Genomic DNA, 57,671 nt, shown 5'->3' with positions numbered 1-57,671 from the left:
TGCTGATCCTGGTGACTCGGGAGAGCTCGGTTCGCCAATCGATGGTTCATCTGCCGGTGACGGTCGATCAAGATGATCTGCGGGTACTCGCCGGACAGCTATCCGCCGATCTCTCAGGACGATCGGCAGACGAGATCCAGAAGTACGTGATTGGCGCGTCCCCGTTGGCGACTGCGGTGGTGGACCAGGTGATCGCCATGCTGCGACAAAGCGACGCGCCCGACCAGTTGTCGATTCGAAGCAAAGGGCTGCAGAACATCGTTGGCCAGCCGGGCATCGAAGATGACGACGTGCATGCGGTGTTGCAGCTCGTGCAGGGCGGCGCGTTCCTGAACGCCATCTTGCCGCAGATTCAGTCGGTCGATCGCGTGCAAGTTTTCATTGGACGGGACGAGCTTCCCGATCAGCTTCAGCGCTTTGGGGTCATCGTGGCCACATATGGCATCGATGACAACGTGAAGGGGCTGATCGGTGTGCTGGGCCCGACGCGAATGAGCTACTGGCGCACGATTTCTACGGTCCGGTACATGTCACGATTGATTAGCGATCTGGTGGCGGATCTCTATCCGTCCGCTGGATAAAGGATGGTGAGGTGAGGGGATATTCGACGCATCCCGACAATGACGGGATGGAGATGGAGGAGTCGGCAGTCGCCGCCGAAGCGGATCTGGAAGCCGAACTGCTGGAGCAGAGTCTTGGGATCGCAGAACTGGTCGCGGAGCGGGACGGCTATCTCGAACAGTTGCAGCGCACCACTGCCGACTATGCGAACTATCGACGGCGCACAGAAAACGAGCGGGTGCAAACCCGGAAGAATGCGACTCGCGACCTGCTGATCCAGCTCGCGCCGATAGCTGACGACTTCGAACGCGCGCTCGCGAGCATTCCACCAGACCAGGCCGATTCGAGTCTGGCGCAAGGGGTTCGCCTCATCGAGCGCAAGCTTGCCGCGGTGCTTGCAAATCAGGATGTGCGCAAGATCGACGCGCTCGGACAGCCGTTCGATCCGGCGGTACACGAAGCGGTCACACAAGACCCTGACAACACAGAAAACGTGGTGGTCGAGGTCTTTCAGAATGGATACACCCTGGGTGATCAGCTGCTTCGCCCAGTCATGGTGCGCGTCGGCAATCTGCCACGCGCCAACTAACGCAACGCAGCCAGCAAACGACTCGTAACGAACGAACACAAAGGGAGAACGCAACGAATGGGACGAATGATTGGTGTGGACTTGGGAACCACGAACTCGGTGGTCGCAACGATCGAGGGTGGTGAGCCGGTTGTTATTCCGAACGCGGAAGGCGAGCGTCTGACGCCGTCGGTCGTGGCTGTCACCAACAGCGGAGAGCGTCTGGTCGGCCGCTTTGCGCGCCGGCAGGCGGTGACCAACCCGGAGAACACGATCTTCTCGATCAAGCGCTTCATGGGCCGCAAGTACAAGGATCCTTCTGTCCAGGAAGACCTCAAGCATGTGCCGTATCAGGTGCGTGAGGCGTCCAACGGCGGTCTGGAAGTCAAGATGGGCGACCGGTGGTACAGCCCGCCGGAAATCTCGGCCATGATTCTGCAGAAGCTGAAGGCTGATGCCGAGGCGTACCTGGGGCAAACCGTCGACCGCGCTGTCATCACCGTGCCGGCGTACTTCGACGACTCGCAGCGACAGGCGACCAAGGATGCCGGCAAGATCGCTGGTCTCGAGGTCGAGCGCATCATCAATGAGCCGACCGCTTCAGCGCTCGCATACGGGCTCGAGAGCAAGGCCGACGAGAAGATCGCGGTCTACGACCTTGGCGGCGGCACCTACGACATCTCGATTCTCGATCTCTCCGAGGGCGTCTTCCAGGTGCTTGCCACGAATGGCGACACGCACCTCGGCGGCGATGACTTCGACCAGAAGATCATCGACTGGCTGGCGGACGAGTTCAAGAAAAAAGAGGGCATCGACCTTCGCAACGACCGCATGGCGCTCCAGCGGCTCAAGGAAGCCGCTGAGAAGGCCAAGATCGAGCTTTCCAGCACGCAGCAGACCGAAGTCAATCTGCCGTTCGTTACGGCGGATGCCAGCGGTCCCAAGCACTTGCAGGAGACGCTGACCCGCTCCAAGCTGGAGCAGTTGGTCGGCAGCCTGATCGACCGCACCGTGCCGCCGATGGAAGCGGCCCTCAAGGACGCCGACCTCTCCAAGAGCCAGGTGGACGAAGCGATCCTTGTCGGCGGCCAGACTCGCATGCCGGCGGTCCAGCAGAAGGTCAAGGACTACTTCGGGAAGGAACCGCACAAGGGCATCAACCCGGATGAGGTGGTCGCGCTGGGCGCAGCCATCCAGGGTGGTGTGCTCGGTGGTGAGGTGAAGGATATTCTCCTTCTCGACGTGACCCCGCTGACGCTCTCGATCGAGACCCTGGGCGGTGTGGCGACTCCGCTCATCGAGCGAAACACCACGATTCCGACTCGCAAGAGCCAGGTCTTCACCACTGCGGCGGACAATCAGCCTCAGGTCGAGATCAACGTGCTCCAGGGCGAGCGCCCGATGGCGAACGACAACAAGAGCCTCGGGAAGTTCATTCTGGACGGCATTCTGCCGGCTCCGCGCGGTCTTCCGAAGATCGAGGTTACGTTCGACATCGACGCGAACGGTATCCTGAATGTCACCGCGCGCGATCAGGCGACCAACAAGGAGCAGAAGATCACCATCGCTGGATCGTCTGGGCTTTCGGATAGTGAAGTCGAGCGCATGGTGCGTGAGGCCGAGTCGCATGCCGATGAGGACCGGGCCCGCCGCGAAGCCATCAGCGTGCGCAACGATGCTGAGAGCAACGTCTACCAGGCCGAGCAGGTGCTGCGCGAGCATGGCGACGTGATTCCGAGTGAACTGAAAGCCGAGCTCGACACCAAGATCGCCGAGCTCAAGGAGATCCTGGAGAAGGATCCTGAGAACACCGAGCGCATCCAGCCGGCGTCGGCTTCGCTGGTCGAGTCGCTGCAGAAGGTCGGGTCGGCTGTCTATGGCGCACAGCAGGCAGCCTCCTCGAACGGCGTGTATGAAGAACCGAGCGCCGGTGCGGCCGAGGACGACGAAGCGACGGTCGAGGGCGAGTTCCGCGAAGTCTAGCGAACTGCATCGAACGCGAACCGAGAAACGGGAGGGCGCAAGCTCTCCCGTTTTGCTACCTTCTTTCGTGGAGCAGTCTTCTCGGTTCGATCAGGAAAGATAGAGCCGCAGCGCCGCTGCGAGCAGCACGATGAGCCCGAGTCCGGCTGCGATCACATACCAGCCATTGACCTCGACATCGATGACATCTGGTTGCGGAGCATCGACACCGTCGTACGGCTCAGGCTCCTCGATGGCGAGCGGCACGGTCGATGCTGCCGGGCTGGACATAGCCGTCGGAAATGTCACCTGCTCCACCGCGACATCTGTCCGCTCGAGTCCCCCGAGCCAGGTCGGAAGGTCTTCCGGCCCTACCAATTGCCCCGGATCGAGTGACGTATCGAGCGCCAGGCGATCACTGAACGGCGTTTCCGGAGCGGCAACGGCAACGGCAACCGTTGGGGCCATCTGCTCGACAATGACGGGGGCCTCGGCAGGCGGTTCGGAGTCGATGACTGCCGCCGGGGCCTGCGCCTGTGGGAGCGGCGTGTCGCCGTCCCTCAACCATTCTGGCAGCAACAGCTTCGGATCAGATGAATTACTCGAGCTCATCGACTGCTCCCGAACAGGTCATTGGTGTCAAGCCAGATCGTTACCGGGCCGTCGTTCACCAGCGATACCTCCATGTGCGCACCGAAGATACCAGTTTCTACCCCGATGCCACAGTCGGTCAATGCATCCCTGAACGAAGCGATCAGCGGGATCGCCTGATCTGGAGGGGCAGCGCCGACGAAGCTGGGGCGGCGTCCCTTGCGCGCATCCGCGGCCAGTGTGAACTGAGAAACGACCAACGCCTTGGGGCCATCTCCGGAAAGATCGAGCAACGATTGATTCATCTTGCCGTCGTCGTCTTCGAAGATCCGAAGATTGGCGATCTTGCGCGCGAGTTGCCGCGCGATGTCGTCGTTGTCTCCCGGGACAGCGCACGCAAGGATCAGCAATCCCGCCCCAATGGCCCCCACGATCTGACCATCCACGCGCACCTCGGCGCGCTGCACCCGCTGCAAGACCGCTTTCACAATCGGTCCATCAGGCTTCGGTCGATGAGGGTCGCAATCGCCAGAGCGGCGATCCCCTCAGCGCGTCCGATCGCCCCCAGTTTCTCGTTTGTCGTAGCTTTGATCCCAATTGCACCAACCGGTATCTCGAGATCCTGGGCAATGACGGCGCGCATCGCATCGAGATGCGGCGCGATACGCGGCCGCTCCGCAATCACCGTGGTATCGACATTGGAGATCGCAAAGCCGGCATCGCGCACCTGGTCCGCGCTCGTTCTCAGGATGATGCGGCTGTCGATTCCGGCAATCGACGCATCGCCTGGAGGAAAGCGATGGCCGATGTCTCCCAACCCAGCGGCGCCAAGCAAGGCATCGGCAAGCGCATGCAGCAGGACGTCGGCATCAGAATGCCCAGCCAGGCCGAGATCCGACGGGATCGTAATCCCGCCAAGCACCAGGGGACGCCCTTCGGCAAAAGGATGAATGTCGTAGCCGATCCCGGTTCGAATCATCGCGTTCGCGCCTCGAAGAGTGCCTGCACCAGGTGGAGATCGGCCGGGTAGGTCACCTTGATGTTGTCGTTGCGCCCGGGAATGACATGCACCGCATGCCCCAACGATTCGACAAGGGAGGCCTCGTCAGTGACCGTTGTGCCATTTGACTCTGCGGCGGCGAACGCCTCCAGCAGCAGATGCTTGCGAAACGCCTGGGGCGTCTGAACGGCCACCAGGTCATCGCGCGGCACCGTTTCCAGGACCGTGTTCTCCTGCACCCGCTTGATCGTATCGGACACCGGTACTGCAGTGATGACCGCGCCATGCTCCCGCGCAGTTTCGATAACGAGATCGAGGAGGTCGGCGGTCACCAGCGGGCGGGCTGCATCGTGGATGGCCACGACATCGACATCGTCCGACGTGGCGCATAGACCGGCACGTGCCGAATCCTGCCTGCGAGCGCCCCCAAGCGCCAGGGTCACTGGTTTGGTCTCGTCGAACATGGAGAGAAGAGCGCCTGCGGCTGCTTGTGAGTGCTCGCCGCAGACGAGCACGATCTCGTCGACGAGCGTTGCATTGGCCGCCGCGGCCAACGACCACCAGGCCATCGGCATCCCATTGGTCATGGCGAACGACTTGCCGGCGTTCCCAAAGCGCTGCCCTGAACCGCCCGCAACGACAATGGCGGCAGCGGTCATACCGGGGCCATCCCGATCTCGGCGCGCACTGCGTTCGCCGCGTTTCGCAACTGTCCGACACTCTCCGGAGGCACGAAGACCCCGCCCAGATCGACCGATTTCACTCCTTCACCGTGATAATCGCTGCCGCCGGTGGCCAGGAGGTCGAAGTCGTGTGCCAGCGATGCGAGTTCGTTCTGCACCATCGGCTCGTACTCGCCGTAGTAGCACTCCACTCCGGTCAACCCAGCTGGCGCCAGGCGTTCCACCGCGACCCTCGGCTGCTTCGTGCTCCATGGATGCGCCAACACCGCTACGCCCCCCGCATGGCGAATAGCGGTGATTGCGCCTTCCGGAGTGATTTTTTCGGAGAGCGCGTAACCGGGGCGGCCGCGGGTGAGATAGCGTGCGAACGCGTCTGAAACGCTCTCGGCGTAGCCATTTGCGACGAGCACCCGGGCAACATGTGGGCGACCGACCGTTCCTCCTTGGGAGAGCGCAAACACTTCATCCTGATCGATGGGAATGCCCGCCGCATTGAGGTTGGCGCAGATCTGCTGAATGCGTGTCTGCCGCGTGGCGTTCATCCAGGCGAATTCGCGCTGGAGGGATTCAGAGCCCGGATCGATGAAGTATCCGAGAATATGCGCTTGCAGCCCATCGATCTCCGAGCTCAACTCGACACCCGGGATCACTTCGACGCCGAGCCGCAGGCCCGTGTCGATTGCCTCCGCGACTCCGCCGGTCGTGTCGTGATCACAGAGCCCGATGACAGACACGCTCCGCTCCGCGGCATACCCAACCAGTCCGGCCGGAGTCCGCAGGCCGTCAGAGGCAGTCGTGTGGCAGTGAAGATCGACGCTCGAAAGCGCGGGCAAACGCATGGGCCACCTGGTTGGACGAAAAGGGGCCTATCGTTGCTCGATCACCAGCCGGATTGCTGTGCGCTCCTCGTTGTCGATCGTGACATCGATAAACGCTGGCAGACAAATGGCGTCGATTTCAGATTCGAGAAGATATTCCCGAGCGATAGCGATCGCCTTGACCGCCTGGTTGGTGGCGCCTGCGCCAATTGCCTGCACCTCCGCTCGGCCGTTCTCCCGCACCACGCCAGCGATCGCGCCAGCGACCGCGCTCGGGCGGGACTTGGCGGAGACTTTCAACACTTCGGTGTCGGATTGCGCCGGAGCCACCATCAGGGGGGAAGGCGCAGGCTTGGCCACTGACGCCACGGTCTCCCATCGATCGATCTCGACACGCTCGTAGGTTGCGGAGAGCACATGCCCATTGCTGGAATGGGAAGGAACCGTCGCAACCTCGAGGTCTTCGATCATCTCGAACGCCTCAGTCTCGACGGCTGCCGAAGTGACGCTTGGCTCATCGGTTGCTTCGACCTCGTCGTCGTCAGGCAGAAATCGACTGCCTTCGGGCTTGATCTTGATGTCTCGAAGGTCGAGCTTGCTAAAGAACCGATCCATGCGATTGATCTCCAAACGGCCCGCGTGTTCGACGGCATGTCCGTGTTGAGCCGGCCGTATGACCGATTGAGATCAGGGCAATCCTGTCCCAATGTGCCTTTACCACTGGGCAAGCAAATGCCGTTACACAGTGCCGCTTCGTCTCCCAGGCCACCGGCCCAAAAATCGTGCGCGCGACATGCAACGGCCCAAACCCCAGCTTCTGGCCAAAGGATAGTCTATTGGTGCACAAAGTTCACACAATGATTTCCAGTGAATATCGGGATAGTTACTTTTCGACAAGAAAAAGACGGGATGGTATCGCAACCATCCCGTCTTGCACGTCGCGCGTGATTTCGGCGCGCGTTATCGGGCGTAATCGACCGAGCGCGTCTCGCGAATGACCGTGACCTTGATCTGTCCTGGGTACTCCAGACTCTCTTCGATCTTCTTGACGACGTCATGCGCCAACTGGGTGGCGGCCAGGTCGTCGATGCGATTGGGTGAGACGAGGATGCGGATCTCGCGCCCTGCCTGGATGGCAAACGACTTCTCGACGCCATCGAACGAGTTCGCCACACCTTCCAGCGCTTCCAGGCGCTTGGTGTAGGTTTCGACCATCTCACGTCTAGCCCCTGGGCGAGCTCCAGAAATGGCATCCGCCGTTGCGACGATAAATGCTTCGACCGTCAGCGGTTCCTCTTCGCCGTGGTGCGCTGCGATCGCATGCACGATCTTCGCCGATCGGCCGAGGCGCTTCGCAATATCTGCGCCGATCAGAGCGTGCGGCCCTTCGACTTCGTGGTCGACCGCTTTGCCAATGTCATGCAACAGACCAGCAGTCTTGCAGACATTCACATCGGCGCCGAGCTCACTCGCCAGAGCACCGGCGATCACCGATACCTCGAGTGAATGGGCGAGGACGTTTTGCCCGTAGCTGGTGCGGTACTTCAGCCGCCCCAACAGCTTGATCAGATCCGGGTGCAGGCCAACGACATTTGCCTCATAGGCGACAGCATCGCCCTCTTCGCGGATCGTCTGATCGAGTTCGATCTGCGCCTTGTTGACAACTTCTTCGATGCGGGTTGGGTGAATGCGGCCGTCCTGCAACAGGCGAGTGAGCACCCGGCGTGCAAGTTCACGGCGAAGGGGATCGTAGGCGGAAATCATGATGACTTCTGGGGTGTCGTCGACGATCAGATCGACGCCGGTCGCCTGTTCGAGCGCGCGGATGTTGCGCCCCTCGCGCCCGATGATGCGACCTTTCATATCGTCGCTCGGCAATGGAACGACCGAGACGGTCGATTCGGCCACATAGTCCGTGGCGATCCGCTGAATGGCGGTTGCGAGAATCTTGCGTGACCGACGATCGGCCTCCTCGTGGATCTCCTGCTCGATCTCATGGACTCGGCGCGCGGCCAGCGAGCGGGCTTCGGCCTCCACTTCGGCCACCAGCTCGAGTTTCGCCTCATCCGCAGTCAGCCCAGCGACTCGTTCCAACTCCTCGATATGGCGATTTCGGGCGCGATCCAACTCTTCCTGCTGCCGCGCGCGATCGGTCTCCCATTGTTCCTTGGAGCGCTCGATGCCCTGCTCCGTGCGGCGCAGGTTCTGCTCGCGGGCCTCGATCGACTGCGCCTTGCGGTCGATCGATTCTTCCTTCTGCTCGATGCGCCGTTCGATGCGGTCGATTTCCTTACGGCGTTGGCCCAGCTCGCGATCGAGATCCGAGCGCAACCGCATTGCCTGGTCTTTTGCCTCGATTGCGGATGCTCGCTTTTGCTCCTCAGCTTCGGCAACGATACGGTTCGCCTCATCCTGCGAAAGCCGAACGCGCGACTTGGCGCCCCGGTCGAGGTAGAGGTACGTAACGACTGCGCTGATGATTGCGGCGAGCAGTGCTCCGAGAATGAAGGCGACAGCGCCTCCCATGGTGACTGCTCCTTACGTTGTGGTTCCCATGAGATGGGAATCAATCAGCTCATTCAGGGGGGAACGAGAAAGAAGGATGAGTGCGTGCCGGGAAGATTCGGCTCGCGCTTGATTCAGTCCCACCCGGTCCCCACGCGATGATACGGGTGGTCAAAATCGGGCGTCAAGCGCCATGACACTCATGGGATGGTGTCAGACCGGCACAGGAAACGGCTAATGGTGCGCGCTGGCATGCGCTCCGGTCGTGTGAATTGTGAAGGTCCCCTGCGCAAGTCGACGCCAAAAACGCCGATTGTTGGCGAGCGCGGCCAGGGGCGAAACGACAATGAACATCCCCCAGACTGTGCCCAAGCCAACATCGAGCGAATGCACCGCCAACAATCCCAGCAACACCGCGGTCCAAACCGAGATGCCTTCCACCACCAGCGGTGTCACCGTGTCGCCGGTCCCGCGGAGCGCGCCACCATAGACGAACCAGGCTCCCCAGAACGGCAGACTGATCGCAAGCGCACGCAACCCGCTGACTCCTTGCGCAATCACCTCGGGTTCGTCGGTGAAGATCTGCATGATCGGGCGTGCAAAAAGGAAGAAGATCAGCGCTGCCACGGCGAGAACACCAACGGATAGCCGTGCGGCAATCTTTGCAGCGATCCCGGCATCGGCAATTCGACTCGCGCCAACACTCTGCCCAACCAGCGCGGTCACCGCGATTCCGAAGCCAAACGCCGGCACATACCCGATGTTTAGCGCCGTGAACGCGATTTGCTGGGCCGCGAGCGCGTCAGTACCGATCTTCGCGACCACAAACAACATGGTCATGAAACCCGCGGACGAAAGGACCTGCTCCAGAGAAGCGGGCAGCCCCAGGTGCAACAGTTGCTTGCCAATGGGGAGGCTTGGTCGCCATGAACCACTGCCCCGCAGCGAAATTCCCCGGCGACCGGTCAGGAGCAGACCGATGAGTATCGACGCCGAAACCACCCGCGCGATGGCGGCTCCCCATGCGCTCCCTTCCACGCCCAGCTCAGGCAGTCCCAAGTGGCCAAAGATCAACCCGTAGGCAAGCACGACATTGACGAGATTCGCCACGATGGAGGCATAGAGCGGGGTGCGACTGTCTCCGACTCCTCGGAAGATCGCGCCGCCGACGAAGGTCAAGAGCAGGAAGACACTGAGCGCCGCCGTGATCTGCAAGTAATGGGTTGCGTAGTTGGCGACCTCCGGTTCCGTATCGAACAGCCCGACCACCGTCGGCGCCAGCAGGTAGCCAAGGATCGAGACGGGGATCGACAGAAGCACACCCCAAACGAGCGCCTGACGGGCGACATCGCGAACCCTGCCGGCGAGATGGGCCCCGAACGCCTGCGAGACCAACACCGTGGCGCCGATTTCCAGCGCGATCAGGATCGAGATGATGAAGTAGACGAATTCGACAGCGGTGCCCACGCCGGCAACCGCTTCTGCTCCCAGACGCGCGACGAGCAGCGTGTCCACCGCGCCCACCAGGGTTTGCAACATGTTTTCCCCGATGATCGGAAGCGACAGACCGAGCACCCGGCGCTGGTCCATCGGCCCCTGGTCGGGCACCGAACCGGTAAGCTCTGATTCTGGAGGAAGGCTCTGGTGGTCGGTCACGGCAACATCGGGGGACTGGACGAAACTCGACATGAAAAATCCGCGTCAATCGTGGTTAACTGACGCGGGTGATCGAATGCCATCGTATCACCGGTGATTCGATGGTTCTACCAGCGAGATTGTGATAAAGTTCGCAATCAAGAAAGGATCGTCGTCGCCGTTGCGGCAGGACCCTTCTCCGATCGAAACGAACCAGATGAGAGCAACCGGCGTCGCAGCAGGGCTAGGTTGCTCTATTGTTGCGACCGTCGTGCTTTGCATCATTGGCGGTGTGCTCCTCGATCGGAAGTTCGGCACCGAACCCTGGCTCACGTTGGCAGGGGTCGGGATCGCAATAGTGGCTGCGGGGTATCAGCTCTATGAGCTGTCGACACTTGGCCGCCCGGGCGCAAAACCGGGGCTGGTGACCCGCAAGATCGAACGATTCGTTCCGGCCAGGGGTAACCGGGCTGAGACGGATGGCATCGGAACAGACCGGAGCGATACCGGTAGTCGAGATCGGGAGTAACCGCGCACATGGAAGTCCATATCGAGCTGGCGGCCGAAGAGCTCTTCAAGATCGGACCCCTTTCGGTCACCAATTCGATGTTCATGATGCTGGTGGTCATGGCGATCATCCTGATCGTCTTCTTCTTTGTCGGCCGCAATATGAAGATGGTGCCTGGGCGATTCCAGGCAGCTATCGAGCTTGTCATCGAGTTCCTGGCAGGGTTGACCGAAGGGTCCGGCGGCAAGTCCTTCGGACGAAAGGTCTTTCCGCTCGTATCCGGTCTCTTCATCTTTATTCTGATTTCGAACTACACCGGCCTCCTCCCGGGCGTTGGCACCGTTGGGTGGGAGAAGGTCACGACCGAGGAACTCGACGAAGGGCATGCCAGCACGGCAGTGGTTGCCTCTGGCAATTCCGACGGCGGTCAGGCGCTGTACACAACCGCCGAAGAGGGCGAGGGTGAGCACACGGTCATGGTTCCGTTCCTGCGCCCGCCGACCGCAGACCTCAACATGACGCTCGCGCTGGCGATCGTCTCCTTCACCGCCATCCAGTACTACGGCATCAAGTCGCATGGCGTTGGCGGGCGTATCAAGCACATGGCCAACCCGCCGTTCCTCTTTCCAATCGAAGTGATCGGAGAGTTTTCGCGCATCATCTCGCTCTCCGCCCGACTCTTCGGCAATGTCTTTGCCGGTGAGGCGTTGTTGGGCGTGATGTATGCCATCACTGCCAAGATCGGGTTCCTGGTGATCCCGGTGTTGGTGCCAGTGGTCTTCCTTTTCCTCGAGCTCATGTTCGGCACGATCCAGGCGCTGGTGTTCGCCATGCTGACACTTGTCTACATCGCCATCGCCGCCGCGCACGACCATGGGGACGACTCGCATGAGGAGGAAGCTCTGGCCACGGGCTACGCGCCCACCGGTTCGGAATATCCCCACGCGGTCGGGGATTAACTACTTTCGCGTACTGCGTCCGGACCGCGCGCCCATGAGCATTGGGCTGGCGGGCGCCGGACTCGGAGAGAAGCAAAGGGTCGGCACGGGTCGGCTCTGGTACCAAACAGATCGTCAGTTGCGTGTCTTGCAGACTGGCGGAGGAGGATCAACGTGTTCGGAGGTATTACCGACCCGGAGGCCGTACGATACATTGGTGGTGGTCTTGCCATCGGTCTCGGTGGTCTCGGCCCGGCCATTGGTATCGGACTGGCGGTCTACGGCGCCATGACGGCGCTCGGCCGAAATCCGGAAGCGGCCGGTGAGATCCGATCGACGATGATCATCGGCGCGGCGCTCGCCGAGGCCGTCGCGATCTACGCGTTCGTTATCGCCATCATCATTCTCTTCGTCTAAAGCGGCATCGCATCGGGTCCGGCAGTTCAGGCTGCCGGGCTCATCGACGCATCGGACAGACGCAGGCCGCGTAAGCCGGAGCCGGGTTGCCGGATTCGAGCGCGACGTCGTGCCGGGAGCCGGTTAACAATGGATGCCCTCGGAATCGATTTGTGGAAACTGGTCGCGCAGATTGCCGCGTTCATTGTTTTCCTGGTTCTGCTTTGGAAGTTTGGTTCCAAGCCGATCCTGAAAACCCTGGACGAGCGGCAGGCGCGCGTTCAGGAAGGCCTCGAGGCCGCCCAGAAGATGCAGGAGCAACTTCAGGCGACCGCGGCCAAGAATGACGAAGTGCTGGCCGAAGCGCGTCGAGAAGCTCAATCCATCCTCGCGCAAGCACGCGAGCAGGGCGACGCTTCGATTGCGCGTGCTCGTGAAGAGGCGGCCAAGCAATCAGACGAGTACATGGCCCGAGCTCAGGCCGCGCTGCGTGCCGAGACCGAGCAAGCCCGCCAGGAGCTGCGCAACGAAGTTGCCGACCTGGCAGTGCTCGCCGCTGGCCAGATCGTCCGCAAGGAGCTCGATCCAAAGGCGCAGGCCGATCTCATCGAAGCGACGCTCACCGAGGCCACTTCTGGCGCTCGTGGCGGTGCCTAACCAGATCGGAGCGAAGCGTTCGTGGCGAGCACAGTAGCCAGACGATACGCGCAGGCGGTTTTCGAGATCGCCCGCGAAGCAAACACGTTCGAGGCTTGGGAGGCCGATCTTTCGGTCCTCGATACGATCATGACCGATCCGGTCACGCGGAGCTATCTCGAGAGCCCCAAGACCTCGGAAACTGACAAGCGCGCTCTCCTCGACAAAGCGATGGAAAAAGCGCAGCCGGAAGCGAAGCGGCTCACGTCGTTGTTGCTCGAGCGGCGCCGGATGTCGGCGGTTCCCGAAATCTTCCAGCAGTACCAGGCATTGGTGCTGAAGGAGAAGGGTATCGTCGTGGCCGACGTCACGACCGCGGTCCCGTTGGATGCGGCCGGCGAAAAGATGGTTCAGAAGCAGCTCTCGGAGCTGGTCGGAAAAGAGGTCGAAGTCCGCACGCAGGTCGATCCCGCCATTATCGGCGGGATGGTTGCGCGTATTGGCGACAACCTCATCGACGGAAGCGTTTCCAATCAGCTTCGCCGGTTGCACGAGCGGCTGACGACGAGCAACGCATAACGACACACGATACGTGCACCGGCCGGCCGCTGGGCCGTGACCCTGGTGAAAGGACGCAAGGATGGCAATTCGCGCGACGGAAATCGTAGACATTCTCAAGCAGCAGATCGCTGGGGCGCAGGACCAGGTCACGGTCTCCAACGTCGGCACCGTCGTCGAAGTCGGTGACGGCATCGCGCGTGCCTACGGTCTGACCCAAGTGATGTATAGCGAGCTGGTCGAGTTCACGAAGTCGGGCACGATCGGTCTCGTGCTCAACCTCGAAGAGGATTCGGTCGGTATCATCATCATGGGTGAGTACACCGACATCGAAGAAGGCGACGAAGTGCGCGCGACCGGACTTATCGCTTCGGTTCCAGTCGGCGACGCCCTGCTCGGTCGCGTGGTGAACGCGCTTGGGCAGCCGATCGACGGCAAGGGGCCGATCAAGACCGACAAGACGCGACCGATCGAGCGCATCGCTCCGGGCGTGGTGCTTCGCCAGGACGTGGACACTGCATTGCAGACGGGTATCTAGGCGATCGATGCCATGATCCCCATCGGACGCGGCCAGCGCGAGCTCATCATTGGTGACCGGCAGATCGGAAAGACGGCGGTCGCGCTCGACACCATCATCAATCAACGTGATTCCGGAGTGCGCTGCATCTACGTCGCCATCGGGCAAAAGCAGGCCCAGATCGCCCAGGTGGTGCGCACGCTGGAAGAGTTCGGCGCGATGGACAACACCATCGTCGTCGTTGCAGGCGCGTCCGACCCGGCAGCCCTCCAGTACATCGCGCCGTTCGCCGGCTGCGCCATGGGCGAAGAGTTCATGGAAACGGGCCAGAACGCGCTGATCATTTACGACGACCTGTCGAAGCACGCTTGGGCATACCGCCAGGTTTCGTTGCTCCTCCGACGCCCGCCGGGACGCGAAGCCTATCCTGGTGATGTCTTCTATTTGCACTCGCGGCTTCTCGAGCGCGCTGCGCGCCTGAAGGACGACCTTGGTGGTGGCTCGCTGACGGCGCTGCCGATCATCGAGACCCAGGCCGCGGACGTTTCGGCCTACATTCCCACGAACGTCATTTCCATTACCGACGGCCAGATCTACCTGGAAGGCGAGCTCTTCTACGGTGGTGTTCGACCGGCCGTGAACGCCGGACTTTCGGTCTCTCGCGTCGGTGGCGCGGCGCAGATCAAGGCCATGCGCCAGGTGGCGGGGCGCCTCCGTCTGGATCTCGCCGCATTCCGATCGCTGGCGGCGTTTGCCCAGTTCGGGTCCGACCTGGATGCAAACACCCGCTCCCAGCTCGATCGCGGCGCTCGGCTGACCGAGACGCTGAAGCAGGGTCAGTACCAGCCAATGCCGGTCGAGGAGCAGGTCGCGGTGCTTTGGGCGGCGACCAATGGTCCGCTCGACTCTGTTCCGGTCGAAGACGTGCAGGCGTGGGAGGCCGGGTTGCTGGACTTCTTGCGCACCGGCTATGGCGATCTGCTCGATACCATCAAGAAAGAGAAGCAGCTGTCGGATGAGACCATCGCGGCGCTCTCCAAGGCGGTGGAGGCTTTCAAGGGCGGCTCGAAGTGGGCTGCTTCCGGCGCCAAGACCGCGGCGGCTGCCGCCTAGCATGAACCGCGCCGGCCGAGCGCTGTCCTAACCGACAGCCACCGGCGAGGAGGATACGTTGGCCAGTACACGAGAGATTCGGCGCCGAATACGTTCGGTCCGCAACATTTCGCAGATCACGCGCGCCATGGAAATGGTGGCTGCCTCGAAAATGCGCCGCTCGCAGCAGCGCGTGCTGGCCAGCCGTCCCTACGCCGAGCGGCTCGAAGCGATGATCGGTGATTTGGCAGCGCTGCATCTCGATGCAGAAAGCGCAGCTGCGTTTCCGCTGCTCGCTCACCGCGAAGTCAAGAAGATCGAGATCTTGCTGGTTACGCCGGACAAGGGGCTGACCGGTCCGCTCAACTCGAACATCCTGCGCCGGGCCGGCCGCTTTGTGCTGAGCGAGGCGGACGCGCCTGTTCAGGTGGTGACGGTTGGCCGCAAGGGGCGCGACTTCATGATTCGCACGCGCCAGGAAGTCGTTGCCGAGTTCTCGAATCTCAAGGACTCGGTCGAGGCAGCTGAAATCCTGCCAATCACCGATGTGATCATCGACGACTACACCTCTGGCCGGGTCGATGCGGTCTACCTGATCTATGCCAAGTTCGTGAACACCCTTTCGCAGGTCCCGACGGTGCACAAGCTGCTGCCGATCGAGCCTCCGGAAGCGACCGGGGCCTACAGCGACTACATCTTCGAACCGAACGCGAAAGACGTGCTGAACAGCTTGTTGCCGCGCCTGGTCGATACGCAGATTTATCAGGCGATTCTGGAGAACTTTGCTTCGGAGTATTCCGCCCGCATGGTTGCCATGCGCAATGCCTCCGAAAACGCGAAGGACCTGGTGAGTGAGCTCACGCTGACCTTCAACAAGGCACGCCAGTCGCAGATTACCGCTGAGGTTTCCGAGATTTCCGCCGGGGCGAATGCCCTGCGCGAGCGCGGCTAGACGTCCGCGAGATCACCAATCATCGATCGCTGAAGTCAGATCGAAGGAGCGAAAGTTATGGCCAAGAAGACGAAGCAATCGAGCGGGACGGTCGTCCAGGTGATGGGCCCGGTCGTCGACGTTCAGTTTCCCCCGGATGAACTGCCGGAAATCTACTACGCCCTGGAAGTTGTTCCAGAAGGTGGCGAGCCGTTGACCCTCGAGGTGCAGCAGCACCTGGGCAACGACTGGGTCCGCACCGTGGCCATGAGCTCCACCGATGGCCTGCGCCGTGGGATGGAAGTCAAGAACACCGGCGCCGCCATCACGGTACCGGTCGGCCCGGAGACGCTCGGACGCATTCTGAACGTTGTCGGTGACCCGATCGACCAGGCCGGCCCGGTCGAAGCGAAGGTCGAGTACCCGATCCATCGCCCGGCTCCGGCGTTCGAGGATCAGTCGACCCAGATCGAAGTGTTCGAGACCGGCATCAAGGTCATCGACCTCATTGCCCCCTTCACCAAGGGCGGCAAGACCGGCATCTTTGGTGGCGCCGGCGTGGGCAAGACGGTGGTCATCACCGAGCTCATCCGCAACATTGCCGCCGAGCACTCGGGAGTGTCGGTTTTCACAGGTGTGGGTGAGCGGACTCGCGAGGGCACAGCGCTCTTCGGCGAAATGACCGCCTCGGGCGTTATGGGCCAGACGGTCATGGTCTTCGGTCAGATGAACGAGCCGCCGGGCGCCCGCCTGCGCGTCGGTCTGACCGGACTGACGATGGCGGAGTATTTCCGCGACGAAGGGATGGACGTTCTTCTCTTTATCGACAACATCTTCCGCTTCGTGCAGGCTGGCTCGGAAGTGTCCGCGCTCCTGGGCCGCATGCCCAGCGCCGTGGGCTACCAGCCGACGCTCGCTTCGGAGATGGGCCAACTGCAAGAGCGCATCACCTCCACCAAGCGTGGTTCCATCACCTCGGTGCAGGCGGTCTACGTCCCGGCCGACGACTATACCGACCCGGCTCCTGCGACGACGTTCGCGCACCTCGATGCGACCGTTTCGCTGGAGCGGTCGATTGCCGAGCGCGGCATCTTCCCGGCGGTGGACCCGTTGGCCTCCACCTCCCGCATCCTCGACCCGCGCATCGTGGGTGAGGAGCACTATCAGGTCGCCCGCGAAGTGCAGCGTGTGCTGCAGCGCTATCGCGACCTGCAAGACATCATCGCCATTCTCGGTGTGGAAGAGCTTTCGGAAGAGGACAAGCAGCTCGTGGCCCGCGCACAGCGGATCGAGCGCTTCTTCTCGCAGCCATTCTTCACCGCTGCACAGTTCACGGGACGCGATGGCCAGTATGTCTCCCGGCAGGACACGGTGCGTGGCTTCAAGGACATCCTGGAAGGCAAGCTCGACGATGTCCCCATGCAGGCGTTCATGTACGCCGGTGGCATCGAGATGGTCCGCGAGGCGGCCGCCGCGAGCGCCTAGTCGGCTCTCGCACCCAACAAGACCCGATGGAGCGCCCGCGTGGGCGCTCCATTCCAAGGAGATTTCCTGGTGGCTTCATCTCTGACCGTCGAAATCGTGACCAACGAGCGCATCGTCTTTTCCGAGACCGATGTGGAAATGGTGAGCGCGCCTGGCTCGCAGGGCATGCTGGGCATCCTGCCGAACCATGCACCGCTGGTCACCACGCTTTCAGCCGGTGAGTTGCGCATCAAGAAGGCTGGCGCGGAACAGTCCATGGTCGTCTTCGGCGGTTTCATGGAAGTGCTGCCACACAAGGTGATCGTGCTTGCTGACGTCGCTGAGAAGGTCGAGGAGATCGACCTCCAACGGGCGGAAGAGGCGCGCAAGCGGGCGGAAGAGGCGATTGCCCGTGGTGGCGACCGGACCGATCTGGCTGCTGCCGAAGCGCGGCTCAGCCGCGCTCAGGTGCGCATCAAGTTCGGGCAGCGCCGATCGGGTCGCCGTCCGTCGGATGTGCAATAGGGCCGATCCGGTATAGTTGACGCGCACCGGATTCTGCGCTCGTCGTCGCTCCGGCGCGCGACACTCTCGCACGAACCGGAAAGCTGCTCGATGAGCTCTACACTCCTCCGTACAACGATGTCCACACAAGCGCCCGAACCGCTGGAACGGCGGCGGGCGCTTCGCATTCGCGGCGGAACGCCGCTGCGTGGTGAGGTCACCATCGGTGGAGCAAAGAACGCGGCGCTGCCCTTGCTTGCTGCTACCCTGCTCACATCCGAACCATGTGTCCTGAACAACGTTCCCACGCTCTCCGACATTCGCACAATGACCGGGCTTCTCGCCGCCCTCGGCGCCGAGGTGGAGTATGAGCCGTCCCGCCATCGGGTAACGGTTCAGGCGGCAAGCATCCGGACGTCCGACGCTCCGCAAGAGCTGGTTGCCAAGATGCGCGCCTCGTTCCTTGTGGCAGGTCCGCTGCTTGGCAGAACCGGTCGGATGAGCGCGTCGACGCCGGGCGGATGCCAGCTCGGCGTGCGTCCAGTCGATGTCGATGTCCGTGGTTTTCGTCAGATGGGCGCGAAGATCGACGCGGACGAGCATTTCATCGCCGGTGAGACCGATGGGCAAGGTCTGCGAGGCGCTTCGATCTACATGGACTATCCGAGCCATACCGGCACGGAGAACCTGCTCATGTCCGCCACCCTGGCAAACGGTCGAACGACCATCGTCAATGCATCCTGCGAACCGGAAATCGTAGCCCTGGGGAACATGCTCAATCGCATGGGGGCGCGCATCACCGGGCTGGGGTCTCCGACGATCACAGTCGACGGTGTCGATCGGCTGCATGGTGTTTCCGAGACGATTCTTCCGGATCGCCTCGAAGCTGGAACCTATGCCATTGCGGCGGCGGTCACCGGCGGCGAAGTCCAGCTCAACAACATCAACGAGCCGGACATGCTTCCGGTGCGCGCCAAGCTGGAAGAGGCGGGAGCGGAAATCTGGGCACGCCCAGGATCGATGCTGGTGCGAGGCGGCGCTCCGCTCAAGGCCGTCGAAATCCAGACGATGCCGTTCCCCGGTTTCCCGACCGATCTGCAGGCCGGGTTCGCGGTGCTGATGACCCAGGCAACCGGTATCTCGAAGCTCAAGGAGCGTGTCTTCGAGGACAGACTCAAGTACACCGATGAGCTGATCGCGCTGGGCGCCAAGATCGACGTCGAAAAGCTTGGACCGAACCGATACGGCACTGAAGCGGTCATCACTGGACCGACACCACTCGTTGGCGCAACTGTTCGGTGTCTCGATATCCGGGCGGGCGCTGGCATGGTGCTGGCAGGCCTGGTTGCTTCAGGCGAAACCGAGGTGCGCGACATCTATCATATCGACCGCGGCTATGAGCAGATGGTGCCGAAGCTGAAGGCCATCGGCGCTGACATCGACGAGGTGACACTCGACGAGTCAAGCTTGTCACGAGGTACGTGAGTTGCCACAACGCATCCTGGTAGTTGAAGACGAGCCTTCCGTGGCGGACCTGATCGAAGCGGTCCTCGCTGGCGAGGGGTACACCGTGGCCATCGCCCGTGACGGGGCGCAGGGACTGATGCTGGCGCGTGACTGGAGCCCCGATCTCATCCTGATGGACATCATGCTCCCCGCCGTCGATGGCACGACAGCGATCCGGCGACTCAAGAGCGATCCGGAAACGGCCGATGTTCCCATCGTTGCGATGTCTGCGGGCCGCACCTTGCGCAACCAGTCGCAAGAGCTGGCCGACGCTGATGCGGCGCTCGCCAAGCCGTTCGATATCGACGCTCTGCTTGCGCAGGTCGCGTTTCATCTTTCCCGACGCAGGAGCGACGCCAGCGAAGAGCTGGCGGACGCATAGTCAGCGGGACTTCACGAGCTGGTGGCTCAACCTGGCCAGGAAGATGGCGACCGTGAGTCTCCTGTCTGCGTCGTGGTCCCCACCTACAACGAAGCCGGATCGATACAGACGTTGATCGAGCGTGTGCTTGCGCTTGGGCCTCGCTATCGACTCCTGATCGTCGATGACAACTCGCCTGATGGCACAGGGGAAATCGTCGCGTCGATGGCGCAGGCGTGCCCGGAGCGCGTGCAGCTCCTTTCACGCCAGGCGAAGGAGGGAATCGGACGAGCGTACGTGGCTGGATTCGACGTAGCCCTTAGAACGGACGCGGCGCTCATCGCGCAGATGGACGCAGACCTTTCTCATGATCCCGCCGATCTCCCAGGACTCGTGCGCGCGACAGACCATGCCGATTTGGTGTTGGGGTCACGCTACGTGCCGGGAGGAGACACCGCCGGTTGGCCGCGTCATCGAAAGTTGATCAGCAGGGTGGGCGGACGCTATGCCCGCAGCGTCCTGCGGGTTCCCATCAAGGACCTGACGGGTGGTTTCAAGGTCTATCGCCGCGACGCGCTGGTCGCACTCGATATCGACCATATCGAATCGGACGGCTACGTCTTCCAGATCGAAACCACCTACAAGACCATGCTCTTGGGTTTCCGGGTTGACGAGGTTCCCATCCGATTTGTCGACCGCATGGCTGGAAAATCGAAGCTTTCTCGCAGAATCGTTCTTGAAGCGATCCTGATGGTGTGGAAGCTCAAGCTCGATCAGGTGTTGGGGCGAATCTAGCCGCGGCCAATCTCTTCGACTGCGGTCGCGAACAGATCGATCTCTTCGTCAGTTGTGAAGTAGTGGGTCGACGAGCGCACCATATTGTTGATCCCGCGTGACTCCATATCGAACCGCGTGCTGGAGATTCCGCTGCCAGATGTGTTGATGTTCCACTCGGAGCGGAGCCGTTGGTTCGCGAGTTGCGGGTCGATGCCTGCGATCTCAAAGGTAACAATCCCGCCCTTGACCTCGCCAAGGTCGCGCACCGTCACTCCCGGAATACCACTGAGTTTCTCCCGCAAACTGGCGGCATTGCGTTCGACTTGCAGCCAAATGCGATCGAGCCCCGCGTCGAGCGCATAGTCGACTGCAACACCCATCCCGAGGTGATTCGCATAGTTCTTTTCCCAATTCTCGAATCGCTTCGCATCTGGCCGTATGCGATATCCGTCCGCAGATGTCCACTCCGCGGCGTGCAAATCGAGCATGGGAGGTTCCAGCTGTTCGATCACCTCGTCGCGAACATAGAGAAAGCCGACGCCCCGCGGACCGCGCAGGAACTTCCGACTGGTCGCGGAGAGAAAATCGCACTGGATCGCGTCGACATCGAGCGGCAGTTGCCCAGCAGTTTGGCAAGCATCGAGCAGGAAGAACGAACCATTTTCCCGAGCCAGCTTGCCAATCGCGGCTGCCGGTTGCAAGAGTCCGCCGTTGGTCGGCATGTGCGTCACTGCCACGAGTTTGACCCGTGAATCGAGCATTGCGCTGAGCGCGTCGATCGAAATCTGGCCAAACTCGTCATTCGGTACGACTTCGACGCTGACCCCGCGTTTTGCGACTTGCAGGAAGGAGATGACATTGCTGGCATACTCGGAAATCGACGTGAGGATCACGTCGCCCGGATTGAAGGGGATGGCATAGAACGCCATGTCCCAGGCACGGGTAGCATTCTCCACCAGTGCGATCTCGGAGGGCGATGCGCCAAGCATGCGGGCAATGGAGCCGTAGACTCCATTGATACGCTCCAGTGCGGAATCGTAGGCTTCATATCCGCCGATCTCCGATTCGAGCACCGTATGCGCAACGGTCGCATCCACGACCGGTCGTGGCATCAACGAGGAACCTGAGTGATTGAAATGGACCACATGCGCGCATCCAGGCGTATCGCTGCGAAATCGCTCGACTTCCGCAGCTGTGAACAAATCTGGCATCCGGCGCGCATCCTTTCCGGGACGAATCGGGTTGGTGATTGCCTATCCTACGTGATCCGGGGGCAAACCGGATGATCGATGCGCTTCTGCTCGGCACGAGCGGCATGATGCCGCTACCGCATCGATGGCTCTCGAGTCTCTTGATCCGCTGTGAAAACGAGATGACCCTCTTCGATTGTGGGGAGGGGACGCAGGTTCCAATGCGCGAGAGTGGCTGGGGGTTCAAACGGCTCTCATCGATTGTTCTCTCGCACCTGCACGCCGACCATGTCATGGGCCTGACCGGTGTCCTTTTCTCAGTGGGGAATGCGGGCCGCACGGAACCATTGACCGTCTATGGGCCTCCCGGCACCCTTCAGGTCGCCCAGGCGCTCACGATCGTGGTGCCTGGTTTGCCAATGGACGTCATGGTGCAGGAAGTCGAAGCGGGCGACCGCATCAAGCTACCGGCGGGCATCGATCTGACCGTTGGCCAGGCGGAACATCGGGACCGCTGCTTCTTCTACCGGGTCGATCGCGCTCGTGAACCCAGGTTCGATGCCGATCGGGCGCGCGCCGCGGGTCTGCCAGTGCACCTTTGGTCGCAGCTGCAACGCGGCGAAAACCTGACCTGGGAGGGAAGGGATGTTCGCGGCGTCGACTTCGTCGGTCCGCCGCGAAAAGGGGTCGCGCTTGGATTCGTCACCGACACGCGGCCGGTCCCGCAGATGTCAGAACTCCTGCAGGGCGTCGACTTGCTCGTGTGCGAAGGAACCTACGGTGATGACGGCGACCATGAGAAGGCGATCCAGAAGACGCACATGACCTTCCGCGAGGCCGCGACGATTGCCCGGGAGAGTGGCGCCGGGGAGCTGTGGCTCACGCATTTCAGCCCTTCGGTCGCAGAACCGCGAGAATTTCTGCACAATGCGACCGAAGTGTTCCCCAACACGACGATCGGATTCACCGGGCTGGAGACGACACTCTCGTTCCCGGACTGATCAGCTACCCGGCGATGGCGTTCCCTCGACCTTGCTGGTGTCGATCGCGTTCAGCACGAACGCCTTGATCTCCTCGGGATCGCCGGTATAGATCCAGCGGCCGTCATCGCTCCAGCCGGCTTCCAGAATTGGTTCACCAAGCGTGGTGAGCACGATGTCTCCTTCGGCCATCTGGTAGGCAATGCGCGCCAGTGTCAGCTGTTCCTCCAGATCGAAACTCGTCTGAATCGCATCACCGGCCGACAAAATGATCTCGTCGGCGTTTGCAATCGACGTAACCGACTTCCCCTGCTCGAAAATCGCGCGAATCACATCGAGCTGGCGTTCTCGGCGTGCATCGTCGCTGTCGGCGTGGCGGGTACGCACGTAGACGAGCGCCTCCTCTCCGTCCATCTCTTGCACCCCGGGATCGAAATGGATCGTCGTGACACCGTAGTCTTCGGTGGGGTACTCCTCATCCAGGATCTCGTAGGGGACATCCACGGTTATGCCTCCCATGGCATCGACCACATCGCTGAATCCGGAAAAGTCCACCAACACATAACCATCGATCGGAATGCCGAAGACCGATTCGATAGTATCGCGCACTTTGGCGACTCCTGCGACGGGATCGTCCGGGCTTGCCAGCACACCGTAGTTATAGGAGCCGTTGATCTTGTCTTCCCCAACACCGGGAATCTCGACCTGCAGGTCACGCGGCAGACTCACGCCGGACAACCGGTGATTCACCAGGTCCAGGTGGGCGATGATGATGACGTCGGCGTTTTGATCGCCTCCGTCGGCACGCGTGTCCACGCCCAACACGAGGATGTTCAGACCGGTCTTGCCTTCCCAGATGTCAGATTCACCAGGATTTCCATCAGCCATCCCCGCATCGACGATCTGTTGCGCCACCTCCAGCTTCGAGGGCGGATCGTCGGCTTCTTCATGCGTTGGCGCCGGTTCACTGGTGGCGGCTTGCGTTGGCAACGCGGTGGACGTCCAGACGGCTTCCGTCTCCGGAGCCGTCGAGTTCAGCGCTGCCGACGCTGGCGTTGATGTGAGGGGAGGTGCAGTGGGGGTAGCCAGGGCACTGTCGCTAGGAGGCAACGGCACCACCGCCGACTGTTCGACATCGACGATTGCGCTCAACACACGCCAGCTTTGGATGGCCAGGATGAGTGCCAAGACCGACAGGATGACGAGCGCTACAGCCACGGCTTTCCGCCGCCGGTTGCTGAGAAAGGCAAATCGAGATGGTGACGACGGTGGCGGCGATGTCTGGTCCGGTGCTGCTGGGTTCATTCGCTGCCTGATGTCCATCCACAGCCACGATGGGCCGAACGCTGCAACCCGCGGGCCTCTACCGACGTACAAGGATACGCTGCAACCGCCGCCGCGGCGTAGCGATCCGGGCGAATCGAGTCGATTGCGCGCCCCACCCCATCGCCGTATGCTGCCGTCACGAAATGCCGGCAGAAACTGCCGGTTGGTTTGCCAACAGGAGAACGCAGCGGTGGCAGTTTCGGTTCCAGGTGTGATGGTCGAACTCGACGTGCCGGTTCCCATGCGCGATGGCACGATTTTGCGGGCCGATGTCTATCGTCCGGAGGAGCCCGGAACGTATCCTGTTCTGCTCATTCGCATCCCCTATGACAAGACACAGTCCGAGAACGTGATCTACGCCCACCCGAGCTGGTACGCCCGCAATGGGTATATCGTCGTTTGCCAGGACACTCGCGGCCGCTACCAGTCCGAGGGCGAGTTCTACCCCTTCGAGTACGAACAGCAAGACGGCTACGACACTGTGCAGTGGTGCGGCGCACTGGAAGGATCGAGCGGCAAGGTTGGCATGTTCGGCGCGTCCTACGGCGGAGCTACCCAGCTTCTTGCGGCGGTCGAAGCGCCCTCAGCGCTCGGCGCGCTGATTCCGGCGGTGACCGCGTCGCAATATTACGAAGGCTGGACCTACAACCAGGGAGCCTTCGCGCTCGGGTTCGCGCTCTCCTGGGCGCTCAGTCTCGGTATCAACGTCGCTCAGCGCAGAGGAGACGATGCTGCAGCGGCAGCGTTTGCGGCGGGGTTTGCGGCGTCGCTTGCGCTCGATTGGTCACTACCGCTCGATGGAATACCGGCGTTGAGCAATCAGGACACTCCGTTCTTCGATGACTGGATTGCGCATCCGACCTATGACGACTACTGGAAACGTTGGAGCATCGACGAGGACTATTCACGCATCCAGGTGCCGGCACTGCATGTTGCAGGTTGGTACGACATCTTCCTCTCAGGCTCAGTGAAGAACTACGTCGGACTGCGTGCTGCTGCCGGCAACGACCATGCTCGGTCGAATCAGCGTCTGCTCATCGGTCCCTGGTATCACATTCCGTGGCGCGTTCTCGGTGGAGCAGAAGTCGACGATGCGTCACCTCACGCATTCGACGAGTGGCAAATCGACTGGTTCGATCGCCACTTGAAAGCGGACCCCGTCGCCGAAACCGACGCCCAGGTGCGGCTGTACATCCTGCGTGAGGGTGTCTGGCGCGATTTCGACAACTGGCCACCTGCTGACACCACGCCAACTCCCTTCTATCTGCACTCAGATGGACGCGCCAATTCGCTCTACGGTGACGGTTCGCTGGACACGTCGGCGCCAGCCGGGGAACTCCCTGATGTGTATACCTACGATCCTGTCGGGCCGCATCCCGGACACGGCGGACACTCGTGCTGTTTCGAACATGTGGCGCCCATGGGGCCTGCCGACCAGTTCACCCGGGAGGTCAACAATGGTGTCCTCGTCTACACGACAGCCCCCCTCGAACGACCCATGTGGCTGATCGGCGATGTTTCGGCCACCATCTTTGCTTCGACCACAGCGGTCGATACCGACTACGCGGTGCGTCTCTGTGTGGTCGATGGCAATGGCGTATCCACGAACCTGCAAGAGGGCATCGTTCGCGCCCGGTACCGGGATTCGCTCGAGTCGCCGACGCTGCTCGACCCCGGCACGATCTACCGCTACGAGATTCCGATCGGCCCGATCGGTGTCAAACTCGATGCCGGCGAGCGGATTCGCGTTCAGGTCACGAGTAACGACTTTCCGCAATGGGACCGAAACCTCAACACCGGAAACAGCCCAGGCGGCGAAGGACTGGCGAGCGCGATTGTGGCAACGCAGGCGATCTATCACGACGCCGAACATCCGTCGAGCATCACGCTCCCGGTCTGGAATGGGGTCGAGTAGTGCGCACGCGTTCCGTCCTGTCCGTTCCAGCCGGCAACGCTCGCATGATCGAGAAAGCGCTTGCGAGCGACGCGGACCTCGTCATGCTCGACCTGGAAGATGCCACTGCCCCAGGCCAGAAGGCCGCAGCGCGACAGATGGTCATCGAGATGGTCGATCAGGGAGATTGGCGCGGACGCCCCAGAACCTTTCGTTGCAATGGGTTCGATACCCAATGGATGTATCGCGATATCGTCGAAGTTCTGCAAGGAACTCGGGCAGGGATCGATCGAATCGTGGTTCCCAAGACCGGCGATGCGGCCGACGTGCGCGCGCTTTCGATCCTGCTTCGACAGATCGAAATGGAGTACGGCCGCACCGAGCCGATTCAGCTCGATGTGCAGATCGAATCGGCGATGGGTCTCGTCAATTGTGAAACGATCGCAGCGTCCGATCCGCGGCTCGTCGCGCTCACGTTTGGACCCGGCGATTTCGCCGCGTCAGCCGGGTACCCGCTCGCAGGCATCGGAATCACCGATACCTGGGACGCGTCGTACCCTGGGCATCGCTGGCACTATCCCATGAGCCGAATCTCGGTTGCGGCACACGCCAACGCGCTCAGCGCAATCGATGGGCCGTTTGCCGCGTTCCGGGACCTGGACGGACTTCGATCGTCCGCGCAAGCCGCACGCGCGCTTGGTTTCGATGGCAAGTGGTGTATCCACCCCGACCAGATATCAGTGGTCAACGAGGTTTTTACCCCCGGTCAAGCCGAAGTCGAGCATGCTCGCCATGTGCTGGCTGCCTATCGTGAGGCCACCGACGCCGGGTTCGGCGCGATTGCCATGGGCACCGAGATGATCGACGCCGCGAACCTGCGAATGGCGCTTCGCACGCTGGAGTTTGCCGGGGAAACCGGAGAATAAGAAAACCGTCCGGCTCCAACTGGAACCGGACGGATGCGAAGCCAAATTCGACTGGGGACTAGCTTTCGACTTCCTCGACGACCTCGACCTCGATGACTTCGACCACCACGTCTTCGCCATCGGCGGCCTCGGCTGCGGCGATCTCAGCGGCAGCGGCTGCAGCTGCCGCGCGTGCGGCGGCTTCCTCAGCCTCGGCCTGCGCGGCAATCTCTGCCTGGCGCGCTCGCTCGGCCTCGATTCTCGACTGCCGTTCGGCCAAACGCGCCTGACGCTTGGACTGACGACCTTCGGAACCCTGAGCGGCTTCCATGCGCTTCATGAAGCGCTCGACTTGCCCGGCGGTGTCGACGATGCGCTGCTCACCGGTATAGAACGGGTGGCAGACATTGCACAGGTCGGTGCGGAGCTGAGGCCGGGTCGATCGGGTCGTGAACGTGTTGCCGCACGCGCAAATCACAATGGATTCGTCGTACTTGGGGTGGATGCCAGGTTTCATTGGTTTTTGGTTCTCCTCGCTCCCTCCGTCCAATATTCGGAGGGGCATTTCGTTTGGTTCTCGAGCTGCCTAGTCGGCAGCGGTGGCGGCCACCTCGGCGGCCTGACCCTTCGGGGCGCCGCCAATCGGATAGACATCTTCCGGATAGACGCTAATGCGCTTCTTCTGGCGGCTGATCTGCTCGAAGCAGACGACACCGTCGATCTTGGCGTAAATGGTGTGGTCCTTGCCGATGCCGACGTTGTTGCCGACCCAGAACTCGGTTCCACGCTGACGCACCACGATGGTGCCAGAGCGAACGAACTCGCCGTCATAGCGCTTCACGCCCAGGCGCTGAGACGCGCTGTCTCGACCATTGCGCGAGCTACCGACACCCTTCTTATGAGCCATGTTTCATTGTCCCTTCGTAGCTTCGGCGGAGCTAGGCGTTGATGCCCGTGATCTCCAGCTTGGTCAACGGCTGCCGGTGACCGGTTCGTCGGCGATAGTTCTTCTTTGGCTTGTACTTGAAGACAACGATCTTCTCACCACGATACTGATCCGCGATCGTCGCGGCCACCGAAGCGCCCTCGACCACCGGGGTACCAATCTTGGTGTCACCGTCGCCGCCGATCAGGAGCACACGGTCGAGCGTTACCTCGGTTCCCGCGTCGCCATCCAGCTTCTCGACGCTCAAGACGTCCCCAACCTGAACCCGATACTGCTTTCCGCCGGTTTCGACGATCGCGTATTGCGCATCGCTGCCGGTCGTTGACTTCTTGCTCGTCTTCTTGCTCATGGCTACATTTCACTGATTGCGCGGATGCGCCAAACAACAGGCATCAAAAATCGGGCGCCTCCGCACCCGCAAGCACACAATATTACCACGAATGGCGCGTCCGGTCTGCCCGGGTCAGGCGACTTAACACGTGCTTTACCGTTGGGGGGTGCGATGCTCGTACGCTTCGTGAGGAGGCGACTTTGACCAACCCGATCGCGGTTCGGACCGATTCGGATCGGCCGCTTGTTCTCGTTGTGGACGATGAACCGGCCCTGCGAGATGCAATCGCATACAGTCTGAAACGCGAAGGCTGGGGTGTGGCGCTTGCCACGGACGGTCCTGAAGCGTTGCAACTCAACGGGCAGTTGCGGCCTGACGTGATCGTGCTCGACGTGATGCTTCCCGGCCTCGACGGAATCCAGGTTTGCCGCATCATCCGTGAGAAATCGGACGTGCCGGTTCTCTTCCTCTCGGCGAAAGGCGAGGATGTCGATCGCATCCTGGGTCTGGAGATCGGCGGTGACGACTACCTGACCAAGCCATTCGTCATGCGCGAGCTCGTGGCCCGCGTGCGGGCGAACCTACGCCGGTCCCAACGCGGCTCAGTCCCGCGAGTAGAGGAACCGGCTGCTCCAGCGCCTGTACAGTCGAGCGAGATTCGCCGGGTGGGACGGCTCGAGATCGACCCGGCAGCGCATACCGTGCGTGTCGATGGTCGTTTGGTCACGCTCAAGCCAAAGGAGTTCGACTTGCTGCTCTACTTCATGGAGCGGCCGAATCTGACCATCACCCGCGACGCGCTCCTGCGGCATGTCTGGAAGTACGAGCATAGCGTCGACACTCGGACGGTGGATGTGCACATCCGCGGTCTCCGCCAGAAAATCGAGGCCGATCCGTCGAACCCCCGGCTGATCGAAACTGTGCGCGGCTATGGGTATCGGTTGGTCGACGAGGGAACCTAAGGAGCCGCAGGCATGGAGTCGATACGCGCTCGGGCGGCGCTGGCTGCGGTGATTGGGGGACTTCTGGGAGCGATCCCGGTGGTGCTGGTCACCCTTACCCGATCCGACCCGCCCGCTTCGCTGGTCTGGTTTGCTGTTGCGGCTGGCGCGGCGCTGGCTGCGTTCGCGGGATGGTCAGCAAGCGACCGCCTGGTGCGAAAAATCGCGGCTGTGCAGTCGGCGGCTCATCGGGCAGCGAATGGCGAACTCGCCGCAGTCGTCGAACCCGATCCGATTCGCGAGATTGCCGACCTGGGGCGCTCGGTAAACCACCTGATCGATCGTTTTGAATCAACGCAGGAGCGCTATCTCCGGGAACGGCGCTGGGTGGAAGCGATCTTCGATGGGCTGCAGGACGGCATCATGCTCGTCGACGGGCAGGAGCAGGTGATCGCCGCCAACGGAAGGGCCGCTGAGCTGCTCGGGCGCTCTGGTGATGTCGAGAGTGGGCAGCGCCTGGTGGTGCTGGCGCGCGACTACGAGCTGGTGGACCAGTTCCGCGAGGTCATGCGCTCAGGAGAGCGCCAGGTCCGCACGGTCCATCTCTCCCTGAGTGAGCGATTCATCGATATCTCGGTCATGCCCGTCGAAACCGGGGGCGAGCGGTTTGGACTAGTGGTGCTTCGCGACGTGACCGACCTCCGGCGGCTCGAGCTTGTACGACGCGAGTTCGTCGCCAACGTTTCGCACGAGCTGAAAACACCGCTTGCCTCGATTCGCGCGCTCGCCGACACCCTCGAAGCGGGCGCGATCGACGATCCAGCAGTCTCCGGAGAATTTCTGGGACGGATCGTGTTCGAGGTGGATCGTTTGAATGCGCTGGTCGAAGAGCTCCTTGACCTGGGGCGGCTCGAATCAGGACGGCTCGCGCTCGACTACCGGGCAATCCTGCCGCAGGACTTGATCGAGCGCACGGTCGATCGCCTGCGCCACCAGATCGAAACCGCTGGGCTCACCATCGAAACGGACGCGACCGATGCGCCAAACGCCGCGACCATTGATGATGCCCGCATCGAGCAAGTGCTCATCAATCTCATCCAGAACGCGGTCAAGTTCACGCCCGCCGGCGGATCGATTACGGTCCGAGCGGCGGAACGCGACAATCTGCTCCAAATCGAGGTGATCGATACCGGGGTCGGCATTCATGACGACGAGCTGCCGCGGCTTTTCGAGCGTTTCTACAAGAGTGACCGCGCGCGAAGATCCTCCGGCACCGGTCTCGGACTTGCGATCGCCAAGCACATTGTGCTTACGCACGGTGGACGTATCTCTGTGAAGAGCACGCTCGGGCGGGGATCTGTTTTCACGGTCGAGCTTCCAATGGAACCTCGCCAGCGGACCGGCAACGGGGCAATGGCGTCAGCGGCGTCCTGAGCGCGGGTCGAGCGCGTCCTGCAGGCCATCGCCCAACAGGTTGAACGCCAGGACTGTGAGCGTCAACGCGATACCGGGGAACGCCATGTACCACCACGCGTCGCGAAAATAGTTGCGCGCGGTCGACATCATCGTGCCCCATTCGGGCGATGGCGGTTGCGCTCCCAGACCGATGAAGCTGAGTGAGCTGGTCGCCAGGATTGCGAATCCGACGTCGAGTGTCAATTGAATGATGATCACTGAGGCGGCATTCGGCAGGATGTGCCGCAGCATGATGCGCGACCGCGACATGCCGATGCTGTGCGCTGCCTGTACGAACTCGCGTTCCTTGATAGAAAGCACTTGCGCGCGCACCAGGCGGGCATACCAGGGCCAGAAGACGGTTGCCAGCGCGATCATCGTGTTTCGCAGGTTGCGTCCGAGGGATGCCGCGATAGCGACGGCCAGGATCAGCGCGGGAAATGCCAAAAACATGTCGGTCAGGCGCATGAGCACTTCATCGACCCAGCCACCCCAGTAGCCGGCAATCAGTCCGACGATGGTGCCAAACAGCACTGCGAACCCGAGAACGAAGAGCGCGACCTGCACCGAAACCCGGGTGCCGGTCATGATTCGGCTCAGGACATCACGTCCCAGCTCGTCTGTTCCCATGGGGTGCGACAGCGATGGGCCGAGCAATTTGGAGTTCGTGATGTCCGCCGCATAGGGATCATGTGGCGCGAGAAGCTCGCCGAACACCGCCAGGAAGAGAAACAGTCCGACGATGATGACCCCGACCAGGTTCAGCCGGTTGTCGACAAGAAAACGCCGAAGATTCCTGCGAAGTTGGCTCTCCTGCTTGGCGGTTCCCATTTGATCGAGCGGAGAAGCCATCCCGGTCGCGGTCGCGAGCGTGGCGGCATCGATGCGGTCAGCTTCCATCAGTAGGCAATCCTGGGGTCGAGGAAGAGGTAAAGGATGTCGACAAACATGTTGACCAGGACGAAGATCGCGGCGATGACCAGCGTCGTCGCCATGGTCGCGTTGTAATCAACCGCCTGAATGGCGTCGACGGCATATCGTCCAACCCCCGGCCAGGAGAAAACGATCTCCACCAGGAAGGCGCCTGAAAACAGCAGACCGACCTGGAGACCGAGCGAGGTGACGGTAGGGAGCAGCGCATTCTTGAGTGCGTGCCGGCGAACCACGTCATTGCTCGCCAGTCCTTTGGCCCGTGCGGTGCGAATGTAGTCCTGGTTCAGGACCTCGATCATTCCGCCGCGCACCATGCGGGTCACCACAGCAAGTGATCCATACGCCAGCACGATCACCGGGAGCAGGAGATGTTCGGCCGAATAGCGCAACGTTTCCCAGTTCCCGGTAAGGAGCGAGTCTATGGTGTAGAGGTGGGTGATCGATCTGGGCGGATCGACCGAGTTCGGGAGCCGTTGACCATCCGGCAGCCAACCCAGCTTCCCGAAAAAGAAGTACTGCGCCATCAGCGCTAGCCAGAAGACTGGCACGGCCAATCCGGAGATCGAAATGAAGCGTGAAACGTGGTCGATCCACGAATCACGCTTCACCGCCGATGCGACGCCAAGAGGAATGCCGATCGCCGTGGCGATCAGGAAGGCGTACAGTCCGAGCTCGATAGTTGCCGGCAGGTAGCGGCCAAGGTCCTCGCGCACAGGTCTGCGTGAACTGAACGATGTGCCGAAATCGAGTTGGACAACACCCTTGACGTAGTCGACGTATTGGACCGGGAGCGGATCGTTGAGACCGTAGTCCTCGCGGATCTTTTCGACCGCGGCCTTGCTCGCGCGTGGGCCGGCAATCATGCGCGCGGGGTCGGCCGGCACGAGATGCGAAAGGGTGAAGGTGATGATCGAAAGTCCCAGGAGAACCAGGACGAGAAAGAACATCCGGCGGATGATGAGTCGTGCGATCACGCGTCAATCCTTCGCTCCACGCAGCCCCAGGTCGATCGCTCGCGCTACGCCTCCTCCTCACGGTACATGTCGTAGAAGAGATAGGTGCCCAGATAGAGCGGATTTGGAACGAACCCTCCGATGTTCTTCTGCAGGATGGTGTAGTACCGCGTTTCTCCGTAGAAGATGGCGGCAGGATCGTCCTCGATCAGAATCTGCTGGATTTCCTTCATGAGGGTATCCAGCTCTTCCTCGACGGTGAAGTTCTCGGCCTGCGCCATCAGCTCTTCGAAGCGTTCATTGACATAACCGCCTCCGTTGGCTCCATTGCCATTCATCGCTGAGGCGAGGAAGTTCGGGGCAAGCTGGTTCCAGGGATCGTTGTAGTCTGGCCACCAGGCCCAACCGCCCATGATCGATGGGCGTTCTTCCGCGGGCATCGCGCCATAGATCATGTCGTCATAGGTGGCCAGATCGACCTCGGTGATGTTCAGGTCGAAACCGATCTGATTGAGATTCGCCTGGAAAAGCTGGGCGGTGGTCTTGTCGTCGGCGGTGCTCGACGTGACCATGTACTCGAACGAGTCGCCTTCCTGGAAGCCGCCAGCGATCAGGAGTTCCTTGGCCTTATCGAGGTCGGTCGGGAAGAGGAAAGCATCCGGGTCATATCCTCGCATCGTCGAAGGGATCGGGCCGGAACGCTTCATCAGCCCCTTGTTGATCGAATCGATGTTCTCCTGGTAGGGGAAGGCATAGCACAATCCCTGGCGCGCCTCGACCGTTTTGAGCACCGGGACGTTCAGGATCGCCCAATTGACGCGGGTCGAGTCGTAGATCTGAACGTTGAGCGACTCGTCTTTCTGGAGCTCCTCGACATCGGACGCCAGCAAGTTATACGTCGTGACATCGGCCTCGCCTTGTTCCATGAGTTGGCGCCGAGTGGCCGATTCTGGAACGTTGCGGATGAAGACCTCGGAGAAATGGTTCCCTTCCCATCCCCGGTGATAGTCCTCGTACTTCTCGAGGGTCACGCCTTCGTTGAGCGTATTCTCGACGAGTCGGTAAGGGCCAGTTCCCGCTGCGTTGTAGCTGAACCATTCGTGCGCGAACGGATCGTCGTCGGTCGCATTCTCTTCCCAGGCCGTCGGACTGACGATGAAGGGTCCGAACGACGACGCCATCGCGGCCAGGAAGAGCGGCTGCGGTTTGCCCAGGTTGAACCGAATCGTCACCGGGTCGACCACTTCGATTTGCGTCTCCGGATCGTCGACGAAGCGCGCGATCACGATATACGGGCCACGCTCCATCTGCCGGAAGCGCGTGAACGACTTCTTCACGGCCTCGGCATCGCAAACCGTGCCATCCTGGAAGAGCACGTTCTCGGGCAGCGTGAATGTATAGGTCGAGAGGTCGGCGCTGATTTCCCACGAGTCGGCCAGCATAGGGGCGTATTCAAATGTGCTGTCGCCCTTGTACTGGACAAGCATTTCGTAACACGCCAGGCAGACCATGGAACCAAGCGTCGTGTACGACGAATGCGGATCGATATCGTTCGTCCCACCTTCGAAGACGACGGTCAAGGTTCCCGAGTCGATTTCCTGCCCCTTGATGGCCTTTGCTGTTGGACGTTGGCCGGGCGCCGCTTTCGCCACAGCTGGCATCGCCGCCAGCGCTGTGAGCAGCGGTGTCGCAATACCAAGCCTGAGGCCGGTATCGATGACCTGGCGACGGTCCATTCGGCCGTTCAGCGCATGGCGAAAGAATGCTGCTTTCTCTTTGTCAGTCACGAGATCACTCCTAGGATGCAGTTGGCCTCCACGGACGGCATGTCCCCCAATGCCACTTCCATGCGACGCGAATCTTCGAGCCGGTGAGTTCTTGTGAAGGTTCGCACGAATATACTGCCCATCCCGATTCCTCATCAAGGAAACGTCACGGATCGGGCGCAGCATCACAACCGCTGATCGGTCGTCGGCTTCAGGTCGGGGTGGTACCCTGTAGGGTGCAGGAATGCGCCTTGCCGGAGTCGATTCGGGACTGCCGGAAGCATTCATGCCGAATTCTTCACATCAAAGGAGCCATGGTCCGAAGATCCCGACTGGGTGGGACCACGAGATGAAGTATCGAATGCCCGGCATGGGCAGGAAGTTCCCGCATATCGTGGGCGTGATCGCGGTCGTTGCGTTCGCGCTTTCGGTCTTCCTCCATCCAGCGGGGGCCGCGCCTGGCCAATCTCCACGCGCAGTCGAGAGCGCGAAACAGTTGCCGGATTGGATGACCTTTGAGACGGCAATTCGCCTGGCGATCGGCATCGATGTCCTGGTGCCGAGCTACGTGCCGGCGCCCTTCTCGGGGGAACCGGAAGTCCAGGCGAGCGATGGCTACTACAGCCTCTATTGGCTAATTCCCGGCGCACCGCCGACGTATCTGCGCATCACCGGCACTGCTTGGGGCGAGATCCCGGCATTCTCGTACTACGACCGCAACGTGCAGCTCGAGCAGAACGATTCGGTCATGGGGTATCCGGCCTGGCATGATGTGACCCCGATCTACGATCTGGTCTATTGGCAAGTCGGGGCTGTCGTCTATACGGTCGAGAGCCACAACATGACCGGCGACACGACGATGGGCATCGCCAACTCGCTCTCCTCCCTCGTCATTCCCGAATCCGGCGGAGAAGTAGAGGAAGAGGGGCCGGCGGCCGGTGCATCTCCGACGGTGGAGCCGTCCGACGGAATCTCCGTGTCCGCGATCGGCGTTCCTTCCACCGTGGCGAGCTCAGAGATCGCCAGCATCGGGCTCGACGGCAGCGGAGAGGTTTACCTCGTTGCAAGCGACGGTTACTTCCTGGCGACGGGGGACACCGGGATCGCGATGGCTGCCGGGACGACCGTCGATTGGCAGGCTCCAACCACCGAGGGAGACTTGACTGTCACGTTTGGGGCCTACCGCATGTCGGACGACAAGCTCCTTTCCGAGGCGACGACTACCGTCCACGGGGTTGCGGCACAGGCGGCGGCCAACACAGTTACCGATCTTCAGTGTCCCGCGACGGCCTCCGCGTCGATGGAGGCCAGAGTCGCCCTGTCAGGTTCGGGTGGAGTTTCGGTGACGTCCTCCTCTGGCTACTGGCCAATCGAGACACCGAACACCGACTTCCAGCCCTACATGGACGGCGGATCGACTATCTCCGGCGGTCTTGGCCCGGGAGCGACCATCGCGCTGATCTGGATGGCGCCGGAAGAGGTGGGGACGGCGACCATGTCGGTTTACGACTCGACCGGCAACGAGATCGATTCGTGCTCCATCGAGGTCGTTGGGAAGAGCGGCTCCGGTGATCTGGGAGCTCCTGCCCCGAGCGAAACCGGACAGGCGCACGGTGACGGCACCGGTATCTCGGAGGCAAATAGCGAGGTCGTTTCGCAGGTGATCGCCAATCCGATTGGCTTTGCGGGAGACGCTTCGGGCGGACCAGAGGCCAACGGACCCGACTACGGCCTGGTCGATGAGCGTGCGTCGGAGGACGACGAAGACGATGCGGTGGCGGCCGAAGTCCGCACACCGGTGTCGACGTCAGCTCAATCGCTCAGCGAGTCGCCCGACTCGAAGCTGGGGCCAGCGTCTGGCGCGGATGGCATGTACGCCATCACGCTCGGCACGCAAGGGGGCACCTTGCGATCGCCATTCGGAGCTACGGTGATCGTGCCGGAGGACTGCCTCGCCGACCAGACCACCGTCATGATCAAACCTGTGGATGACAAGGTTGTTCCGCAAGTGGCCGGGATCGCTGCGGTGCCCGGCACAGCGTTCGACGTTGCCTTCAGTGCGGCGGATGGGCAAGCCGGCTCGTTGCAGTCCCCGGCGCTGCTCACCATTGCGCTGCAGTCGGCGTCGATGTCAGAGAACGCACGCATCTATCGGGTCGAGGGCAGTTCGCTCAAGCTCATGCCAGTAACCGATTCGGATGCAGGCAGCATCTCCACTGAGATCGATGGGCTGGCGCGCTTTGTGGTTGGAGTTCCGCAGAACAACGCGGCGGCGTCGACGTCGTCGATCAGCCCATTCCTCATCGGAGGTCTGGGTTTGGTGGCGTTGGCGTCAGCGGGCCTGCTCATCTCTCGTGGCCTGGCGCGACGCAAGCCAAAGCTGATACCGACCCGACGCCCGTCCAACAGCCGAGTCCGCTATCGCTGACATTCGCGTTTGCGCGGTCACGCGGCTGGCGACAAACTCGCGTACGGTCGCCAATGTGTGACGCTCGTGCTTTTCGCTGCGAGTCGCTGCCCTGGCCGCAGACTGACAAGGTGCCGTGCGCCGAGAGCGCTGCCTACGACCCCGCACTGATTTCGACCGCGGTGGCAGTGTCGATCAACTCTGGTGACAACTCGAGCTGCACCGGGGTGATTGGCGCGTCAGACGCCTCGGTCATCGGAAGCAGCACACGGAACTCCGCGCCACCGCCGGGGGCCTCGTCGACTTCGATGGTTCCATCGTGGGCCCGCACGAGTTCGCGGCAAATGTAGAGTCCCAGCCCAAGACCCGGAGCTTGACTGCTGGTGGCGTCCTCGGTTCGGAAAAACGCTCCGAAAATGTCCTGCCGGTCAGATTCAGGAATCCCCGGGCCCTCGTCGGCAACCGAGATCATGGCCCGCCCGTCGAGTACATCCACCGTGACGGTCACGCTTCCGCTCGGAGGGCTGTACTTGAGCGCATTTCCGACCAGGTTGTCGACGACCTGGAGGATTCGATCGGGGTCCCATTCGCCGGAAATCGATGCCCGTTTTGGCACGAACTCGATGCGCGTTGCATTTTCTCCTTCGGACCGTACGAAAACAGCATCCTTCGTCAGTTCGACGAGATCGGAGGGAATGGGCCGAATTTCCAGCGATCCGGCACGCAGGCGTGAAACATCGAGCAGATCGTCGACCAGCCTTGCCAACCGCACCACGTGCGCGTCGATCGAGTTCAGCCGCTTGACGTGCAGCTCATGATTTCCTTCTCGTGCCAGTTCTCGTGCCACCAACTGGACGTAACCACGTATGGGGGTCAATGGAGACCGCAACTCATGCGACACCACCGACACGAACTCGTCCTTGATGCGGGCGGCCTCCTTGAGCGTCGTGATGTCCCGGAAGGCGCCGACGACTGCGGTCACCTTCCCCGCCTGGTCCATGATCGGAGCGGCGCTGGCCAACAGCGGGCGGAGGTGCCCGTCTCCCCGGTCGATCGCCAACTCGATGCCTTCGACCGTTTCCCCCGATTCCATGGCGCGCTGAATCGGCAGTTCCTCGTCGCTGAACGGCTCTCCATCGGGTGCAAGCAGATGGCGCGAAAAATCCTGCTCGATCCCATGGATGAACAGTTCGTCCGCCACGGCGTTGGTCGCCACCACTGAACGATCGGGAGCGACCACGATCACTGCTTCGGGTATGGCGGCAATCACGCGCTCCAGCCGGCGTTGCTCGTCCCGCGCTTGCTGTAACTCGAACTCGCGCTCGCCGGTCGCGCTCATCGTTTCCAGAATACCCGCGACCTGGGACGCATAGGCTTCGAGCTTCTTGACCTCGGCATTCGAATAGCGGTGCGGGACGAAGAGCCCGATCATCAAGACACCGAGAATACGATCGTCCGGCGACAAGATCGGCGCACCCAGGAGCGACCGGACCGGAGTCGCCCGGAGCTCGCTCGTAGCCGAACCGCGTAGGTCATACACCTGGAGTGGGCGACGCTCGACCCCAATGCGGTGCACGATCCCCTCGCGTTCGCCCTCAAGTCGTAGTGTGTCTTGCGCATCCGCGCCGAACCCATATGTCGCGTCGGGCAAGAAATCGTCGGTGCCGGGCACACTCAGCATCAACGCTCCCGCATGTGCGCGGTTCAGCCCAACCACGTTGTGCACGATGGCGTCGTAGATCTGCTTTCGTTCCGGATATGAGAGCCGTTGTTGGGTGCCGGCAATCGTCTCGATTGCAGAAAGCGCCGTCGCCGCCGATCGCGCCGCAATGGCGGACTGACGGTCCTCGGTGCCTTCCGCCTTGACGCGTTGCACCAGCCAGATGATGAGCAAAGCGGCAAGCGAAAAGACCAACAGCGAGACACGATCTTCGCGAGCGGCCGGACGCGCCATGCCCGTGCGGGTGTCGACAAAGAGCAGATCGAGCAATAGGAACGAGATCGCCAGCGCCGACAGTCCGCCCACCCAGTCCGCGAGATACGCCGACAGCGCGATCAACGCCAGTGCCACAATCCCGGCCTGTGAGACGCTCCAGTCACCGGCGATCAATGCCAAGAGCGCGATCGGCAATCCAGCCAGCAACAATCCAATGACAATGCGCCATGGGAGGTCGGCGAGTGTCGAGTCGATCCGCCGCGATCGTCCGGATGCGTTGCGGAGCCTGCCAGGGACCCCCGCCATGCGCGACCGCGCACGGTCGAACAGTGCGCCGGCAGGGCGGCGATCAGGGGTGGTACTTACAGGCGGTGGCGATTGATCGTTGCCGGGCATCTGCTCGCGGGTCACAGCTCGGATCGATACGTTTTCCCCACCCGAGTGCGGGGCGCGTTCGACCGACTGTGACCGTCACGAACAGTATACGTACGCAGCCGAGGCTGCGGAACGCGACGCTACCGGGATGTCGACTCCAGCAGTTCGCCCTTGACCAACGTGCCCAGGATCTCGATACCGGGTTCGATCTTGTCGTCACTGGCGAATGAGTAGGAGAGGCGCAGTTGGTTCTCGCCTCCCTCGCCCGGGTAGCAACTCCCGCCCGGCATATATTCGATGCCCATCTCACGAGCCCGAGGCAGGAGCTCCAACGTGTCGATCCCTTCTGGCAGGGTGACCCACACAAAGAAACCGCCTTCGGGATCCGTCCAGGTGGTCCCTTCTGGCATGTGTTTTTCGAGCGCGTCCAGCATGAGGAGCTTGCGCCGGTGATAGATCTCCCGCAAGGTCACGAGGTGATCGGACAGGTTCGCTGGAATCCACTCGGCTGCCACATAGGAACCGAAGATGTTCGTCCCGCCATCGACCTTGAGCACGCCGAGGTGATCGATGACTTCTTTCGGGGCCACCAACCAGCCAAGCCGCATGCCCGCGCCCATCGTCTTCGAGAAGGTGGCCGTGTAGATGGTGAGTCCATACGGATCCAGGGCATAGATCGATGGAATCTTCTCGCCCGAGAAGCGAAGATCGTGATACGCGTCGTCTTCGAAAATGATGGTGCCGAATTCATGCGCAAGTTCGATCAGCTCTTTCCGCTTTTCGAGCGACATCGATATTCCAGTCGGGTTCTGGAAGTTCGGGATGACGTAGATCATCTTGGGCGTCACACCGTCGGCACGGAGCGATTCGAGCGTCGCACGCAGCGCATCCATGTCCATGCCATCGTTCTGCATGGGAATCGCGATCTGCTTCGCGCCAACGTTCTTGAGTGCCCAGATAAAGCCCATCCAGGTGGGAGCTTCCATCAAGACCGTGTCGTCCCAATCGACGAACAGGTCGATGATGAGCCCCACTGCCTGTGAACCACCGGCAGTGATCATTACGTTTTCTGGTTTTGCCACGATTCCCTGATCGCGCTCGAGCTTCTCGATGAGCACATCGACCAGTGGCTTAACACCCATGGTCGCGCCATATTGCAGCGCCCATTTCCCGTTGGCATCGAGCGCTTTCACCGCCGCATCCGCTACAGAGGCAGCCGGCAGGGAGTCCGGGTCGGGGAATCCGTAGATGAAGGAGATCATGTTCGCGGACTTCGAAGGATCCCCAACACGTGGAGGCGAGACATTTCGCCCTCGCCTGGAGTAGAGCCCGTCGAGTGCCTGCTTTTCCGTCATGACCATTGCTGTGTTTGCCCCCTGGACTATCGTTCCGAACCGTCGAATTGTACGGGCCGCGCAACCGCAGGCGTTTCACGGGATCGCCATTCGGCCAACGCGCACAAGAAGAACGAATTCGGACCGAAATCGTCAGTTTTGGATGCTAGAATCCCTTTCGTTCGAAGCAGCGATGCCTTTCAGCTTCACATCAAGGGCGGTTCCATTCACGATGACCACATCGACCAACGGCGCTGAGCGCGATGTTTACGACATTACGATCATCGGCGCCGGACCGACAGGGCTCTTTGCAGCCTTCTACGCGGGCATGCGGAAAGCGCGCACGCAAATCATCGACTCACTGGAAGAACCCGGCGGCGCGCTGACCGCCATCTATCCGGAGAAGTACATCTATGACGTGGCCGGGTTTCCCAAGATCCTGGCCAAGGATTTTGTCGAGCAGATGTACCTGCAGGCGATGCGGGACGAGCCGGACGTTCGTCTCAGCGAGCAGGTGCTCGATTTGAAGCGCCTGGACGATGGCATCCTGGAACTGACCACCAGCAAAGCCGTGCGGCATAGCAAGTCGGTCATCATCGCAGGCGGCGTGGGCGCGTTCGAGCCGAAGCGTTTGGAGGCTCCGGGCGTCGAAGAGTTGACTGGCAAGGGCATCCACTACTTCGCCAAGCGCGTCGAGGATTTCCGGGACAAGAAGGTGGTCATCGTCGGTGGAGGGGACTCTGCGGTCGACTGGGCGCTTACATTGGAGCCAATCGCGAAGAAAGTGACCGTGATTCACCGGTCCCAGTTCCGCGCGCACGAATCGAGTGTGCAAGAGCTGCATGCGTCCTCGGTCGATCTTCACTTCCCGAAGTGCGAAGTCACCGAAGTCAAGGCGGGCGAGCATGGCCGCCTGGCTGAGGTCAGTTTCAAGAACGGCGACGGCGAAATCGCGACGATCGAGGCCGACGAACTCATCGTCGCCGTCGGGTTCCTGGCCGACCTTGGCCCGCTCAAGTCGTGGGGTTTCGAACTACAGAAGAACCAGATCGTGGTCGACATCGTGTCGATGCAAACCAGCATCCCGGGCGTGTTCGCGGCCGGAGACGTTTGTTGGTATCCAGCCAAGTTCCGCCTGATCGCGACTGGCGCCGCCGAGGCGGTGACGGCAGTGAATCACGCTGTCGTCCACAATGATCCCGGATCGCGGCTCGATCCTGGTCATTCGACCAACATCATGGCAGCGCGCGACGCGGCGAGCTAGGTCGGCGCGACGCCATTGGCGGTACCGAAGGTGACGACAACCCAAGAGTCCGAGAAGCGCCACCTGAGTTCGATTCTGATCGTTATCGCAATCGCGCTGACCGGACTTGGCATCATGGCGGGTTCCGGTGGCGCAACCTGGCCCGATGTACTGGATGCGTTTGGCGTATCTGACGGCTGGTTCGGCTTGCTGGCCGGTCTTGGGATCATCCTGTCGTTGCCGCTGCTGGTTTTCGGCGGAAAGGTCACTGCCCGCTTTGGCAAGATCCCGCTGCTGGTTGCGGCCGGTGTGGGGTTTTTGATCGTTGCGGCGGGATTCATGTACGCCCCGCGCGCATTTCTCGTGTTTGCCGTATTGATGCTGGTTCGTGGGTTCTCGTTCGCCATCATCGATCTCAGCGCGAATGCGCTTGCGATGGACGCCGAACGCGTCGCCAGGAAACACGTCATGAGCCCTCTGCATGCCGGGTACAGCGCCGGGGCGGTGCTGGGCGCAGGAATGACCGCCGTGCTCTTCTCGGCAGGTTACGGCTTCAAGAGCGTCTATCTGATCATCATCGGCATCTCGCTGGTGATCGTGCTCTCGCCGGCGCTGGTGGGTTTCAAGGATCGGCTCGCGCAGGCAGGCAGCGGCGAGGGCGAGGCGGTTTCACTCTCAGGGTTTCGTGATCCTGTCATTCGGCTTGCCGCGATCGTGACTGGACTCTCGTTTGCCGGCGAGGTGCTCATTGCCGAGTGGGTTGCCATTTACCTGCGCGACGAACGTGGCTTCTCGGGAAGCACCGGAGCACTGGCGGTTACGTGTTACGGCGTCGCGCTGATGATCGGGCGACTCGTGAATGGCCCGGTCGTCAACAGGCTGGGACTGAAACCGAGCTTTCAGCTGCAAGGGATGCTGACGATTGTTGGCGGAGTGCTGGTGATCGCCGGCGGACCGGCCATAGTGGCGCTCCTTGGGGCGTTCGTTGCCGGATTCGGTTTGGCAGGTGTTGGCCCCAGCGGCCTGAGTCTGGCCGGCAAGGCCTGGCCGAACGCACCTGGCGCCGCGTCAGGACTCACATTGCTGGGCGGATATATCGGTTTGGCGGCTGCGCCATTGCTTGGCGGCCTGTTCTCGTCGGTTGCGTCGACGAGGGTGACACTGGCTTGCGTCGCCGCCTGCGGAGTCGGTATTCTCCTCGCGTCGTTTGCGGTGCGTGAGAATCGCAGTTCCGGTTCCGGTCCGTTGGAGCTGTCGTAGCGCAAAGACCCGTTGAGAACCGGAGCGGCTCGGGCCTACTTCGAGACTGTGTGCCCGGTCAACCCCATGCGTTCGCGGACGATTGCCATCTTCGGGACCGCGTACGACCGCGCGCGATCGGCTCCGTCGGCAAGCACACCAATCGCATAGTCCGGGTTCGCTTCCAGCTCGAGCAGCTTTTCCCGAATTGGCCGAACCGCGTCGACCACGATCGTTGCGAGGTCGGTCTTGAACGCGCCATAGCCCTTGCCGGCATAGCGGTCCTCGATCTCGGCTACAGGCTCGTTGCTCAGCAATGAATAGATGCCGAGCAGGTTGGTGAGCGCCGGTTTGTCTTCGGCGGCGCGAACCTCGGAGCCAGAGTCGGTCACCGCTCGTTTGATCTTCTTTGTGATCTCCGCATCGGTGTCGGTGAGCGCGATGTAGCTGCCTGCTGATCCGGCGCTCTTGCTCATCTTCTTGGTCGGATCCTCGAGTGACATGATGCGCGCGCCACTGGTCTTGATATCCGGGGCAGGCACGACGAATGTGTCGCCATATCGCCGATTGAACCGCTGCGCAACGTCGCGAGCAAGCTCGATGTGCTGGCGCTGATCCTCACCCACGGGCACCAGGTCGGCGTCGTACAGGATGATGTCGGCCACCTGCAGCACGGGATAGTCGAAAAGCGCTGCCGAAACCGACTCTTCCGCGCTGCCGGCCTTGTCCTTGAATTGCGTCATACGACGAAGTTCGCCGTAGGTCGCCACAGAATTCAGCAGCCAGCAAAGCTCTGAGTGTTCACGTACATCGCCCTGAACGAACAAGATCGAGTCGTTTGGGTCGATGCCCGCGGCGAGCAGCGTGTTGGCCATGGTGATCGTGTTGGCGTGCAACGAATCTGGCTCGGTCGGCAACGTGAGCGCATGCAGATTCACGATGCAGAAAATGTTGTCGTAGGTCTCTTGCTGGGATACCCAGTTCCGAATCGCGCCCAGATAGTTCCCAATATGGCTCACACCGGAGGGCTGGATTCCAGAAAAGACCCGCTTGCGTCGTCCTGCCATGCGCTGAAGAATCACTCTCGTGCTAGTTGCCAACTGTTGATGCCACGTTGCGCGGCGACGGGATTATACCGGTGGTAACCGAATCTCTCGGTGCTATGATCCGGCCATCGACGGAACAACGATCGTCCAACTCGACCAGTTTGCGATGCTGGTCGATGGATGAGCAGGCGCAATAGGGGAGGGATCGCGTGGCGAAACGATACGACGCAGTCATCGTGGGCGGCGGACACAATGGGCTTGTCGCGGCCTGCTATCTGGCCGAAGCGGGAATCAGCACGCTCGTGTTGGAGCGCTACTCGAAAATTGGCGGCGCAGCGGTTTCGGAGGAGTACGTTCCTGGCTTCACGTTTTCCACTGGCTCGTACGTTCTCTCGCTCATGCCCCGCAAGCTGATCGAGGAGCTGCGCCTGCTCGATGAGGGGCTCGTGTTCCTGGAGCGGAATCCTCGCTTTTTCGCGCCCTTCCCGGACGGTTCGACCCTCTCGTATTGGAACGATCACGACAGGTGGCTGGACGACATCCGCAAGATCTCGCCCAAGGACGCCGACGCCTACGATCACTACGACGCCATGCTCGAAAAAGCATGCGAGGTGATGGATCGGTACATCTTGCGCCGGCCGCCGAGCTGGTCCGAGGTTGCTGCGCAGTTTTCGACTCCGGAAGAAGCGCTGATCTTCCAGAAGTTCTATCTGGGGTCCGCTGCTGATATCGCCGAGTACTTCTTCGAAAGCCCTCAGATGCAAGCGGTGGTGGCCGCGTCCGGATTGATCGGCACCTTCCGTGGTCCGCGTGACACCGGCACTGGCTACGTGAAGCTCTTTCACTCCATGGGCATGGCGACTGGGCATCGCGGCCGCTGGACCTACGTGAGGGGCGCGATGGGGTCGATCACGCAAGCGCTCTCGCGCATCGCGGAACGGCGAGGGGCTGAGATTCGCCTCGGAGCCGATGTCGAGCAGATCATCGTTAAGGATGGCCGGGCCACAGGGGTCGCGCTCACGAGTGGGGAAGAGATCGAGGCCAATATCGTCCTGTCGAACGCCGATCCAAAACGAACCTATCTCACGTTGCTCGACAGCGCTGATGTTCCGGCCGACTACCGAAAGGCGATCGAGTCGATCAAGATCGAGAGCCCGGTCATGAAGATCAATATGGCGGTCAATGAGCTGCCCTGGTTCAAGGCGCTCGGTGACGACGCTCAGAAGCAGCGCGACGGCAGCACCGGCGGACTGTTCATCGCTCCCACGATCGACTACATGCAGAAAGCGTATGAGGATGCGCGGCAAGGACGGCCATCAGAAAAGCCGTTCATGAACATACACATGCAGTCTGCCGTCGATCCGTCAGTCGCTCCTCCCGGCAAGCACACGATCTCGATCTTCACGCAGTATTTCCCGTACAAGCTGGCCGACGGTTCCTGGGACGACCGGCGCGATGAAATCGCCAATCACGTCATCCGCGAGTTTGCCGAGTATGCGCCCAATATCCCGGATCAGATCGTTGGGATGCAGGTGTTGGCGCCACCCGATCTGGAAGCCCGGTTTGGGCTGACAGGCGGACACATTTTCCATGGCGAGCTCGTTCCCGAGCAGGCCTTCGATATGCGCCCGGTACCTGGTTCGAGTTCGTACGAGGGCCCGATCCAGGGGCTCTTCCTTTGCGGTTCGGGCGCATGGCCCGGCGGATGCGTGATGGGCGCTCCTGGTCACAATGCAGCCCAGGAAATCATCGCCCGCTTCAGCGATGTTCGATAGGTGGCGAGCATGAAGATCCACATTTGCGCGGATATGGAGGGAACGGCCGGTGTCGTTTCCTGGATGCAAGTCACTCCCCCGGAAACCTCCGGCGGCTCTCCCTACAAAGAGTCCGAGTACGACCGCTGCCGGCGCCGCATGACTGCTGAGGTGAGCGCGGCTGCCCGGGGCGCCTTTGCCGCCGGAGCGGCCAAGGTGACGGTCAACGACTATCACAATGCCAACCTGAACATCCTCATCGACGAGCTCGACGAGCGATGTCTGCTGGTTGCCGGTGGCGCCGGGCCGCTCAACTTCCTTCAGGGGATGGATGCCGACTGTGCGGGAGTCTTCTTCACCGGGTTTCACTCCAAAGCCGGCACCGTCTCGTCCGCCCTGTCACACACCTGGAGCACGAATCTCAACGATCTGCGCATTGCTGGGGAATCGACTGGCGAGTTTGGACTGATTGCCTATTGTGCGGGCGCTTTCGGAGTGCCGGTTCTGCTGGTGACCGGCGACCAAACCGCGTGCGATCAAACCGAGGCATTCCTGAAGCAGCCGGTGGCGAAAGCGGTCATCAAGGAAGGCATTTCGCAAACCGGAGCGATCAACATGCACCCCCGGGCTGCGCAGGCGCTCATCGAGGAAAAAGCGCACGAAGCGATGTCGCTCATTGGCCAGGTGCTTCCTGCTGTGCTGCCCCCGGGTTCGCCAGTCGAGTTGGAGTTCGATCATCAGACCCGAGCGGACGCTGCCGAACGCATTCATGGCGTTACTCGGGCTGGAGCGCGCACTGTTGCGTTTCAGGCCGACGATGGGCTCGATCTCCTGGAGAAGTTCCTTGCCGTGATGCGAGCCTCCTACGTGCGGATCTCACCATGATGGCCAATCCTTCGCCTGAATCCATTCCGGTCATCGCATCAGCCGATGAGCTCGACGCATGGTTCAGGGATCATGGTTCCACCGAGACAGAGCATTGGGTTGCCTTTCACAAGAAGTCCTCGCCGCACTTCTCGGTCACGTTGGAGGAGTTGATCGATGTCGGGTTCTGCCACGGATGGGTGGACAACAAGGGTATTCGCGTCGACGAGCAGCTCCGCGCGTTGCGCTTCACTCCGAGGCGACCAAAGAGCAATTGGTCGGAGCGCAACCGCGCGCGCGTTCGCCAGCTGATCGCGGACGGCCGCATGCAACCGGCAGGGCTTGCCAGGCTGCCAGACGATCTCTAGCGGCCAGCTTCGCGTTGCTGTAGGTCCGCGATCGCCTGATTGAGGCGTCGCCGTTGGATCGGAAGCTCCTCGACTTGTCGTTGGCGTTCTTCGATATCGGAGCTCCGCTCGGTCAGGAGCCGCGCGCGTTCGGCGTTGAGCTCCCGCAACCGCGCGTCGTGTTCCAGGCAACGGAGCGAAATGCCACCCCAAAGTTGCCAGTCTCCGCAGTCAGGAGAGGGGACCGCCAGATCGGCCAGGGTCACGTTCATGGGGAGCGCGCGCCCGTCGATGCTTCGATCGCGCAGGTCGGTAGCGAAGGCAAACAAAGACTGTTCCAGATGGTCCGCCAGCTCGTCGCGAAGATCGCTGGGAAATTCAATGGGCACGAGCGGACGCACGTCGACGCCGTCACCCATGAGGTCTCCATGCACGATCTGAGTTCCGCGCTCAGCCCAGTCGATTTCTTCCGAATAGCGAAAGACCTGGTCACCGATCTGGAACGACACCCGTGGGACAGGCTCCAGTTCCACCGCGATATTCGTGATCGGAGACGGCTCGAGCGCCGGAACATCGCGCGACTGGAGCGGTGTCGCCTCGGCGATTTCCTGCTCGATCGATTCCAACGCGGTTGCCAGAATGCCGAGGCGTTGCTGGTACGGGCTGTCGGGATCGCCGGAACGCTCCACCATCTCGATCTCGTGCTCGAGCGCAGCGATCCGTTGTCGCAGGCGTTCGACTCCTGGATCAGGGCTGCGCTCCGGGGCCTGTCGCGGAGGTGGGGGGACGAACCCTTTGGCGCGTGACGCGGGTGTTGGGACCTGAACCGGTTCGGGCTCGGTCGGCGTCGTCCGTTGTTTTCGAAATCGATTGAGAAATGACATAACAGTCCACTTGGTGCTAAACCAGCCATTGGTCAGAGTCTATCCGCTGCGTACCGACCTTGACCGCGCGCGGCCAGAGCGCAAGAATGCGGCGAATCGAATCGAGCCAAGCCGCGAAACGAACGGGAACTGATGTCTGCTGAAACCGAGATCACGTGGATTCCGACCGAAGACTATCTGCAACGCAGCCGATTGCTTGCATTTGCACGCAAACACGGTGTCGATGGATATAAGGGCCTCCAGGATTGGTCGGCGAGCGAACCGGGCGCCTATTGGGACGCAGCGGTGCGGGATCTCGGCTTTCACTTCGATCCAGGGTTTGCCCAACCGGTCGACATGGCGCGCGGAAAGGAATGGGCGGAGTGGTTCCCAGGCGCTGGATTCGACTATGTGTCGAACATTTTTCACCTTGCCGCTGAACGCGGCGCGCTCGATGACCTGGCGGTCAGCTGGGAAGGCGACGGCGGCGACACTCGTTCACTGACCTATCGGCAGCTCTGGGACGAAACCCGCCGGTTCGCCAATGCGCTCGATCGGCTGGGAATTGGCAAGGGCGATCGAGTTGGAATCTTCCTCCCCATGATTCCCGAGACAGTGGTCGCGGTGCTCGCGTGTGGCCTGATCGGCGCCATCTATATCCCGATGTTTTCAGGATATGGAGCCGAAGCGGTGGCGTCTCGTCTGCAGGATTGCGGCGCCCGGTTGCTCATCACCTCCAATGGTTTTCACCGGCGTGGGAAGCTCGTTCCGCTCAAGGAAACGGCCGATGCCGCCATGAAAGCCGCCCCAACGGTAGAGCGATGCATCGTCTTCGACCAGACCCATGGCCCCACGCGCATGGAACCGGGCCGGGATCTCTGGTGGGGGGACGTGGTCGCGAACGCGTCGACCACGTTCGAAGCGCGAGGGCTCGCGGCGAACGATCCCTACATGATCATCTACACCTCTGGCACCACGGGCAAACCCAAGGGCGCCGTGCACGTGCATGCCGGGTTTCCCATCAAGGCAGCGCACGATCTTGCATACATGTTCGATCTTCATGCCGGCGAGCGTATTTTCTGGCTCACCGATCTTGGTTGGATGATGGGGCCATGGCTCATTAGCGGAGGGCTGCTGCTGGGAGCCACGATCGTCATCTTCGAAGGAACGCCGGACTATCCCAATCCCGATCGGCTCTGGGAGATCGTCGAGCGGCACGACGTCAATGTTCTTGGGCTCGCGCCCACCGCCATCCGCGCGTTGATGGCACAGGGGAATGACTGGGTCGATCAACACGATCTCTCATCACTGCGCATCCTCGGATCGACCGGCGAGCCGTGGAACCCGGTGCCATGGCAGTGGTACTTCGAGCAGATTGGCAAGCGTAAGCTGCCGATCATCAACTACTCAGGAGGTACCGAAACCGGCGGAGGCATCGTCGGATGTGTCACGGTGCAGCCGATACGTTCGTGCGCGTTCAGCGGCCCGGTACCTGGTATGGCGGCCGACGTCGTCGACGACAATGGCGACCCCGTGCGTGGCGCGGTCGGCGAGCTTGCTGTGCGGCAGCCGTGGGTCGGCATGACCAGGGGCTTTTGGCAGGACAACGAACGCTATCTGGAAACCTATTGGTCGCGCTTCCCAGGCGTCTGGATGCATGGCGACTGGGCGGAAATCGACGACGACGGGTTCTGGTACATTCGCGGCCGGTCAGATGACACATTAAAGGTCGCCGGCAAGCGGATCGGACCGGCAGAGGTCGAATCTGCAGCGGTGTCGCACGAGGCCGTGCAAGAAGCCGCCGCGATCGGTGTGCCGGACGATCTGAAAGGCGAGTGCGTGATCGTTTTCGCGATCTTGCGGCCGGGTTTCGCCGGCTCACCGGACCTGACCGAGGCGGTTCGGCAGGAGATCGCGCAGCGCCTGGGCGCGTCGATGCGTCCGAAGACTGTCCTGTTCGTAGATGACTTGCCCAAGACCCGTAACGCGAAAATCATGCGCAGGGTGATTCGGGCAGCGTATCTTGGTTTGCCTACAGGAGACTTGACCTCGCTCGAGAACCCGGCCGCAGTCGAGCAGATTGCAGCGCTGGGAGGACATTGAGGTCAACGGTTGGGGAGGAATGCCGATGAAACGTAATCAGTTGCATGGTACCCAGATGCTGCAGGCGGAAGCGGAGATTCCGTTCAAGCGACGAGCCGAGTACATCGAGGAAGCGTTGCAGAACGGTCTCGAATCCGCATGGTCGATCACCGACCGTACGATCCCGCTTTTCGGCCGAGCTCCGATTCTGACTGGCAAATACTCCGCTGCCACCACCTTTCTGGGCGTGCCGTTTCAGGAAGATATGCGCGCGCTGGAAAGTCCGGATGTCGTGTTCGTCGGGGCTCCGCTCGATGCCGGCACCACCTACCGCTCAGGCACCCGATTTGGTCCGGAGGGGATTCGATCCATTTCTGGGCTCTATTCCGGATACAACTTCGAGTTGGGTGTCGATCTGCTCGAATCGCTGGATATGGTCGATGCCGGTGACATCACGGTCATCCCGGCCAATATCGAAAAGTCTTTTGACCAGATCGTCAAGGGCGTCGCCTATCTGCACGAGCACGCAACCTTTCCGGTCGTGATGGGTGGCGATCATGCCATTGGCTATCCGGACATCCGTGGGTTGGCTCCGTATGTCGACGGCAACATCGGCATCATCCATTTCGATCGTCACACCGATATGACCGAGTTGAACATGGACGAGCGGATGCACGGAACCCCGTTCTTCCATGCCACCAACATTCCGAACGCGCCGCCGGTCAACCTGGTGCAGATCGGCATTGGCGGTTGGAATGGTTCGCGTTACGGTGTCAAGAACGCCCGCGAGCGGGGCGCCACGTCGATCACGATGACGGATATCGACCGGTTCGGTCTCGAGCGTGTGGGCGAGATGGCGCTGGAAATCGCATGGAAGAACGCGTCGTGCGTCTTCCTGTCGTTCGACATCGATTCGATCGATCCTGCGTTCGCTCCCGGCACAGGAACTCCGGAGCCGGGTGGCCTCCTCCCGCGGGAGGCGCTGCGACTCCTGCAGATCGTCACCCGGGAAGGGCTCTGTGGCATGGAGGTCGTCGAGGTCTCTCCACCATACGATGTGGCTGACACGACGTCGCTATTGGCCGCACGTGTCATTTGCGATGTGTTGGGAACGCTCGTGACCGAAGGGAAGCTGGGACGGCGTTTTCCGGAACGGGGTCAAGACCAAAGCGGCACGCCAGAGCCAGAGGAGGCATAATTCGCGGTCGCGGCCGAGGACCGGCGCGCTTCGATTCAGCGTCAGTGTGAGTCCCAATTGACAGATTCTCAAACCAGGCCAAGCTCACACTCGGGCACAAGCAATCGAGCAGAGGCCTTCTCGACCTGGCCCGGAACGACACCCTCGGTCACGACAAATGAAGCTCCGGACAAGCGGCACGGATTGTGGCGCTGGATCGGTATTGGCTCGGCAATCATCGTGATTGGGATCTTCTTGATTCCGTTCCTGGTCTTCGCCTCGGTCTACCGCCAGTCGCGTGTAAACGAGGCGCGCCCAGCCGATGCCATCGTGGTCCTGGGGGCGGCGCAGTTCAATGGAATCCCGTCCCAGGTCTTCAAGGCACGGCTCGATACAGCGTTTGACTTGTATCAGCAGGGGTATGCCCCGTTGATCGTCGTGACCGGCGGACGCATTTTGGGCGACCAGTACACCGAAGCCGAAGCTGGCAAGACCTACCTGGTCGACCGTGGTGTGCCGGCCGACGCGATCCTGATGGAAAATGTGAGCCACAACACGGCCGCCAGCTTCGAGGGCGTGCGTCGTATCCTCGCGCCGCGGGGGATCGAAACGCTGCTCCTCGTCAGCGACGGGTTCCACCTCTACCGTTCCAAGATGCTGGCCGAGAACGCGGGATTCACCGCCTATGGCGTTGCGTCCGAGCAGAGCCCCATTAGTCACGGTTCGGCCACTGAGTTGCGGTATATGGTGCGCGAAACGCTAGGCGTACTCGCGTGGAAGCTGCATCTTCAGCGATAGCGGTCGCGGAGCGGGAATTCTCCCCGCATTCTTCACATCGCATTCACGATCCCTCGGTTCAATGGACACATGTCGGATTGCAGGACAGCTGGTCGCCAGACGAACTGTTCTCGTTGGCCAAGGGAGGGTCACATGCGAGCACGAAGCTCGTTCATCATCGCGCTGATGGTCACGTTGCTAGGTCTCGTGGAACCAATGGGAACGAGTGCCTCGGCTCGTCTCCAGGGCGAGCCGACAGGGACGTTCGACCAAACGCTGACGGTCGGCGGAGTCGAGAGAACCTATCGCGTCCATGTTCCTGGTGGGCGATCACCAGAACTGGGGTTCCCGGTTCTGTTCGTGTTGCATGGCGGAGGCGGCAACGCCAAACAGGTCGAGCGGTCGACAGGGTTCTCCGAGCTTGCCGATCGCGAGGGGTTCATCGTTGTGTACCCGAACGGCTCTGGACGATTCCCACGCCGGCTCACATGGAATGCACACAACTGTTGCGCGTACGCCTACGAGGAAAACATCGACGACGTGTCGTTCATTTCCGCGCTCATCGACCGCATCGTTGCCGACTATCACGCCGACTCGACACGTATCTACATCACCGGGCATTCCAACGGAGCGATGATGACCTTTCGCATTGCATGCGAACTCTCGGAAAAGATCGCTGCGGCAGCTCCCAACGCCGGGGCCCTGAACACTGATTCTTGTCAGCCGGTCTCGCCGGTCGCCATGCTCATCATGAACGGCGAGGACGATACGAAGGTTCCGGTTGCGGGCGGCACGCCCACAGGCTCCGGCCCTGCCGGGGAGTACGATCGAGTCGACACACCCACATCCTTTGCCGTTGATACATGGGTGCGCCTGGATGGTTGTCCCGGACCGGCCACGGTGGTGGAAACGCCATCTTCGATCACGCGAGCCTGGAGTGGATGCGAAGGGGGAAGCGAGGTCGAGCAAGTGATCATTCGGGACTGGGAACATTCCTGGCCGTCGGCCGCAGAAGGCGCTCCCATCGACGGCGCCCAGGTCATCTGGGATTTCGTCTCACGGTTCTCGAAGGCCCCGGCATAGCCGATCGATGTTCTTGCAGGAAGCTGGCGATTTGCGAGCCGATCTGCGTGGGGTGCGTGCGCCTCAGCGAAGGACGCGCTTTCAGCACTCCCCGCGGCGATGATTTCGCCGAAAGAATTGGTTGCAGATCGAGGAGTGCTAGCTGACGCCCCATCCATCATGCTTGTATTTCTTCGCCCAGTCGACACCCTGCCATGTCTTCATTGTGACCGGGCGGATGAAGAAGAGCCAGCGCGGTTCGTTCAGGGTCGGAAGCAGGTAGTCGGGTCCGTGCGGTCCTAGATAGCGGTAGGACATCTCGTTGGCGATCTCGACCCATTTGCCACCGATATTCGGCAGCTCGATCAGTTCGGCTTCGCCTTTGACCAGTACCTTGCGCAAGGAACCCGGCTCGTCGATATCGAGATACACGCGATTGTCTCGTTCCATGAATCGCGCCCAATCCGAGCGCTCGCGCGGAATGACATAAAAGCCACCGTCTCGATAGAGAAACCAGACCGGCACCACATACGGCCAGCCCTCGTCATCGAGCACGCCGAGCCGACACAACCCGTCGGTCGAAAGGAACTCCTTGACCTCGTCCTCCGAGAGTTTGCCGACCTTGCCGCGCCATTCCTGATTGGTTTCATCGCTCATGGAGTTCCTCCAGCGTTCTGCAGTCCTCTGAACTTGAATTCAAGCACGGAGCATGTCTTTCCTGCCTTCACATTGTCCTACCAATCCGCACGGCCAGGCATTGCGCGGGTAACCGAGATCCCTCCGAAAGTAGGGTGTTCAGTGCCCAGAGATAGACGCTATCGTGGCACCCAAGCCTCAATGCGAAGGCAGTGCCCAATGAAAGGTTCAATCATGGATCAACAGACCTTCGATGCGCTTGCAAAGCGGATCGGCAAGCAGAACCGGCGATCGGCAATGAAAACGCTGCTTGGCCTTGCGGGAGGCGTGGCCGTTGGAGTTGTCACGCATGAAGCCGGGGATGCCGCGCGCAGGGGATATGGCGGCCCGACATCCTCGAAAGGATCGTCGAACGAGACCTACTACATATGTGGGCCGAACGAGTATTGTTGCGGGTTCTGGTACTCACGGAATCAAGCCCGCTTTTACCACAACTGCATCAATGGCTACACCTCGCATGCCGTCTGCGAAGAGCGGTTCCAGTTGAACTGTTGCGACTACTGCGCACGCCAGGCCGTCTTTCACCCCTGAAGCGATCCAACTGCCTGATAGAAACGCCGGGGATCGGGCAGTCGCAGAAACGGCCCAGACGATCGTCTGGGCCGCTGAGACTTGGTTTGGGCGCCCGGTTGGCGGGGCGATCAGCGACCGGCCGTCGCCGTCGATTCAGGTGTCGGGGGCGAGCCCGTCGTTCGCGATTCGACCTTGTCGCCAGTGTCGCCCTGGGACTGGACTGGCGCTTCAGTACCAGGGCCCTCGGTCATCGCAGCTTGCGACCCAGCAGACTGTGGCTGCGCAACTTGTTGCTGGACCGTCTGTTCCGGATTGCTTCGGACACAGATGAAATCGCCGTCACTCCAGATTGTGCATATCTTGCTGCCCTTCACGCTGCACGCCCCAGCGATATGGTCGATCGTGCCATCTTCGTTCAGAAAGATGTGGTAATCGAAGGTGCCTCCCTCGATTTCGCAGGCCCGCGAAAGGATCTGCAGCGTGAGGGCCACCTGGGTGTCGTTGTCGGCCGCCCGCGCCCCCGGAACGGCGAAGGCGCTCATCGCTATGAGAAACCCAATGATCAGGGCCAACGGCAAGCGCCAAGGCATCATTCGGGCAATAGGGAATTCGTGATTCGTGCTCACAGTAGTTGCTCCTTATTTCCACGCAAACTCTTTGCAAACATTGATCGATTAGGTGCGTTTTCTTGTTCCCGACCCGGGTCGAACAGGTGCGGATCTCGATCAGGAAAGCATGTTTCAGATACTGCGGGCTACTGGACCTGCAGTGGCAAGCTCGCAGCTTTCCAGGCTTTGAGACCCCCATCGAGGTGCGCGATGTTCGTGTACCCCAGTTCCTGCAATGACTTGACCGCGAGCGCCGAACGGCCACTCGACGCGCAATAGAGAATGACCCGTGCGCCGGGATCGAATTCGCTGCGGTGATAGGGGCTCGCTGGATCGGCATAGAACTCGATCATGCCGCGAGGGGCATGGACCGCGCCCTGGATCATGCCGGTCGCCGCCAGTTCCTCTGCTTCGCGGATGTCCACCAGCAGAGCATTGCCGCCCTTGCGCTCCGCGACCACCTCCTCGACCGAAAGGTTCTCGATCGAGCTCCGAGCCTCAGCCACCAGTTCCGCAGCCGTTGCTTTCGTTTTCATTGGTTACTTTCCTTTCCGATGTCGCTGCGTCCCCAACATTGGGACACCTCCATCCTCGCGCAGAGAGGGAGTTCGGGACATCGGTCCGGCCGACCTATTTCTCGGAGTGGGGTGACCTACTTTTCGAACCCAAGCGACCGAGCTGCCGTCACCGCGTCGGATCGGGACTGCACGCCGAGCTTGGCGAGAATCGCGGAGACATGATGGCCGCAGGTTCGCGGAGAGATGAAGAGCGCCTCGCCGATCTCCCGGTTCGTCTTTCCCGTCGCGAGCAGGCGAAGCACGTCCATCTCACGGTCTGTAAGCTGGGCTGGATTCTCGCGAGTGCGCTCGCGCGGACCTTTCGGCACGCTGCTCACGCCGGACTGGCGAAGCTGCTTCGACACGCGCGCGGCGTCGGCGCGCGCGTCGATCGACTGGAGCATTTGCAGAGCCGACCGAAGCTGGTCGACGTCTCCAGTTGCGGCGCGTGCCCTCGCTTCCTGGACCGGATGGCCAAGCGCATGCCAAAGGTCGGCTGCCTCGAGATACTTGCCCTCGGTTTCGAGTCGAAACGGATCGGTCATCGGGATGTCCGTGCGAACATCACCGCCCACGCGAGCTATCCACGCACCGAGAAGGCCGCCCAACCATCGATCCCCTGTCGGAGCAACGACGTCGATCCCGCGTTGCGCCTCGTGGAGCGCTGTCTCAGGGTTTCCGGCCAGCCAGGCCGCTTCGGCCCGGGCGGCACGGACCGGCCCGAGCCGCTGCGCCTCATTTGCCTGTTGAGCCAACTCGAGCGCCTCGTCCAAAACTGCATCCACATTCTCACCCTGGCGCATTCCGAGGAGCCCAAGACCGGTCAACGTCACGATGCGGGTGGGCGCGAGCAAGAGCGGCATGGCCAAAAGCTGCACCAGGGTCGATTCGGCGGCATCGTAGGAGCCGGATTCGATGAGCGCCGTCGCATGCAGGGCCCGGAGATACTGATTCAGAGAGAGGATGTCGTGCTCGTCGGTGTATGCAATGCCTTCGAGCGCAAGCGTTTTCGTGCGCTCCAGGTCGAGGTGCTGCAGCAAGAGGAAGGCGCGATTGGTATACGACCTGCTGACGTCGTCGTGCAGTCCCAGGCGCGCAGCCTCGCGCGCAGCTTCTTCGAGCAGCTCGAGCCCAGGTCCATCCATTTGCATCAGGGCAGTGCCGACATTCGTCATGGCGTGCACCACCACATGCGGAGCATCGAGATGGCGAGCCATCTCGATCGCGCGCTGTCCCAACTCGACGGCATCTGCCGACGATTGGGACAACATCCGGAGTTGGGCGAGGTTGCTGTAGGCCATCGCCAACTCGACGGAGTCTGCCCCGGTGTCGAGCGCACCCAGCGCGGCCAACGCATCTGCTTCCGCTTCGTCGCCACGGGCTGCAATCCAGTGATAGCGGCTTCGCCGGCGAAGGTCGTCGCCGAGCAGGCGAGCGTCTCCGCTTCTGGATCGGATCTCGATGGCCCGCGAAATGTCCTCGATCGCTCGATCATTCTGACTGGTGACGTGCAACTCGAATGAGCGTGCTTCCAGCAGGGAGGCAACTTCCGCATCGTCCATCCCTTGACTGAAACGCAGCGCTCGGTCGTATTGCAGGACCGCCTGTCGATGCGCGCCTCGTTCTGCCGAAGCGCGCGCGGCCGCGATGGCATACCGGCGCACGGCTTCTGCATCATCCGCGAGTTCCGCAAAGTGGGCGAGCAGCGCCACGTTCGACGCTCGTGCCGGATCGGCTTCCAGTGTTTCCAGGATCCGCTGAGCGAAGCTGACCTGCCGTACTGCCGAAATCTCCTGAAGGATCACGTCGCGTGTGAGGGCGTGCCGGAAGATGATTCCGTCCGAGGTGGAACGCAGCAGGCCCACATGCATGCCTCGTTCCAGATCGGGAGCGATGTCTCGTTGGCAGATCGTCTGCAGGAGCCGAGCGTCGACGACCGGACCGACCATTGCGGCCAGATCGACCACCACGCGGCTTTCCTGGTCGAGCCGCGCTGCCCGGGCCAGCACGACCTCTCTGATGGAATGGGGAATCGTTTCGCTTCGCGCGTTGACGATCTCCGAAACGAAATAGGGATTGCCGCCGGTCAGATCGTAGACGGCGCGGGGATCGAGTCCGGATCGTTCGGCCATGACCGAGACCGCAGCAAGGGAAAGCGGTGGCAGGGAAATCCTGGCGACGTTTGCCTGGTTCGTCAGCTCGCCCAGCAACAACCGCAGCTCGTGCCCTGGCCCAAGCGAGTCATCGCGGAATGTGGCAATCAACAGCGTGTGGGTGCGGTCGAGTCGCCGGGCGAGAAAGCGCAGCAAGTCGAGCGTCGCTTGATCGGCCCAGTGCACGTCTTCCGCGACCAGGATGTTCGCCTCGCTCTCGCCGCGTAGCTCTCCAAGGATTGCCCGCGTGATGCGGTCGACGCTGGTGTCATGCTCCACCACAGCGGCAACCTGGGGTCCGAACGAATCGGCGATGTCGAACACGGGTCCCAGGGGGCCGAGAATCCCCGCTGCGTCGCAGGAAACCGATCGCACCGTGACCGTTGCAGGCAACGAATCGACGAGCGCGGTGACGAGCGATGTCTTGCCGGAACCCGCTTCGCCCCCCAGGAGAACGACCTGCCCGGCCCCTGCCGAGGCGCACGCAAACAGGCGCGATAGCTCGTC

At 61.5% G+C, this 57,671-nt stretch carries 56 protein-coding genes (1 of these 56 running past the window's edge); 32 read left to right on the top strand and 24 right to left on the bottom strand.

The window, feature by feature from the left end:
• The 3 genes in view from hrcA to dnaK are tightly spaced (at most 57 nt apart) and all read left to right on the top strand, a layout consistent with a single transcriptional unit that may run on beyond the window.
• Positions 1-581 carry the 3' portion of a heat-inducible transcriptional repressor HrcA gene (hrcA, locus tag R2855_03700; protein ID MEZ4530114.1) on the top strand. It extends 484 nt beyond the left edge of the window, so 581 of the gene's 1,065 nt are visible here — the last part of the coding sequence; its start codon lies off the left edge, out of view; its stop codon occupies positions 579-581.
• An 11-nt stretch (positions 582-592) separates the two neighbouring features.
• Positions 593-1,150 (top strand): nucleotide exchange factor GrpE, encoded by a 558-nt coding sequence (locus R2855_03695; protein MEZ4530113.1) that lies wholly within the window; start codon positions 593-595, stop codon positions 1,148-1,150.
• Between the two features lie 57 nt (positions 1,151-1,207).
• On the top strand, positions 1,208-3,112 hold the full coding sequence (dnaK, locus tag R2855_03690; protein ID MEZ4530112.1) for a molecular chaperone DnaK: 1,905 nt from the start codon (positions 1,208-1,210) through the stop codon (positions 3,110-3,112).
• Between the two features lie 90 nt (positions 3,113-3,202).
• Here the strand turns inward: dnaK and R2855_03685 are convergent, their stop codons facing one another.
• The 8 genes from R2855_03685 to R2855_03650 form a co-directional block, all read right to left on the bottom strand.
• Positions 3,203-3,703 (bottom strand): hypothetical protein, encoded by a 501-nt coding sequence (locus R2855_03685; GenBank protein ID MEZ4530111.1) that lies wholly within the window; start codon positions 3,701-3,703, stop codon positions 3,203-3,205.
• Positions 3,700-4,170 (bottom strand): D-aminoacyl-tRNA deacylase, encoded by a 471-nt coding sequence (gene dtd / locus R2855_03680; GenBank protein ID MEZ4530110.1) that lies wholly within the window; start codon positions 4,168-4,170, stop codon positions 3,700-3,702. Before dtd ends, R2855_03685 begins: the two co-directional genes overlap by 4 nt.
• On the bottom strand, positions 4,167-4,661 hold the full coding sequence (gene ispF / locus R2855_03675) for a 2-C-methyl-D-erythritol 2,4-cyclodiphosphate synthase (GenBank protein ID MEZ4530109.1): 495 nt from the start codon (positions 4,659-4,661) through the stop codon (positions 4,167-4,169). The genes dtd and ispF overlap by 4 nt, the downstream gene beginning before the upstream one ends.
• Positions 4,658-5,341, bottom strand: coding sequence for a 2-C-methyl-D-erythritol 4-phosphate cytidylyltransferase (ispD, locus tag R2855_03670; GenBank protein MEZ4530108.1), 684 nt, complete (start codon positions 5,339-5,341; stop codon positions 4,658-4,660). The genes ispF and ispD overlap by 4 nt, the downstream gene beginning before the upstream one ends.
• Complete coding sequence (locus tag R2855_03665; GenBank protein MEZ4530107.1) at positions 5,338-6,204, bottom strand: PHP domain-containing protein; 867 nt, start codon at positions 6,202-6,204, stop codon at positions 5,338-5,340. Before R2855_03665 ends, ispD begins: the two co-directional genes overlap by 4 nt.
• Before the next feature lie 27 nt (positions 6,205-6,231).
• Positions 6,232-6,516 carry a stage V sporulation protein S gene (locus R2855_03660; GenBank protein ID MEZ4530106.1) on the bottom strand — a complete coding sequence of 95 codons (285 nt, stop codon included), beginning with the start codon at positions 6,514-6,516 and terminating at the stop codon, positions 6,232-6,234.
• 627 nt (positions 6,517-7,143) lie between these two features.
• The gene (gene rny, locus R2855_03655) at positions 7,144-8,709 is read right to left on the bottom strand and encodes a ribonuclease Y (protein MEZ4530105.1); all 1,566 of its coding nucleotides are present in this window, start codon (positions 8,707-8,709) and stop codon (positions 7,144-7,146) included.
• Positions 8,710-8,922: 213 nt separating this feature from the next.
• Positions 8,923-10,377, bottom strand: coding sequence for an MATE family efflux transporter (locus R2855_03650; protein MEZ4530104.1), 1,455 nt, complete (start codon positions 10,375-10,377; stop codon positions 8,923-8,925).
• Positions 10,378-10,540: 163 nt separating this feature from the next.
• Here R2855_03650 and R2855_03645 point away from each other — a divergent pair, with 163 nt between their 5' ends.
• The 13 genes from R2855_03645 (at position 10,541) to R2855_03585 (ending at position 20,529) form a co-directional block, all read left to right on the top strand.
• The gene (locus tag R2855_03645) at positions 10,541-10,852 is read left to right on the top strand and encodes an AtpZ/AtpI family protein (protein ID MEZ4530103.1); all 312 of its coding nucleotides are present in this window, start codon (positions 10,541-10,543) and stop codon (positions 10,850-10,852) included.
• Positions 10,853-10,860: 8 nt separating this feature from the next.
• Positions 10,861-11,790, top strand: a complete 930-nt coding sequence (gene atpB / locus R2855_03640) for a F0F1 ATP synthase subunit A (protein ID MEZ4530102.1) — start codon at positions 10,861-10,863, stop codon at positions 11,788-11,790.
• A gap of 153 nt (positions 11,791-11,943) precedes the next feature.
• Positions 11,944-12,186, top strand: a complete 243-nt coding sequence (gene atpE, locus R2855_03635) for an ATP synthase F0 subunit C (protein ID MEZ4530101.1) — start codon at positions 11,944-11,946, stop codon at positions 12,184-12,186.
• A 129-nt stretch (positions 12,187-12,315) separates the two neighbouring features.
• On the top strand, positions 12,316-12,822 hold the full coding sequence (gene atpF, locus R2855_03630; GenBank protein ID MEZ4530100.1) for a F0F1 ATP synthase subunit B: 507 nt from the start codon (positions 12,316-12,318) through the stop codon (positions 12,820-12,822).
• A 21-nt stretch (positions 12,823-12,843) separates the two neighbouring features.
• A complete protein-coding gene (locus tag R2855_03625) occupies positions 12,844-13,380 on the top strand; it encodes a F0F1 ATP synthase subunit delta (protein ID MEZ4530099.1) in 537 nt (178 codons plus the stop codon).
• A gap of 61 nt (positions 13,381-13,441) precedes the next feature.
• Positions 13,442-13,897: a hypothetical protein gene (locus R2855_03620; GenBank protein ID MEZ4530098.1), complete on the top strand. Its 456-nt coding sequence runs from the start codon at positions 13,442-13,444 to the stop codon at positions 13,895-13,897.
• A gap of 12 nt (positions 13,898-13,909) precedes the next feature.
• Positions 13,910-14,989 carry a F0F1 ATP synthase subunit alpha gene (gene atpA, locus R2855_03615; GenBank protein ID MEZ4530097.1) on the top strand — a complete coding sequence of 360 codons (1,080 nt, stop codon included), beginning with the start codon at positions 13,910-13,912 and terminating at the stop codon, positions 14,987-14,989.
• 58 nt (positions 14,990-15,047) lie between these two features.
• Positions 15,048-15,920, top strand: coding sequence for a F0F1 ATP synthase subunit gamma (locus R2855_03610; protein MEZ4530096.1), 873 nt, complete (start codon positions 15,048-15,050; stop codon positions 15,918-15,920).
• 57 nt (positions 15,921-15,977) lie between these two features.
• Positions 15,978-17,384 (top strand): F0F1 ATP synthase subunit beta, encoded by a 1,407-nt coding sequence (gene atpD, locus R2855_03605; GenBank protein ID MEZ4530095.1) that lies wholly within the window; start codon positions 15,978-15,980, stop codon positions 17,382-17,384.
• Positions 17,385-17,453: 69 nt separating this feature from the next.
• The gene (locus R2855_03600) at positions 17,454-17,888 is read left to right on the top strand and encodes a F0F1 ATP synthase subunit epsilon (protein ID MEZ4530094.1); all 435 of its coding nucleotides are present in this window, start codon (positions 17,454-17,456) and stop codon (positions 17,886-17,888) included.
• Positions 17,889-17,978: 90 nt separating this feature from the next.
• Entirely contained in the window at positions 17,979-19,352 is a 1,374-nt protein-coding gene (gene murA / locus R2855_03595; protein ID MEZ4530093.1) for a UDP-N-acetylglucosamine 1-carboxyvinyltransferase, read from the top strand.
• Between the two features lies 1 nt (position 19,353).
• On the top strand, positions 19,354-19,755 hold the full coding sequence (locus R2855_03590; GenBank protein MEZ4530092.1) for a response regulator: 402 nt from the start codon (positions 19,354-19,356) through the stop codon (positions 19,753-19,755).
• Positions 19,756-19,776: 21 nt separating this feature from the next.
• Positions 19,777-20,529, top strand: coding sequence for a polyprenol monophosphomannose synthase (locus tag R2855_03585; protein ID MEZ4530091.1), 753 nt, complete (start codon positions 19,777-19,779; stop codon positions 20,527-20,529).
• On the opposite strand, the gene R2855_03580 is transcribed toward R2855_03585, so the two are convergent.
• Positions 20,526-21,722: an aminotransferase class V-fold PLP-dependent enzyme gene (locus tag R2855_03580; protein ID MEZ4530090.1), complete on the bottom strand. Its 1,197-nt coding sequence runs from the start codon at positions 21,720-21,722 to the stop codon at positions 20,526-20,528. The genes R2855_03585 and R2855_03580 overlap by 4 nt on opposite strands.
• A 71-nt stretch (positions 21,723-21,793) precedes the next feature.
• Between R2855_03580 and R2855_03575 the strand changes: the two genes are divergently transcribed.
• Positions 21,794-22,702 (top strand): ribonuclease Z, encoded by a 909-nt coding sequence (locus tag R2855_03575; protein MEZ4530089.1) that lies wholly within the window; start codon positions 21,794-21,796, stop codon positions 22,700-22,702.
• On the opposite strand, the gene R2855_03570 is transcribed toward R2855_03575, so the two are convergent.
• On the bottom strand, positions 22,703-23,899 hold the full coding sequence (locus tag R2855_03570; protein MEZ4530088.1) for an LCP family protein: 1,197 nt from the start codon (positions 23,897-23,899) through the stop codon (positions 22,703-22,705).
• Positions 23,900-24,197: 298 nt separating this feature from the next.
• On the opposite strand from R2855_03570, the gene R2855_03565 reads away from it, so the two are divergent.
• Positions 24,198-25,922, top strand: a complete 1,725-nt coding sequence (locus R2855_03565; protein MEZ4530087.1) for a CocE/NonD family hydrolase — start codon at positions 24,198-24,200, stop codon at positions 25,920-25,922.
• Positions 25,922-26,827 carry a CoA ester lyase gene (locus R2855_03560; protein ID MEZ4530086.1) on the top strand — a complete coding sequence of 302 codons (906 nt, stop codon included), beginning with the start codon at positions 25,922-25,924 and terminating at the stop codon, positions 26,825-26,827. Before R2855_03565 ends, R2855_03560 begins: the two co-directional genes overlap by 1 nt.
• A 58-nt stretch (positions 26,828-26,885) precedes the next feature.
• Here R2855_03560 and rpmE read toward each other — a convergent pair whose 3' ends face one another.
• From rpmE to rplU, 3 genes are all read right to left on the bottom strand, one after another.
• Complete coding sequence (gene rpmE, locus R2855_03555; protein MEZ4530085.1) at positions 26,886-27,323, bottom strand: 50S ribosomal protein L31; 438 nt, start codon at positions 27,321-27,323, stop codon at positions 26,886-26,888.
• A 69-nt stretch (positions 27,324-27,392) separates the two neighbouring features.
• Positions 27,393-27,713 carry a 50S ribosomal protein L27 gene (gene rpmA, locus R2855_03550; GenBank protein ID MEZ4530084.1) on the bottom strand — a complete coding sequence of 107 codons (321 nt, stop codon included), beginning with the start codon at positions 27,711-27,713 and terminating at the stop codon, positions 27,393-27,395.
• 31 nt (positions 27,714-27,744) lie between these two features.
• On the bottom strand, positions 27,745-28,101 hold the full coding sequence (gene rplU / locus R2855_03545; GenBank protein MEZ4530083.1) for a 50S ribosomal protein L21: 357 nt from the start codon (positions 28,099-28,101) through the stop codon (positions 27,745-27,747).
• 182 nt (positions 28,102-28,283) lie between these two features.
• On the opposite strand from rplU, the gene R2855_03540 reads away from it, so the two are divergent.
• Together R2855_03540 and R2855_03535 are read left to right on the top strand one after the other, a co-directional pair.
• The gene (locus R2855_03540) at positions 28,284-29,045 is read left to right on the top strand and encodes a response regulator transcription factor (GenBank protein MEZ4530082.1); all 762 of its coding nucleotides are present in this window, start codon (positions 28,284-28,286) and stop codon (positions 29,043-29,045) included.
• A gap of 12 nt (positions 29,046-29,057) precedes the next feature.
• Positions 29,058-30,458 carry an ATP-binding protein gene (locus R2855_03535; protein MEZ4530081.1) on the top strand — a complete coding sequence of 467 codons (1,401 nt, stop codon included), beginning with the start codon at positions 29,058-29,060 and terminating at the stop codon, positions 30,456-30,458.
• On the opposite strand, the gene R2855_03530 is transcribed toward R2855_03535, so the two are convergent.
• Genes R2855_03530 through R2855_03520 form a run of 3 tightly spaced genes read right to left on the bottom strand, consistent with a single transcriptional unit; the run spans position 30,444 to position 34,152 of the window.
• On the bottom strand, positions 30,444-31,379 hold the full coding sequence (locus R2855_03530) for an ABC transporter permease (protein ID MEZ4530080.1): 936 nt from the start codon (positions 31,377-31,379) through the stop codon (positions 30,444-30,446). The genes R2855_03535 and R2855_03530 overlap by 15 nt on opposite strands.
• Complete coding sequence (locus R2855_03525) at positions 31,379-32,386, bottom strand: ABC transporter permease (GenBank protein MEZ4530079.1); 1,008 nt, start codon at positions 32,384-32,386, stop codon at positions 31,379-31,381. The genes R2855_03530 and R2855_03525 overlap by 1 nt, the downstream gene beginning before the upstream one ends.
• 44 nt (positions 32,387-32,430) lie before the next feature.
• Positions 32,431-34,152 (bottom strand): ABC transporter substrate-binding protein, encoded by a 1,722-nt coding sequence (locus R2855_03520; protein ID MEZ4530078.1) that lies wholly within the window; start codon positions 34,150-34,152, stop codon positions 32,431-32,433.
• 328 nt (positions 34,153-34,480) lie between these two features.
• Between R2855_03520 and R2855_03515 the strand changes: the two genes are divergently transcribed.
• On the top strand, positions 34,481-36,559 hold the full coding sequence (locus R2855_03515) for a hypothetical protein (protein MEZ4530077.1): 2,079 nt from the start codon (positions 34,481-34,483) through the stop codon (positions 36,557-36,559).
• A gap of 133 nt (positions 36,560-36,692) precedes the next feature.
• Here R2855_03515 and R2855_03510 read toward each other — a convergent pair whose 3' ends face one another.
• Positions 36,693-38,780 (bottom strand): ATP-binding protein, encoded by a 2,088-nt coding sequence (locus R2855_03510; GenBank protein ID MEZ4530076.1) that lies wholly within the window; start codon positions 38,778-38,780, stop codon positions 36,693-36,695.
• A 209-nt stretch (positions 38,781-38,989) separates the two neighbouring features.
• Positions 38,990-40,204 (bottom strand): PLP-dependent aminotransferase family protein, encoded by a 1,215-nt coding sequence (locus tag R2855_03505; GenBank protein ID MEZ4530075.1) that lies wholly within the window; start codon positions 40,202-40,204, stop codon positions 38,990-38,992.
• A 211-nt stretch (positions 40,205-40,415) separates the two neighbouring features.
• Here R2855_03505 and R2855_03500 point away from each other — a divergent pair, with 211 nt between their 5' ends.
• Together R2855_03500 and R2855_03495 are read left to right on the top strand one after the other, a co-directional pair.
• Positions 40,416-41,447, top strand: a complete 1,032-nt coding sequence (locus R2855_03500; GenBank protein MEZ4530074.1) for an NAD(P)/FAD-dependent oxidoreductase — start codon at positions 40,416-40,418, stop codon at positions 41,445-41,447.
• A 30-nt stretch (positions 41,448-41,477) separates the two neighbouring features.
• Positions 41,478-42,686, top strand: a complete 1,209-nt coding sequence (locus tag R2855_03495; protein ID MEZ4530073.1) for an MFS transporter — start codon at positions 41,478-41,480, stop codon at positions 42,684-42,686.
• A gap of 35 nt (positions 42,687-42,721) precedes the next feature.
• Here R2855_03495 and trpS read toward each other — a convergent pair whose 3' ends face one another.
• The gene (gene trpS / locus R2855_03490; GenBank protein MEZ4530072.1) at positions 42,722-43,732 is read right to left on the bottom strand and encodes a tryptophan--tRNA ligase; all 1,011 of its coding nucleotides are present in this window, start codon (positions 43,730-43,732) and stop codon (positions 42,722-42,724) included.
• Between the two features lie 188 nt (positions 43,733-43,920).
• On the opposite strand from trpS, the gene R2855_03485 reads away from it, so the two are divergent.
• The 3 genes from R2855_03485 to R2855_03475 are packed head-to-tail and all read left to right on the top strand — an operon-like array spanning position 43,921 to position 46,697.
• Positions 43,921-45,486, top strand: a complete 1,566-nt coding sequence (locus R2855_03485) for an NAD(P)/FAD-dependent oxidoreductase (GenBank protein ID MEZ4530071.1) — start codon at positions 43,921-43,923, stop codon at positions 45,484-45,486.
• A 9-nt stretch (positions 45,487-45,495) separates the two neighbouring features.
• Positions 45,496-46,350, top strand: a complete 855-nt coding sequence (locus R2855_03480) for a M55 family metallopeptidase (protein MEZ4530070.1) — start codon at positions 45,496-45,498, stop codon at positions 46,348-46,350.
• A complete protein-coding gene (locus R2855_03475; GenBank protein MEZ4530069.1) occupies positions 46,347-46,697 on the top strand; it encodes a hypothetical protein in 351 nt (116 codons plus the stop codon). The genes R2855_03480 and R2855_03475 overlap by 4 nt, the downstream gene beginning before the upstream one ends.
• On the opposite strand, the gene R2855_03470 is transcribed toward R2855_03475, so the two are convergent.
• Positions 46,694-47,368 carry a hypothetical protein gene (locus tag R2855_03470; GenBank protein MEZ4530068.1) on the bottom strand — a complete coding sequence of 225 codons (675 nt, stop codon included), beginning with the start codon at positions 47,366-47,368 and terminating at the stop codon, positions 46,694-46,696. The genes R2855_03475 and R2855_03470 overlap by 4 nt on opposite strands.
• Positions 47,369-47,692: 324 nt before the next feature.
• Here R2855_03470 and R2855_03465 point away from each other — a divergent pair, with 324 nt between their 5' ends.
• The 4 genes from R2855_03465 (at position 47,693) to R2855_03450 (ending at position 52,658) form a co-directional block, all read left to right on the top strand.
• Positions 47,693-49,642, top strand: coding sequence for an AMP-binding protein (locus R2855_03465; GenBank protein ID MEZ4530067.1), 1,950 nt, complete (start codon positions 47,693-47,695; stop codon positions 49,640-49,642).
• Between the two features lie 25 nt (positions 49,643-49,667).
• Positions 49,668-50,819, top strand: coding sequence for an agmatinase family protein (locus R2855_03460; GenBank protein ID MEZ4530066.1), 1,152 nt, complete (start codon positions 49,668-49,670; stop codon positions 50,817-50,819).
• Between the two features lie 183 nt (positions 50,820-51,002).
• Complete coding sequence (locus R2855_03455) at positions 51,003-51,596, top strand: YdcF family protein (protein MEZ4530065.1); 594 nt, start codon at positions 51,003-51,005, stop codon at positions 51,594-51,596.
• A 132-nt stretch (positions 51,597-51,728) separates the two neighbouring features.
• Complete coding sequence (locus R2855_03450) at positions 51,729-52,658, top strand: PHB depolymerase family esterase (GenBank protein ID MEZ4530064.1); 930 nt, start codon at positions 51,729-51,731, stop codon at positions 52,656-52,658.
• Positions 52,659-52,796: 138 nt separating this feature from the next.
• On the opposite strand, the gene R2855_03445 is transcribed toward R2855_03450, so the two are convergent.
• Positions 52,797-53,294: a pyridoxamine 5'-phosphate oxidase family protein gene (locus tag R2855_03445; GenBank protein ID MEZ4530063.1), complete on the bottom strand. Its 498-nt coding sequence runs from the start codon at positions 53,292-53,294 to the stop codon at positions 52,797-52,799.
• Between the two features lie 213 nt (positions 53,295-53,507).
• Here R2855_03445 and R2855_03440 point away from each other — a divergent pair, with 213 nt between their 5' ends.
• A complete protein-coding gene (locus tag R2855_03440) occupies positions 53,508-53,864 on the top strand; it encodes a hypothetical protein (protein MEZ4530062.1) in 357 nt (118 codons plus the stop codon).
• A 110-nt stretch (positions 53,865-53,974) separates the two neighbouring features.
• Here the strand turns inward: R2855_03440 and R2855_03435 are convergent, their stop codons facing one another.
• The 3 genes from R2855_03435 to R2855_03425 form a co-directional block, all read right to left on the bottom strand.
• Positions 53,975-54,472 carry a hypothetical protein gene (locus tag R2855_03435; protein MEZ4530061.1) on the bottom strand — a complete coding sequence of 166 codons (498 nt, stop codon included), beginning with the start codon at positions 54,470-54,472 and terminating at the stop codon, positions 53,975-53,977.
• A gap of 128 nt (positions 54,473-54,600) precedes the next feature.
• A complete protein-coding gene (locus tag R2855_03430; protein ID MEZ4530060.1) occupies positions 54,601-54,990 on the bottom strand; it encodes a rhodanese-like domain-containing protein in 390 nt (129 codons plus the stop codon).
• A 116-nt stretch (positions 54,991-55,106) separates the two neighbouring features.
• Positions 55,107-57,671: LuxR C-terminal-related transcriptional regulator (locus tag R2855_03425; protein ID MEZ4530059.1), on the bottom strand; the 2,565-nt coding region annotated here is incomplete at its 5' end.

The organism is Thermomicrobiales bacterium (assembly GCA_041390825.1).
Lineage (GTDB): Bacteria > Chloroflexota > Chloroflexia > Thermomicrobiales > UBA6265 > JAMLHN01.
The sequence above is the reverse complement of the archived record's forward strand: the minus strand, read 5'-3'. Positions and strand labels throughout refer to the sequence as shown.

Coding starts and splice junctions, on each gene's coding strand:
- R2855_03445 (MEZ4530063.1), bottom strand. CDS start 53,294: ATGAGCGATGAAACCAATCAGGAATGGCGCGGCAAGGTCGGCAAACTC.
- R2855_03650 (MEZ4530104.1), bottom strand. CDS start 10,377: ATGTCGAGTTTCGTCCAGTCCCCCGATGTTGCCGTGACCGACCACCAG.
- rpmE (MEZ4530085.1), bottom strand. CDS start 27,323: ATGAAACCTGGCATCCACCCCAAGTACGACGAATCCATTGTGATTTGC.
- rny (MEZ4530105.1), bottom strand. CDS start 8,709: ATGGGAGGCGCTGTCGCCTTCATTCTCGGAGCACTGCTCGCCGCAATC.
- R2855_03500 (MEZ4530074.1), top strand. CDS start 40,416: ATGACCACATCGACCAACGGCGCTGAGCGCGATGTTTACGACATTACG.
- R2855_03685 (MEZ4530111.1), bottom strand. CDS start 3,703: ATGAGCTCGAGTAATTCATCTGATCCGAAGCTGTTGCTGCCAGAATGG.
- R2855_03440 (MEZ4530062.1), top strand. CDS start 53,508: ATGGATCAACAGACCTTCGATGCGCTTGCAAAGCGGATCGGCAAGCAG.
- R2855_03580 (MEZ4530090.1), bottom strand. CDS start 21,722: ATGCCAGATTTGTTCACAGCTGCGGAAGTCGAGCGATTTCGCAGCGAT.
- R2855_03430 (MEZ4530060.1), bottom strand. CDS start 54,990: ATGAAAACGAAAGCAACGGCTGCGGAACTGGTGGCTGAGGCTCGGAGC.
- R2855_03505 (MEZ4530075.1), bottom strand. CDS start 40,204: ATGACGGAAAAGCAGGCACTCGACGGGCTCTACTCCAGGCGAGGGCGA.
- R2855_03665 (MEZ4530107.1), bottom strand. CDS start 6,204: ATGCGTTTGCCCGCGCTTTCGAGCGTCGATCTTCACTGCCACACGACT.
- R2855_03620 (MEZ4530098.1), top strand. CDS start 13,442: ATGGCAATTCGCGCGACGGAAATCGTAGACATTCTCAAGCAGCAGATC.
- rplU (MEZ4530083.1), bottom strand. CDS start 28,101: ATGAGCAAGAAGACGAGCAAGAAGTCAACGACCGGCAGCGATGCGCAA.
- dnaK (MEZ4530112.1), top strand. CDS start 1,208: ATGGGACGAATGATTGGTGTGGACTTGGGAACCACGAACTCGGTGGTC.
- murA (MEZ4530093.1), top strand. CDS start 17,979: ATGAGCTCTACACTCCTCCGTACAACGATGTCCACACAAGCGCCCGAA.
- ispF (MEZ4530109.1), bottom strand. CDS start 4,661: ATGATTCGAACCGGGATCGGCTACGACATTCATCCTTTTGCCGAAGGG.
- rpmA (MEZ4530084.1), bottom strand. CDS start 27,713: ATGGCTCATAAGAAGGGTGTCGGTAGCTCGCGCAATGGTCGAGACAGC.
- R2855_03530 (MEZ4530080.1), bottom strand. CDS start 31,379: ATGGAAGCTGACCGCATCGATGCCGCCACGCTCGCGACCGCGACCGGG.
- R2855_03465 (MEZ4530067.1), top strand. CDS start 47,693: ATGTCTGCTGAAACCGAGATCACGTGGATTCCGACCGAAGACTATCTG.
- R2855_03450 (MEZ4530064.1), top strand. CDS start 51,729: ATGCGAGCACGAAGCTCGTTCATCATCGCGCTGATGGTCACGTTGCTA.
- trpS (MEZ4530072.1), bottom strand. CDS start 43,732: ATGGCAGGACGACGCAAGCGGGTCTTTTCTGGAATCCAGCCCTCCGGT.
- R2855_03510 (MEZ4530076.1), bottom strand. CDS start 38,780: ATGGCGGGGGTCCCTGGCAGGCTCCGCAACGCATCCGGACGATCGCGG.
- R2855_03515 (MEZ4530077.1), top strand. CDS start 34,481: ATGAAGTATCGAATGCCCGGCATGGGCAGGAAGTTCCCGCATATCGTG.
- R2855_03535 (MEZ4530081.1), top strand. CDS start 29,058: ATGGAGTCGATACGCGCTCGGGCGGCGCTGGCTGCGGTGATTGGGGGA.
- R2855_03660 (MEZ4530106.1), bottom strand. CDS start 6,516: ATGGTGGCTCCGGCGCAATCCGACACCGAAGTGTTGAAAGTCTCCGCC.
- R2855_03475 (MEZ4530069.1), top strand. CDS start 46,347: ATGATGGCCAATCCTTCGCCTGAATCCATTCCGGTCATCGCATCAGCC.
- atpA (MEZ4530097.1), top strand. CDS start 13,910: ATGATCCCCATCGGACGCGGCCAGCGCGAGCTCATCATTGGTGACCGG.
- atpB (MEZ4530102.1), top strand. CDS start 10,861: ATGGAAGTCCATATCGAGCTGGCGGCCGAAGAGCTCTTCAAGATCGGA.
- R2855_03470 (MEZ4530068.1), bottom strand. CDS start 47,368: ATGGTGGAGCGTTCCGGCGATCCCGACAGCCCGTACCAGCAACGCCTC.
- R2855_03575 (MEZ4530089.1), top strand. CDS start 21,794: ATGATCGATGCGCTTCTGCTCGGCACGAGCGGCATGATGCCGCTACCG.
- R2855_03645 (MEZ4530103.1), top strand. CDS start 10,541: ATGAGAGCAACCGGCGTCGCAGCAGGGCTAGGTTGCTCTATTGTTGCG.
- R2855_03480 (MEZ4530070.1), top strand. CDS start 45,496: ATGAAGATCCACATTTGCGCGGATATGGAGGGAACGGCCGGTGTCGTT.
- ispD (MEZ4530108.1), bottom strand. CDS start 5,341: ATGACCGCTGCCGCCATTGTCGTTGCGGGCGGTTCAGGGCAGCGCTTT.
- R2855_03460 (MEZ4530066.1), top strand. CDS start 49,668: ATGAAACGTAATCAGTTGCATGGTACCCAGATGCTGCAGGCGGAAGCG.
- atpF (MEZ4530100.1), top strand. CDS start 12,316: ATGGATGCCCTCGGAATCGATTTGTGGAAACTGGTCGCGCAGATTGCC.
- atpD (MEZ4530095.1), top strand. CDS start 15,978: ATGGCCAAGAAGACGAAGCAATCGAGCGGGACGGTCGTCCAGGTGATG.